Source organism: Pseudomonas fluorescens (assembly GCF_902497745.1).
In the GTDB taxonomy this organism is placed as follows: Bacteria; Pseudomonadota; Gammaproteobacteria; order Pseudomonadales; family Pseudomonadaceae; genus Aquipseudomonas; species Aquipseudomonas fluorescens_BM.
Window position 1 is genome coordinate 1 of record NZ_CABVHJ010000022.1, and the last position, 57,671, is coordinate 57,671.

Annotated in this window: 39 protein-coding genes and 2 pseudogenes (1 of these 41 running past the window's edge); 19 read left to right on the top strand and 22 right to left on the bottom strand. The window is 59.7% G+C overall.

The annotated features are described in order from the left end of the window. Window positions 1–34 precede the first annotated feature (34 nt). Complete coding sequence (locus F8N44_RS26015) at window positions 35–409, bottom strand: DUF6124 family protein (RefSeq protein WP_150652316.1); 375 nt, start codon at window positions 407–409, stop codon at window positions 35–37. An 856-nt stretch (window positions 410–1,265) separates the two neighbouring features. On the opposite strand from F8N44_RS26015, the gene F8N44_RS26025 reads away from it, so the two are divergent. Beyond that, entirely contained in the window at window positions 1,266–1,664 is a 399-nt protein-coding gene (locus F8N44_RS26025) for a hypothetical protein (RefSeq protein WP_150652318.1), read from the top strand. A gap of 543 nt (window positions 1,665–2,207) precedes the next feature. Here F8N44_RS26025 and F8N44_RS26030 read toward each other — a convergent pair. Together F8N44_RS26030 and F8N44_RS26035 are read right to left on the bottom strand one after the other, a co-directional pair. After that, window positions 2,208–4,619 (bottom strand): glucose/quinate/shikimate family membrane-bound PQQ-dependent dehydrogenase, encoded by a 2,412-nt coding sequence (locus F8N44_RS26030; RefSeq protein ID WP_137219351.1) that lies wholly within the window; start codon window positions 4,617–4,619, stop codon window positions 2,208–2,210. A 217-nt stretch (window positions 4,620–4,836) separates the two neighbouring features. Next, a complete protein-coding gene (locus F8N44_RS26035; protein ID WP_150652319.1) occupies window positions 4,837–6,198 on the bottom strand; it encodes a carbohydrate porin in 1,362 nt (453 codons plus the stop codon). Window positions 6,199–6,498: 300 nt separating this feature from the next. On the opposite strand from F8N44_RS26035, the gene F8N44_RS26040 reads away from it, so the two are divergent. Both F8N44_RS26040 and F8N44_RS26045 read left to right on the top strand, forming a co-directional pair. Beyond that, entirely contained in the window at window positions 6,499–6,729 is a 231-nt protein-coding gene (locus tag F8N44_RS26040; RefSeq protein WP_007916799.1) for a VF530 family DNA-binding protein, read from the top strand. Between the two features lies 1 nt (window position 6,730). Further along, window positions 6,731–7,369, top strand: a complete 639-nt coding sequence (locus tag F8N44_RS26045) for a Pr6Pr family membrane protein (RefSeq protein ID WP_150652320.1) — start codon at window positions 6,731–6,733, stop codon at window positions 7,367–7,369. A 101-nt stretch (window positions 7,370–7,470) separates the two neighbouring features. Here the strand turns inward: F8N44_RS26045 and F8N44_RS26050 are convergent, their stop codons facing one another. Both F8N44_RS26050 and F8N44_RS26055 read right to left on the bottom strand, forming a co-directional pair. Beyond that, window positions 7,471–8,259: a siderophore-interacting protein gene (locus tag F8N44_RS26050; RefSeq protein ID WP_150652321.1), complete on the bottom strand. Its 789-nt coding sequence runs from the start codon at window positions 8,257–8,259 to the stop codon at window positions 7,471–7,473. Further along, complete coding sequence (locus F8N44_RS26055; RefSeq protein ID WP_127929635.1) at window positions 8,256–8,831, bottom strand: PadR family transcriptional regulator; 576 nt, start codon at window positions 8,829–8,831, stop codon at window positions 8,256–8,258. The genes F8N44_RS26050 and F8N44_RS26055 overlap by 4 nt, the downstream gene beginning before the upstream one ends. 509 nt (window positions 8,832–9,340) lie before the next feature. On the opposite strand from F8N44_RS26055, the gene F8N44_RS26060 reads away from it, so the two are divergent. The 5 genes and pseudogenes from F8N44_RS26060 (at window position 9,341) to F8N44_RS26080 (ending at window position 15,008) form a co-directional block, all read left to right on the top strand. Then, window positions 9,341–9,832, top strand: coding sequence for a CS1 type fimbrial major subunit (locus F8N44_RS26060; protein WP_150652322.1), 492 nt, complete (start codon window positions 9,341–9,343; stop codon window positions 9,830–9,832). Between the two features lie 113 nt (window positions 9,833–9,945). Continuing rightward, window positions 9,946–12,467: pseudogene (locus F8N44_RS26065) on the top strand (TcfC E-set like domain-containing protein). 4 nt (window positions 12,468–12,471) lie between these two features. After that, the gene (locus F8N44_RS26070) at window positions 12,472–13,683 is read left to right on the top strand and encodes a hypothetical protein (RefSeq protein ID WP_150652323.1); all 1,212 of its coding nucleotides are present in this window, start codon (window positions 12,472–12,474) and stop codon (window positions 13,681–13,683) included. Between the two features lie 44 nt (window positions 13,684–13,727). Continuing rightward, window positions 13,728–14,471 carry a molecular chaperone gene (locus tag F8N44_RS26075; RefSeq protein ID WP_150652324.1) on the top strand — a complete coding sequence of 248 codons (744 nt, stop codon included), beginning with the start codon at window positions 13,728–13,730 and terminating at the stop codon, window positions 14,469–14,471. Between the two features lie 33 nt (window positions 14,472–14,504). Further along, window positions 14,505–15,008, top strand: a complete 504-nt coding sequence (locus tag F8N44_RS26080; RefSeq protein ID WP_191630952.1) for a CS1 type fimbrial major subunit — start codon at window positions 14,505–14,507, stop codon at window positions 15,006–15,008. A gap of 63 nt (window positions 15,009–15,071) precedes the next feature. On the opposite strand, the gene F8N44_RS26085 is transcribed toward F8N44_RS26080, so the two are convergent. Beyond that, on the bottom strand, window positions 15,072–20,183 hold the full coding sequence (locus tag F8N44_RS26085; RefSeq protein ID WP_150652326.1) for a dermonecrotic toxin domain-containing protein: 5,112 nt from the start codon (window positions 20,181–20,183) through the stop codon (window positions 15,072–15,074). A 192-nt stretch (window positions 20,184–20,375) separates the two neighbouring features. Then, a complete protein-coding gene (locus tag F8N44_RS26090; protein WP_150652327.1) occupies window positions 20,376–23,519 on the bottom strand; it encodes a transglycosylase domain-containing protein in 3,144 nt (1,047 codons plus the stop codon). A 569-nt stretch (window positions 23,520–24,088) separates the two neighbouring features. On the opposite strand from F8N44_RS26090, the gene F8N44_RS26095 reads away from it, so the two are divergent. From F8N44_RS26095 to F8N44_RS26105, 3 genes are all read left to right on the top strand, one after another. Beyond that, on the top strand, window positions 24,089–25,510 hold the full coding sequence (locus F8N44_RS26095; protein WP_150652328.1) for an amino acid permease: 1,422 nt from the start codon (window positions 24,089–24,091) through the stop codon (window positions 25,508–25,510). Window positions 25,511–25,665: 155 nt separating this feature from the next. Next, window positions 25,666–27,150 carry a glucosyltransferase domain-containing protein gene (locus F8N44_RS26100; protein ID WP_150652329.1) on the top strand — a complete coding sequence of 495 codons (1,485 nt, stop codon included), beginning with the start codon at window positions 25,666–25,668 and terminating at the stop codon, window positions 27,148–27,150. Window positions 27,151–27,265: 115 nt separating this feature from the next. Next, window positions 27,266–27,628 carry a polysaccharide synthesis protein GtrA gene (locus F8N44_RS26105; RefSeq protein WP_150652330.1) on the top strand — a complete coding sequence of 121 codons (363 nt, stop codon included), beginning with the start codon at window positions 27,266–27,268 and terminating at the stop codon, window positions 27,626–27,628. Between the two features lie 36 nt (window positions 27,629–27,664). Here the strand turns inward: F8N44_RS26105 and F8N44_RS26110 are convergent, their stop codons facing one another. Together F8N44_RS26110 and F8N44_RS26115 are read right to left on the bottom strand one after the other, a co-directional pair. Next, a complete protein-coding gene (locus F8N44_RS26110) occupies window positions 27,665–29,284 on the bottom strand; it encodes an FMN-binding glutamate synthase family protein (protein WP_150652331.1) in 1,620 nt (539 codons plus the stop codon). A gap of 158 nt (window positions 29,285–29,442) precedes the next feature. Beyond that, entirely contained in the window at window positions 29,443–30,243 is an 801-nt protein-coding gene (locus F8N44_RS26115; protein WP_150652332.1) for a helix-turn-helix transcriptional regulator, read from the bottom strand. 126 nt (window positions 30,244–30,369) lie between these two features. Between F8N44_RS26115 and F8N44_RS26120 the strand changes: the two genes are divergently transcribed. Next, complete coding sequence (locus F8N44_RS26120; RefSeq protein ID WP_150652333.1) at window positions 30,370–31,191, top strand: carbon-nitrogen hydrolase family protein; 822 nt, start codon at window positions 30,370–30,372, stop codon at window positions 31,189–31,191. A gap of 461 nt (window positions 31,192–31,652) precedes the next feature. After that, a pseudogene (locus tag F8N44_RS26125) lies at window positions 31,653–31,901 on the top strand (amino acid permease); the annotation flags it as partial. 7 nt (window positions 31,902–31,908) lie between these two features. On the opposite strand, the gene F8N44_RS26130 reads toward F8N44_RS26125, so the two are convergent. The 5 genes from F8N44_RS26130 to F8N44_RS26150 are packed head-to-tail and all read right to left on the bottom strand — an operon-like array spanning window position 31,909 to window position 40,243. Further along, on the bottom strand, window positions 31,909–33,312 hold the full coding sequence (locus tag F8N44_RS26130) for an ATP-binding protein (RefSeq protein WP_150652334.1): 1,404 nt from the start codon (window positions 33,310–33,312) through the stop codon (window positions 31,909–31,911). After that, complete coding sequence (locus F8N44_RS26135) at window positions 33,309–35,123, bottom strand: DAHL domain-containing protein (protein WP_150652335.1); 1,815 nt, start codon at window positions 35,121–35,123, stop codon at window positions 33,309–33,311. The genes F8N44_RS26130 and F8N44_RS26135 overlap by 4 nt, the downstream gene beginning before the upstream one ends. After that, window positions 35,120–36,073, bottom strand: a complete 954-nt coding sequence (locus tag F8N44_RS26140; RefSeq protein WP_150652336.1) for a cytochrome-c peroxidase — start codon at window positions 36,071–36,073, stop codon at window positions 35,120–35,122. The genes F8N44_RS26135 and F8N44_RS26140 overlap by 4 nt, the downstream gene beginning before the upstream one ends. A 40-nt stretch (window positions 36,074–36,113) precedes the next feature. Beyond that, on the bottom strand, window positions 36,114–37,988 hold the full coding sequence (locus F8N44_RS26145; protein WP_150652337.1) for a putative bifunctional diguanylate cyclase/phosphodiesterase: 1,875 nt from the start codon (window positions 37,986–37,988) through the stop codon (window positions 36,114–36,116). Next, a complete protein-coding gene (locus tag F8N44_RS26150; RefSeq protein ID WP_191630953.1) occupies window positions 37,985–40,243 on the bottom strand; it encodes an EAL domain-containing protein in 2,259 nt (752 codons plus the stop codon). Before F8N44_RS26150 ends, F8N44_RS26145 begins: the two co-directional genes overlap by 4 nt. Before the next feature lie 252 nt (window positions 40,244–40,495). Here F8N44_RS26150 and F8N44_RS26155 point away from each other — a divergent pair, with 252 nt between their 5' ends. The 4 genes from F8N44_RS26155 (at window position 40,496) to F8N44_RS26170 (ending at window position 43,524) form a co-directional block, all read left to right on the top strand. Continuing rightward, window positions 40,496–41,857, top strand: coding sequence for an HD domain-containing phosphohydrolase (locus F8N44_RS26155; protein ID WP_150652339.1), 1,362 nt, complete (start codon window positions 40,496–40,498; stop codon window positions 41,855–41,857). A gap of 67 nt (window positions 41,858–41,924) precedes the next feature. Further along, window positions 41,925–42,359: an NUDIX hydrolase gene (locus tag F8N44_RS26160; protein ID WP_150652340.1), complete on the top strand. Its 435-nt coding sequence runs from the start codon at window positions 41,925–41,927 to the stop codon at window positions 42,357–42,359. Window positions 42,360–42,382: 23 nt separating this feature from the next. Continuing rightward, window positions 42,383–43,021, top strand: coding sequence for a LysE family translocator (locus tag F8N44_RS26165; protein WP_150652341.1), 639 nt, complete (start codon window positions 42,383–42,385; stop codon window positions 43,019–43,021). Between the two features lie 2 nt (window positions 43,022–43,023). Next, window positions 43,024–43,524, top strand: a complete 501-nt coding sequence (locus F8N44_RS26170) for a GNAT family N-acetyltransferase (protein ID WP_150652342.1) — start codon at window positions 43,024–43,026, stop codon at window positions 43,522–43,524. Window positions 43,525–43,617: 93 nt separating this feature from the next. Here the strand turns inward: F8N44_RS26170 and metR are convergent, their stop codons facing one another. Both metR and F8N44_RS26180 read right to left on the bottom strand, forming a co-directional pair. Next, window positions 43,618–44,535, bottom strand: coding sequence for a transcriptional regulator MetR (gene metR / locus F8N44_RS26175; protein WP_150652343.1), 918 nt, complete (start codon window positions 44,533–44,535; stop codon window positions 43,618–43,620). Between the two features lie 155 nt (window positions 44,536–44,690). Continuing rightward, window positions 44,691–50,249 (bottom strand): dermonecrotic toxin domain-containing protein, encoded by a 5,559-nt coding sequence (locus tag F8N44_RS26180; protein ID WP_150652344.1) that lies wholly within the window; start codon window positions 50,247–50,249, stop codon window positions 44,691–44,693. 216 nt (window positions 50,250–50,465) lie between these two features. Between F8N44_RS26180 and F8N44_RS26185 the strand changes: the two genes are divergently transcribed. Both F8N44_RS26185 and F8N44_RS26190 read left to right on the top strand, forming a co-directional pair. Beyond that, entirely contained in the window at window positions 50,466–51,500 is a 1,035-nt protein-coding gene (locus F8N44_RS26185) for an alpha/beta fold hydrolase (protein ID WP_150652345.1), read from the top strand. A gap of 175 nt (window positions 51,501–51,675) precedes the next feature. Then, on the top strand, window positions 51,676–52,341 hold the full coding sequence (locus tag F8N44_RS26190) for a DsbA family oxidoreductase (RefSeq protein ID WP_150652346.1): 666 nt from the start codon (window positions 51,676–51,678) through the stop codon (window positions 52,339–52,341). Between the two features lie 202 nt (window positions 52,342–52,543). On the opposite strand, the gene F8N44_RS26195 is transcribed toward F8N44_RS26190, so the two are convergent. From F8N44_RS26195 to F8N44_RS26225, 6 genes are all read right to left on the bottom strand, one after another. Next, on the bottom strand, window positions 52,544–52,873 hold the full coding sequence (locus tag F8N44_RS26195; protein WP_191630955.1) for a GlpM family protein: 330 nt from the start codon (window positions 52,871–52,873) through the stop codon (window positions 52,544–52,546). A 20-nt stretch (window positions 52,874–52,893) separates the two neighbouring features. Continuing rightward, window positions 52,894–54,222 carry a sigma-54-dependent transcriptional regulator gene (locus tag F8N44_RS26200; protein ID WP_123376507.1) on the bottom strand — a complete coding sequence of 443 codons (1,329 nt, stop codon included), beginning with the start codon at window positions 54,220–54,222 and terminating at the stop codon, window positions 52,894–52,896. Continuing rightward, entirely contained in the window at window positions 54,219–56,120 is a 1,902-nt protein-coding gene (locus F8N44_RS26205; protein ID WP_150652348.1) for a sensor histidine kinase, read from the bottom strand. Before F8N44_RS26205 ends, F8N44_RS26200 begins: the two co-directional genes overlap by 4 nt. A gap of 144 nt (window positions 56,121–56,264) precedes the next feature. Next, window positions 56,265–56,999, bottom strand: a complete 735-nt coding sequence (locus F8N44_RS26215; RefSeq protein WP_025112392.1) for an amino acid ABC transporter ATP-binding protein — start codon at window positions 56,997–56,999, stop codon at window positions 56,265–56,267. Continuing rightward, a complete protein-coding gene (locus F8N44_RS26220; protein WP_003227756.1) occupies window positions 56,996–57,667 on the bottom strand; it encodes an amino acid ABC transporter permease in 672 nt (223 codons plus the stop codon). Before F8N44_RS26220 ends, F8N44_RS26215 begins: the two co-directional genes overlap by 4 nt. Continuing rightward, window positions 57,667–57,671 carry the end of an amino acid ABC transporter permease gene (locus F8N44_RS26225; RefSeq protein ID WP_150652349.1) on the bottom strand. The gene runs 742 nt beyond the window's last position, so 5 of the gene's 747 nt are visible here — the last part of the coding sequence; the start codon falls outside the window, past its right edge; it ends in the stop codon at window positions 57,667–57,669. Before F8N44_RS26225 ends, F8N44_RS26220 begins: the two co-directional genes overlap by 1 nt.

Sequence of the window (57,671 nt, forward strand, 5' to 3'; positions counted from 1 at the left end):
CTCCCTCCGGGAGAGGGTTAGGGTGAGGGGGTTTTCAGCTGTGTGTTGGTGTTTGGGATATTTCGTGGTTATCCAGCACGCGATTTACGGCCAGTTCGGCGAGCATGATGATTTGCTGGATCGCCAGAATCGTGCGCCTTTGTGGCAGGTCGATGTAGGCGGCGATGTCGCTGGTCATGAGGCTGGCCTGGGCCAGTGATTCGCAGGCGTGGACCAGCAGGCTTTCGCTGTCCTGCTCGGGGGCGACCTGGAACATGGTGCTGGGTTTGTGGAAGCGCAGGGTTAACGCGTTGGGTTTGAGGTAGTGGTCGAGGGCGCGTTCGGCGGCTTCGTGGAATTTCTTCGAGCCGGGGAATTCGTAGGGGGTAGTGTCTTCGGTTTCCGGTGGATTGGGTGTTGGCTTTTTCATAGTGAAACTCCGAATGATAAATGGGGCTATCACTCTCAATCACCGCGACGCGACGGAGGGTGGCAGCTGTACGCGGGTTCGCGGACCGAGCCATTCGGCAATCTCGGCATACCCGAAGGTATCCCGCGCACAGCCACCATCAAGCCAAACAACAAGCACCTGAGCGCTCCGGTTTGGGCCGGCGATTATGCATCAAATCGAATGAACTGCTCGGGCCGCGACGCCCCATCGCTGAATTTGCAGCGACCCCCAGAGCCTATCCAGCCAATTTCCGAGGCACAACCGACGCGACTTGTCGGAAAACTCCGTGCAATTTTCAACGTCTGTAGGACGAACACATTTCCCACAGATAAACACTTTTCAACCTGTGGGAGCGAGCTTGCTCGCGAAAGCGGTGTGTCAGGCACCGTAGATGTTGAATGTGCTGACGCCTTCGCGAGCAAGCTCGCTCCCACAGGGTTCTCCGGTGGATTCAAAATGGGTGTGCACAAAAAAAGGCGATGTCCCTCACGAGACATCGCCTTCATTTTTACCGCCGCTAACTCTTATTCCGGCAGTTTGTACGCAATCACGTAGTCACCCATTTTGTTGCCCAAACCAAAGAGTGAGGCGAGCTGACACTCGGCCTTTTGGCTGACCTGGTCATTGCGGGTTTGCCAGTAATGACGGCCTGACTGCCAACCCGTTTCTCTCAGGTGGACTCACGTCTTCTGCAGGAGCAGCCATCGGCAGCCGGCTATAACGTTTCGCGTCTTTAACTCTATTTGATCTGAATACCTGTCAAGTCTGACAGTTATGTATCGGTCGATTTCCCGACATGATTGTCCTTCAACTTCGAAATTTAATGGAACTGAATATGGCGATCAGGAAGGTTGTAAATTCCAGTACTACCGGCACATTTACGGCGAAGATTCAGGGACGCCCTGACTTTGTCCCTAACCGGGTCAGTGTCTTTTTCGACGGCGAGTATTATCACTGCTCCGGGTTAGAGGAGGGGCCGGATACCTCGGTCTTCAGAACTCTGTACTTTCATGTGAAACACGATCCATCAAACCAGCAATCAACGGTTGAACAGATGTCATATATAGCCCGATCAGGCCATGACATTGAAAAGGCTGTAGCCAAGGACGGTACGTTCATTATCGATTTTGATGCGCAGGCTCAGCACTTCAAGATGTCTTTCCATGCAGTTGTTAAAGATCCGGTGGTCGGCAGTAGAGACATTCTGGGGAGCTTTGACCTGCGTAACGAATGACATCAAATGCCTCTCCCGCTTTTGGGCGAGGAGGTCGTGCGCGGGACGGGGCGGACAATCGCAGCTGTACGCGGGTTCGCGGACCGAGCCATTCGGCAATCTCGGCATACCCGAAGGTATCCCGCGCACAGCCACCATCAAGCCAAACAGCAAGCACCTGAGCGCTCAAGTTTGGGCCGGCGATTATGCATCAAATCGAATGAACTGCTCGGGCCGCGACGCCCGTTCGCTGAATTTGCAGCGACCCCCAGAGCCTATCCAGCCGATTTCCGAGGCACAACCGACGCGACTTGTCGGAAAACTCCGAGCAATTACCAGCGTCTGTAGGACAAGCACATTTCCCACAGATCAACACTTTTCAACCTGTGGGAGCGAGCTTGCTCGCGAAAGCGGTGTGTCAGGCACCGTAGATGTTGAATGTGCTGACGCCTTCGCGAGCAAGCCCGCTCCCACAGGGTTCTCCGGTGGATTCAAAATGGGTGTGCACAAAAAAAGGCGATGTCCCTCACGAGACATCGCCTTCATTTTTACCGCCGCTAACTCTTATTCCGGCAGTTTGTACGCAATCACGTAGTCACCCATTTTGGTGCCCAGCGAACCGTGACCACCAACCACCAACAGGACGTATTGCTTGCCGTCCTTGCCGGTGTAGGTCATCGGAGTCGCTTGGCCACCTGCCGGCAGACGCGATTTCCACAGCTCTTTACCGCTGTTCACGTCGTACGCGCGCAGGTATTGGTCGAGGGTGCCGCTGAGGAAGCCGACGCCGCCAGCCGTGACCATCGAGCCGCCCATGCTCGGCACGCCCAAGGTGAAGCCGATCGGGATTGGCGAGCTGTCGCGGCTGGTGCCGTTTTTGCGTTTCCACACGACTTTGCTGGTGGTCAGGTCGATACCGGCAACGTAACCCCAGGCCGGGGCCTGGCACGGTACGCCGAATGGCGACATGAACGGGTGCATGATCACCGCGTATGGCGCGCCGGTGTTCGGTTGCACGCCAGCGGTTTCGCTTTCGCGTTTGCTGCCGGCGGCGACTTGCTCGCGTGGCACCATTTTCGACACGAAGGCCATGTAGTTCGGGCTGGTGAACAGCATTTGGCGAACCGGGTCGACCGAGACGCCGCCCCAGTTGAACACGCCGACGTTACCCGGGTAGATCAGGCTGCCCTGTTCCGACGGCGGGGTGTACTGGCCTTCGTAACGCAGTTCTTTGAACTGGATGCGGCACAGCATCTGGTCGAACGGGCTCGCGCCCCACATGGCTTTTTCGGTGAGTTCCGGGGCCAGCAGGTTGAGGTCCGAACGGGCCTGGGTCGGTGCGGTGTGGTCGCCTTTCACGGCGCCCTGCGGTACCGGGATTTCCTTGATCGGAATGATCGGCGTGCCGTCACGACGGTCGAGGACGTACAGGCTGCCCTGTTTGGTCGGGGCGATCAGCGCCGGTTTCACGCCGTCGGCGGTTTTCATGTCGAGCAGGGTTGGCTGGCTGCCAACGTCCATGTCCCACAGGTCGTGGTGAGTGAACTGGTAGTTCCAGCGCACTTTACCGGTGGCCAGGTCGAGGGCTACAACGCCGGCGCTGAATTTCTCGGCGCCCGGGGTGCGGTCAGCGCCCCACTGGTCTGGGGTCTGGTTGCCCAGTGGCAGGTAAACCATGCCGAGTTTTTCGTCGACGCTGGCCAGCGACCACATGTTCGCCGAGTTGCGGCTGTAGGTTTCGCCCGGTGCCAAAGGCTCGGTGGCGTCTGGCTTGTCGCTGTCCCAGTTCCACACGAGGTGACCGTCGCGCACGTCGAAAGCGCGAATCACGCCCGATGGCTCGTTGGTCGATTCGTTGTCGGTCACGTGACCGCCCATGATCACCAGATCACGGGTAATCGCCGCTGGCGAGGTGGAGTAGTAACCACCGGCGGTGAACGGGCCGATGCCTTGGGTCAGGTCAACTACGCCTTTGTTGCCGAAGCCTTCGCAGATTTTGCCGGTGTCGGCGTTCAGTGCGATCAGGCGAGCATCAGCGGTTGGCAGGTACAGACGACGCGGGCAAGCCTGAGCAACGGCTTTGCCTGCTTCGGAAATCACCGCCGAGGCAGCGTTTTCAGTTTTGGCGTAAGCGGCTTCGTCGTAGTACGACACGCCACGGCAAGTCATGTGAGCGAAGCCTTTGAAGCCGACCGGGCTCTTGATCTGCGGGTCGAAGCGCCAAAGTTCTTTGCCGGTGTCCGGGTCCAGGGCCAACACTTTGCTGTGCGCGGTGCAGGCGTAGATCATGCCGTTGGCTTTCAGCGGGGTGTTTTCGTTGGTCAGCTCGACCGGGTCATCCGCGGTCGGCAGGTCGCCGGTCTGGATGCGCCAGGCTTCTTGCAGCTTGCCGACGTTGGCCGGGGTGATCTGCTTCAGCGGCGAGTAACGGTCACCGAACTCGGTGCGGCCATAGGCCTGCCAGTCACCATCAGGCATGGCTGGCGCGGTGCTGGTGGTGTCCGCGGTGTCGCGGCCCAGCTCGCCGAAAGTTTCGCCCGGATGGGTGAACAGGCTGGCCAGAGCGGTAACGCCGGCCAGCACCACAGCGACGGTCAGACCGCCAGTACCCAATGGCGCAGGGCCGTTAAGCAGCAGCGGACGACGGAACCACGGCAGCAACATCACGAAGCCGAGGACAAACCACAGGGCCAGACGTGGCACCAGTTGCCACCAGTCCAGACCGACTTCCCACAGCGCCCAGACGGTGCTGGCGAACAAGACGATGGCGTACAGGCCCAGTGCTGCGCGACGGCGCATCAGCAACAGGATGCCGCTCAGCGCAATGCCGATACCGGCCAGCAGGTAGTACAGCGAGCCGCCGAGCATGCTCAGCTTGACCCCACCGGCCAACATGGCCAGGCCCATCAGTAGAAGCAGAATGCCGAGCAGGCTCGGTAGCAAACGGCCCCGACTCGAAGCACTTTCGGTGCTCATAGTGTGATTCTCCGTGACGTTTTATGTAGTCCCGCGCTGTAGTCACTTTAGATGACGATTTGGCACAGGCATGGTTCAGATAAAAACTTGTCTAGCTAACGAAATTTCCTGTGGGAGCGAGCCTGCTCGCGAAAGCGGTGTGTCAGACGACTTCTTTGGTGAAGTTGAAATTGCTTTCGCGAGCAGGCTCGCTCCCACATTGGATCTCGGTGGTTTTCTAGAACGAGGACTGGATCTTGATCCCGCCGATCAGGGCGTCGTCGACGTTGTTCACGCCACCGGGGTGGCGGATGTATTGCAGGTTCGGGCGTACGGTCAGCCAGTTCGTGACATGCACGCCGTAATACAGCTCGGCGCTGTATTCGGTGTCTTGCGGCGGCAGGAAGGACGGGTCGTCGTAGTCGTACACGGCGTTGGCACGGTTACTGGCTTCAGCGTTTTTGCGGAAGGCCGGGTTGACGTGCACGCGGGCGAGGGCGAAACCAATGTCATCCTTGGCGCGGGCATCGAACGGGCCTTTGTAGGTGATGCCGGCCTGCACGTAATTGTCGATCGCGTTGGTTTTCTTGTCGTGCATCGTGCCGTTGGCGAAAACGCTCAGGCCGCGACTGTTATCGCTGGCGACGCTGGTGATCTGCTGCTGGATGCCCAGCCACACGCCGTGTTTGCTCGACGCACTGCGGTAGGCTTCGCCGCTGAGAGCCGCCGGTTGGCCGTGGCTGTCCTTATAGACGTCCGTAGCGTTGGCGTTGCTGTAGTAGTAACCGGCGCGGTACTCGCCCGGCAGGCCGTTGAGTTTCGGCGTCCACACCAGTTCGATCGGCAGGATCGCGCCCTGGGTGCCGCTGCCGCTGAGTTTGAAGCCGTTGCCGCGATCGAGGTTCGACGGGTTCTGCTCGTAGGCGCCGACCTGCGCGTACAGTTCCGGGGTCAGGTGATATTTGACGCGCAGCGCCCACTGGCTGACCGGCCAGTTGTACCAGATGCCACCGACCCAGTTGCCGACCTGCGAGCCGCAGAACGCGAGGTTCTGGAAGTCGCACGGGAAGCTGTTGAAGTCTTCACCTTCGCCAAAACGGCCGACTTTGATGTCGAGTTTCTGATCGAAGAATTTCTGCTGGTACCACATCTGCGTCAGGCGTGTGGTCTGGCCACGGCCCCAGACTTCCTGGGCCGAGGTGAAACCACCGACGCGCGGATCGTTGATGCGGTCGTTGCTGATGTTGTTGCCGCTGCGTTTGGTGATGGTCAGTTGAAACTCGGCTTCGTCCCAGCCGAGGATCTTTTGCAGGTCGAGGTGGGTGCCGAGGCCGAACTGGTCGCTGTAACGCGCAGTGCGGTCGTGATCGTAGCCGCCGTGCAGGTTACTGCCCATTTCGCCGGTGTAATCGAGTTTGAAGTCGTAGCCTTTTTCCGAGAGTTCGGTGCGCGTGCCGTTCCAGTCACCAAGCATGTACGGTGATTCACTGTCGAACGCGGGCGCCGCTTGGGCGCAAGTGGCGAGGCCCAGGGCAGTGCAGCCGCCAAGGGTGCGCAGGGTTGAGATAGCGCTGTCTCGGGAGAAGGAAAAATCGGGCATGAATAAGTCTTTTTTTGGTGTTTTCGGGGTGCGGGCTGAGTGCTTCAATAAGTCGCAGGCAGTGAAGCGATTCAGCTGAAGGGCGGCAGGATAATGATCTGTTACAAAAAGACAAAGGCCTTTTGTGAACATGCAGCGTTTCGGATTCGGTAACAGTGCGGCAAACGGGCGCATTGTCGGTCGGTTCGATGCCTGCGATCTTTTCAGGTTGGCCTACATTTGAAGGTAGGCCTTCCACCCGATCACCCCCTCGGCTAAGGTGCGCGGCTTCTGCATTTTCACTTCGCCCAAAGGCCTGGCATGAACGAACAAACCCCCGATCCGCTGCACGGTGTGACCCTCGAACAGATCCTCAATGCCTTGGTGAGTCATTACGAATGGTCGGGGCTGGCCGAGCGTATCGATATCCGCTGCTTCAAGAGCGATCCGAGCATCAAGTCGAGCCTGACGTTCCTGCGCAAAACCCCGTGGGCACGGGAGAAGGTCGAGCGTTTGTACGTGAAGTTGATGCGCACCAAGCGACCGCTCTGACATGGACGCCGCTTGGCGCCGTCGCCTGATCACCTGCGCAGCCGTATTGGGCTGGGCGGGATTGGGCATTCAGCTTTACCTGAGTTTTTTCGCGCGCTTGAGCATCGGCGCCAGCCTCCTGGGTGGGTTGGTGAGTTTTTTCAGCTACTTCACGATCCTGACCAATACGCTGGTGGCGACGGTGCTGACCTGTGCCGTGACTGCGCGCGAATCCGCTGCGCGCCGCTGGTTTTTGCAGCCGTGGGTCAGCAGTGGGATTGCCGTGAGCATTGCTGTGGTCGGACTGGCCTACAGCATTTTGCTGCGGCATTTGTGGCATCCCGAAGGTTGGCAATTTGTCGCCGATGAACTGCTGCACGACGTGATGCCGCTGCTGTTTCTGGGCTATTGGTGGGCGTGCGTACCCAAGGGCACTTTGCGCTGGTGGCATCTGCCGGTGTGGCTGATTTATCCGCTGGCGTATTTCATCTACGCCTTGCTGCGCGGGCATTTGCTCGGCGCGTATGCGTACCCGTTCATTGATGTGGCGGTGTTGGGTTATCCACAGGTGCTGGTCAATGCCGGGGGGATTTTGCTGGGGTTTGTGCTGATTGGATTGGTGGTGATCGGCCTCGACCGCTGGCGGTCAGTACGAAGTTAAATTCTATGTGGGAGCGAGCTTGCTCGCGAATTCGGTTCGTCAGTCTGCATTGAGTCGACTGACCCGCCGCATTCGCGAGCAAGCTCGCTCCCACAATGATCTCATTCTTCTTCGGGAGTACCTTCGGCGCGCCAGTAGCCGACGGCTTTGATGAGTTGTTCATCCAGCCCGTGCTCATCGATCAGCACCCGGCGGATCTGTCGCGAAACCTTGGTTTCGGTTGCCACCCACGCATACAGATTGCCTTTAGGCACCTGCAATTGCTTCACCGTCGTCAGCAGATTGTCCTTGCCACCCTCACGCAACACCCAGATCACATTGACCTGCGCTGCACTTTCCAGCACTTGTTGCTCGGCGCCGTTTTCCACTTCGATCACCACCAGCGCCTTGCGATTGGCCGCCAGGCCTTCGAGGCGGCGGGCGATGGCGGGCAGGGCGGTTTCGTCGCCGATCAGCAAGTAGCTGTCGAAAATGTCCGGCACGATCATCGAGCCGCGCGGGCCGCCGATGTGCAGAAACTGGCCGACGGTGGCCTGTTCCGCCCAGGTCGACGCAGGGCCGTCACCGTGCAGGACGAAGTCGATGTCCAGTTCCAGCGCATCGAGGTCATAGCGACGCGGCGTGTAGTCGCGCATCTCTGGCTTTGGCCCGTCATCCTTGCTGGCGCCGAGCACCATTGTCTCCAGCGCCGCAACCTGCTCGGCGTTCTGCGGGAACAACAGTTTGACGTGATCGTCGGTGCCGAGGCTGATGAACCCGGCCAGCTCCGGCCCGCCGAGGGTGATGCGGCGCATGCGCGGCGTCAGGTCAACCACCCGCAACACTTGCAGCTTGCGACGTTTTATTTCGTGCATCACGCGGTGAATGGTTTGGGTATCGACTGCAGTCATTCGCTTTTCTCCGAAACAGGTTGAACGGCAGGGCCGTCGACGATGGCTTTGGCGGTGTCGTTGAGCAGGTCACGCACGCGCAGGATTTCTGCGGCGCTCCAGCGGCCGTGGTGCATTTGCAGGGCATGGCGCAGGTTGTGTACGGCTTCGTGGATTTCCGGTGGCCGATCATGGCCGCGCAGTGAACGTTTGCTGACATCGATGCGCATGCGTACGCCATCGAGTGCTACGGCTTGTTCGCTTAAAGACAAACGACCCGCTTCAGTGACGCTGTAGCGTTTTTTGCCGCCCTCGGCGTCGCCAGTGATCAGCTCGCTCTCTTCGAGGAAGGTCAGGGTCGGGTAGATCACGCCGGGGCTGGGACTGTAGGCGCCGTCGAACATGCCTTCGATCTGGCGGATCAGGTCGTAGCCGTGACACGGCTGTTCGGCGACCAGCGCCAACAACAACAATTTCAAATCACCGGGGGCGAACACCCGGGGCCCACGGCCGCCGCGCTCGCGTCCGGGGCGCTTCTCGAAGCCGTCACGGCCGTCGCCGTGCTCGCGGTGGGGGGAATGATGGTCTCTCATTTCAGTCTTCTCTCGTCGTGTTTAGATACAACTTAAGATATATCTTATGGCGGGTGCAAGACGTTTTTCCCGCAGACGCGACCTCGGCTGACGAGCGGCAGCCAACCCGCCAATGCAAGCGGTGATTTTTCAGGCGGATGTCGCCAGCTATAACTTGAAAGTTAAAGTCATCGCTCTATTTGATGTAGAGTATATGTTCTAAATTGCACTGGGTTGCCGTATTGGCGGGGCGAAGTTGCTGTATGGTTTTTTAACTTAAACTGTCTGTAGGGGATAACTTACAGTTACTGTTTCGAATATCGTTTTTTTGTTCTTTTTTCTGGCGGGTCATGAGGTTGTTTAACTACGAGGTTGTCGGAAGTTGCCTGCTTACTTTCCAGAGGCAACAGCCGATGATGCCCCGGCATTGAAAGTTCAAGTTGACCTGGCTCAACTCGGGCAATGACTCGGGCAGTGTTGTCTTGAACTTTCAATGTTCATCCCCCTATCAAGAAAACAGGTACATAACGATGTTCAAGAAACTCGCAATCGCCGCTCCACTGGCTCTTCTGGCACTGGGTTCCACTGGCGCATTCGCCGCTGGTGAAGCGTCGCACTCGATCAGCCTTGTCGCGCATGTGCCGACCAATGGTTTCTATGTGGTGCCGACCGATCCGGATCTGGTCAACAAGGACCAGGACATGAGCTATCAACCGACCACCGGCAAGATGCGCGACGTCAATGGTTTCTTCGATGTGCGCAACAACAACGGTTCGGTTCACGCCAGCCTGGAGAGCCAGCCGAAGTTGGTCGCCGGCAATACTTCGATCGATCTGCAAGTCATGCTGAACAACAAGGAACTGACCCTGACCCCGCAATTGGTCGTGGGTGAGTCGGAGTCGGACGTCAACTATCGCGCCCCGCTGAAAATCTCCGCCAAGGGCAGCAACTTCCAGCCAGGCGATTACACCGGTTCCGTGGCAATGATCTTCGATGCCGTGCCACCGGTTGCGGGCAACTGATCACATTGATCGGGCACTGAGCGTGCACTTTTACAAGTGCCGCTAACCGACGGGGCAGGCAGCAGTGTTTGCCCCGCCGGACTTTCCTTGTTTGTAAATCAGAGTACGAGTTCATGTTCCCGATGACACCCATCGCGGCTGCGCTTGCGCTGTTGTTTTGTGCCAGCGCAGCCGTGGCGTCCAACTCCACCGGTACCACACCCCGCAGTCTGCTGGCACAGGCCAAGGGTTTACCGGCGGATTTCGAAGAGCATTTCTTTGATGTGCCTCTGGCAGTACGGGTTGAAGTCGATCAACAACCGCTGGGTGAGGCCATGGTGGTGTTGTCCCGCGATGATCGCATCACCCTGCTCGAATTCACCGACACCAGTGAAAACCGCTTGGGTCCTGCCGAGCGCGAAAAGTGGGCGAGCTTTCTCAAGCCCGGCGCGCCACTGGGGGCGTGCAGCCGATCCTGCCCGGATCAGTTTCTGGCCGTGCACTACAACCTGGAAAACTCGCTGGTCTCGATCGTCACCGAAAATGCCGAGCGCGATGTCGAGGCCATACGTTATTACGATCAGCCTGACGGCGGCAGTCATGGCCTGATGGTGCGTAACCAGCTCAATCTCAATGGCGGTCAGGACCAGGATCTCGGCGGACGCTTCGGCCTTGAAGCCAGCGCAAGTCTGGGCAACTGGAGCCAGACGCTCAATTTGCAATTGGCCCGTCTCGGCGGCCCGGACGACAAGCTGTATCACGCCGTGCAAGAGCTGCACACCCAACGCGAACTGCAGGGCAGTTTTTTCCGCCTGGGTTATTTCACCCCCAATTCCGAAGGGCTGACGCGCCAGCCGCGCACGTTCGGCACCAGCCCCGACACCGCTGTCGGCGTGATGTACGGCAGCTCCGACAGCCTCGCCATCAACAGCCCGATGCCCAGTGTTTATCCGATCTACGTCACCGCCAACCGCCAGGGTTCTGTCGAGATCTGGCGCGATGGCCTGCTGATCAATACCCAGTCGGTGCCGGCCGGTTTGCAGACACTCGACACCCGACCACTGCCCGGCGGTATTTATGAGGTGGAAGTGCGGTTGATCGAAGACGGCCAGATCACCTCCACTACCCAGGAGCTGGTGTACAAGCCCAACAACTGGCGCAACCTCGACGAGCGCTGGCGCTACAACGTCTTTGCCGGCGAAGAACAAAAACTGCTGAGCAACTGGGACACCCAGGCCAGCGGCAGTCCGACGGCGGGCGCTTCGGTGAATTACCTGCTGCATCCACGGGTGATTCTCGGCCTGTCAGCGCGGCAGATTCGTGAAAAGCTGCAATACGGCACGTCCATCGACTGGACGCTGGCCAATCACATCACGATGTACGCCAACGTCTACAAGACCGAGGATTACGGCACCGGTCTTGACCTGCAAAGCCTCTACAACTATGGCGCCGGCAGCATCGTGGTCAGCCACAACCGCAGTTGGCTCGACACCACCAACACCTACGACATCCTGCCGGACGGCACTCGGGTGCGGCCGCGCAATGTCTTTGTCGGCCAGACCAGCAATTCTTCGCTGGCGCTCAACCATCGCCTCAGCAGCAAGAGTTCGGTCAACGCGCGGGTCTCGCACAGCGAGGGCAATGTCGAAGGCATGGGCGTCGATCTGGGCTGGACCCAGCGCACCATGGTGCTGGGCAGCGATGCCAGTTGGCGCCTGTCGGTTTTCGATCGGCCGGGCAGTTTCAGCAGCGGCGATACGCGCAATCGCGGGGTCGACCTGAGCATCAACATGGCGCTCGGTGCACCCGGCCAGCAGATCACCGGCAGTATCGGTACACGCACGGCCCGCGATGGCACGCGTGACAACAACGCCTCCCTCGGCTGGCGCAAGGATTTTCAGGATCATGTCCTGCAAAACGTGTCGCTCACGGCACTCACCGACACTTACGGGGTAGGCGTCGCCAGCCTCGCCAACTTCCGCACCGACGCGGTCAATGGCGACGGGTTCATTCAGCGCTCCTCCTACAACGGCAACTTCACCGGCGGCCTCAACATTGACAGCACTTTGGTGGTCGGCGGGCAACAGATACTCATGACCAGCCAGAGCGAGGTGCGCGGCGCCGGGATGATCGTCGACGTCGAGTCGGACATCGAGGGCATCGTCCTGCGCGCAGACGATTACAGCGGTGGCGGTGCGGCGTTGAAGCCGGGGCGCAACTTCATTCCGATCACGGCTATCAGAACAGCTCGGTGAGTTTCGACTTCGAAGGCAACAACGTTCCGGCGGCCACCATCGAGCCGGCGCGCAGCCGTTATCACCTGAACAAGGGCGGGGTGGAGTACCGCAAGGTGCGGGTGATGAGAACCCTGACCGTGCTCGGCCGGCTCATCGATGAGCAAGGACGACCACTCAAGGGCCATCACGTGATCAACCACGCCAGTCGTGGTGTCACCGAGGTCGACGGGTTCTTTTCGATGGAAATGAACGCCGGCTCGCCGACTCTGGAAGTGCGCCAGGGCAATCAGTTGCTGTGTCAGTTCCGTCTGGATGCCGGTAGTCATCGCAGTGAAAACAACGTGTTGATGATCGGTGATCTGCGTTGCACGCCGGACACCTTGGCCGACCTCACCTCCACCGAACAGAAGGCGGGTTGATCCCATGAAGATATTTACAAGTGGTTGTGCATTGGCGCTGGCGCTGGGCTTGTCCACGGCGCAGGCGGCTAGCCATGAGATCCGCGCGATATTTCAGCCGGACTCTTCGCAGCCGGGCAAGAACGTGTTTGTCAACCAGACCCCGAACAGCGGTTATTGCGCAACGTACCCGGATCAATGCGCGGAAAATGGCACGTTCAGTATTCAACTGCCGATTCGTTTCAATGCCAGCCACATCGGCGCCAATTGGGGGGTGGGTATCAAGGTGCCCGCCAATTGGCGGCGACTGACGGTCACCAATATGGACACGCAGGAAACGGAAATCGTTGAAGTTCGTATCACAGGTGTCGGTTCAAACTATGTTCTGAACCGTCCGGCACACGAAATAGTCGGTGTAGACAATCCCCTGCTGGGCCATCAAAAGCTCTGGGAAAGCAGCAGCTGGGTGTATGCCCCCTCACCCTGTCAGTACAGTGGTGTCGGAGCTTACGAACCGGCGAGCTACCGGTTTTTCTGGAAAACCCCCATCGAGGGTTACTGTGCGAAGAAGTCGACGGCGTTTATCGGGGCCATGTACTTCGATACCCTCGACTTCGCTTATGAACTGCGCACGCCCAATCCGTTGGGTATGTCGTCGGGTCTGTACACCGGGTCACTGACTTACAGCCTCGGGCGTGCTGGCGATTTCAGTATGGGGGCGGATTTCCAGCCGGACGACTCCAGCCTGACCCTGGACTTCGTGCTGGACGTACAGCACACCCTAAAGGTCGATCTGCCACCGGGCGGCGACCAGGTGTCGCTGGAACCTGTAGGCGGATGGGCACGCTGGCTCGACAGTGGGCGCAAGCCGACACGGATTTTTCGCGATCAACTGTTCTACCTTTCGGCATCGTCACGTTTCAAGGTGCTGATGTTGTGCAGTTCGACTGGCGGACCCGCATGCAAGCTGGGCAGTCCGAAGGGTGATACCACCGAGGTCGAAGTTTTCCTCACTCTGCCTGCCGGCATCACCGACTCCAGCGGCAACAACGTCACCAGACATCCACTGAACTTCAACGTCTGGGCGGGCCCCTTCCTGCCAGGCGTATACGTGGATCGCAAGCCCGGCTCGCTGTTGTTCGAAATGACCCCGTTCGCGATCGACTTTCTTCTCCAGCCCGGCAAGGCCGACAGGCTGCGCGGCAACATCACCATCATCTGGGACTCGGACGTATGACCGTCCGAGCAAGGCCTTACCCAATATTCAAGGAGTTGAAGACGATGAACCGTGGTTTTCTGCTGAGCCTGCTCAGCGTGTTTTGCCTGACGGCGCAGGCCGGTCCGCAAATCAATGTCGGCACTGTCTACGACTATCTCGATGCCGATAAAAGTACCTACCTGAAACGGGTGTTCAACAGCGGCGACGCCACGGCATTCGTCAAGATCAATGTGCTGGAGATCATCTACGGCGCCGATGGCGTGCCGCAGGAAGTTCCCGTGCAAAACGCTGCCGACGGCGCCTCGCGCAATGGCGTGATGGCCAGCCCGGCACGGCTGATCGTGCCGGCGCAGGGCATGCAGGGCACGCGGTTGCTGTACATGGGCGAGCGTGATCGCGAGCGTTATTTCCGTGTGCGTTTCGTCCCGGTGGTGCCGGAACAGGAAGACGAGTTCGTGGTCAGCAGCGAGGAGCGCGAAGACTATAAAAACTCGCTTTCCGCAGGGGTCAACGTGATGACCGGCTTCGGCACGATCTTCTTCGTGCGGCCCAAGGACGCGCGTTTCGCCACCGTCGTCAATGACACCGAGAGCCGCTACGAACTGCGCAACAACGGCAACACCGTGCTGATCGTCGATGAGTTCAAGAGTTGTTCGCTGAGCAAGGAAAGCGACTGTGGCGCCACCACCAAACACCACGTGCTGGCGGGCAAGACCTTTGCCTTCGACAAGGAAAAGGGCCGCCAGTACAGTTTTTTTCTGATCGAAGGCAGCGACAGGAAAATCATGAAGATCGCCAGTCGCTAGGTTTGTTTTCCATTGACGCATCGGGTAACCAACATGATCAAGCAATGCACCGCCGCCGCGCTGCTGGCCACCACTGCGCTCGCCGGCACCGGGGCGTGGGCCGCGCGCGAAGAGCACACCTTCGAAGTGTCCCTGACCATTCCCAGCCGGCCGTTCTACATCATTCCAGCCGAACCGGACTGGATTCACCGGCCACAGCGCCTTGAGTGGGATTACCAGCGTGCGAGCCTCAGCGGGCTGCAGAGGAATTTCGATGTGCGCCATGACAGCAGCGCGATTGAAGCGCGCCTGGCCTTCGACCCCTATCTGGAGAATGGCCGAGCCGGTGAAGTGATCGATCTGCGGGTCGCGTTCAATGATGTCGAGTTGAGTTCGCACCCCATCCCGCGTCAAGTGCTGTCCGAAGAGGAAGCCGCCGGAGGCAAACGTGTGGCGTTGAAGATCGACCCGATCGAGCCTGCGGGTGGTTACCGCTCCGGGGATTACCACGGCAATGTGGTGCTGATGTTCAATGCCAGGGCGCCGAGGGCGGAATGAATCTGGCAGTCGCTGCAGTCCGGCCAGTCCTTGTCATGGCCTGGCCGGGTTGAAAACCTGTCGTCAGAGGCCCGCGACTCTCATCGCTTCCCGAGTGAATTGTCGGGACAGTTCGTTGCGCTGATAGCCAATGTCATTGAGCAGTTTGTCGTAACGTCGCTGGCTCATCGGTTCGCCGGTGAATACCTCGGCGTGGGGGATGCCGAGTTGAGTCGCGAGTTCTTCCATTTTTCGCGTCAGTGCATTGAACCGGGTTCGATCGGTCAGGTTGGCCCATTGCGACTGAGCCTCGCGCAGTTCATCGAGCAGTTCTGGTTTGCCCTCGAAGAGTTGATCGTTGCGCTCGTATTGCGTCGGGTGGGTCTTGCGCAAGTGACGCTCCCAGAAGTTGTCCGAAGAGAGATCGATCATTGCGTTGACCAGGCCGTCGCCCTGTTCCCGCTTCATGATCATTCTGTAAGCGGTTTCGATTTCATTTTTAGTTACCCCGGAACGCCCCTCGTAGAGCATCTCTTCGGACTGCCAAGGCAGTTCCAGTCTTTGCGCCAGCCCTCTCTCGAATGCCAGGTGGACTTCTACTTCATCTGGAGCAAGCCTGCTCGGATCAATCAGGTTCTGTTGTTCCTGACGGCTGTACTCCACGCGGGCCTCGTCACTCACCAGGTCCAGCCGCGCAGCACTGCGGGCCAGGCGCACGAGTTTGTCGTCCAGAGTCTTGGCGGAGGTCTGCTCTGCATAGGCTTTGGACACCAGCACTTTCATCCCCAGTGAGTTGAACAGTTGCGCACCGAGATCGCCGCAGTCATCCGGGGAGACAATCTGTTTGAACAGTTTTTCCCGCAGTTCGGAATCGAGACTGGCGGCTTCGACCATTTCCCAGACGCGCTTGGTCAGCTTTCGTCGTCCGGAATCGGTCTGGTAATCGGCGCTTTCTCTTAGCTTGCGGATCACGCTGAAAAAGCCGTCGGAGTCCGGCTCGGCCATCAGGTCATGCCAGGATTCTTCGCGATACTTGCTCAAAGCCGACGAAGGGCTGAAGCCGCCAGGCCCATCGAAAGGTGTTTGCCAATGGCTGAGCTCGGTGCCGTCCGCTGGCGGGTAATCCGCCACAAAACCCAAGCCTGAAGATTGCCGGTAGCGGCCATAACGCACCCGGTCCTCATTGGTCAGTTTCGAGGTATTGAAACGCGCACGGCTGAGGACGAACGCCTGATCGGAGTCAGGCGTGACTTCGGGCAGGGTGTTGATCGGCGCTTGCCGCATGTCGAGCATGAAACTGCGTGGTCGGTGCCGGTTGACGGTGCCGACTTTGAATAACCCCTCGGGCCAGGTCTGGATATCGGTTCTAGCCAAGCTCAGCTCCTCCAGCCGGTACATTCGTCCGACATCCGGTGGCACGCGCAATGGATTGCCGTTGAGGTTCAGCGAGCGCAGGCGCACCAGTCCATTGAGTTGTTCGTTGGAACGGTGCGTCAAGCGGATGCGGTTATCGGTCAGATCCAGATCCTCGAGTTGGCGCATCTGGCCGACGCTGGAGGGTATTTCTTTCAGATCGCACTGGCGGGCGCTTAATTGGCGCAGATGGGGGAAGCTGCCCAGAAGTCCATCGGGATCTGCCGAGAGGGGTGTTCTGTTGAGTCTCAATGAGGTGATCTGATCGAGGTGACTCTTGATGTCCGGTCGCTTGCGCAAATCGTTCCACCAGCGTTCAAGATCATAACGATTGAATTCGCTGGTCAGGTCCAGCGTATAGCCTGGCTGCGGAGGATGGCTTTGCCCATCGAACTGATCGCTGTTGCGCTCGAAACATTCGATCAACCTTTCCTCAATATGCCTTCCGCCGGTTTGCATGAAGTCCAGCGACGCGCCGTAGGGCTGTTCTCCCGAGTTGTCCATTGGTGCGGGATGATCCTCGCGCCATTTCTCTAATGCACGGTGCAAATCCTTGCGCTCGTTCTCCAGCTTCACGATGGCATCGACAGGGTCACCCTCGCGCCTCAAGTTCTCGATGAAGGTATTTACCTTTCTTGTGTTCATTTTCGGGTAGAGCTGGCTGACACGTTGTTCTGGCGTCTGTTTAGCAAACGGCCATGGCCAACCGCGTACCAGGGTTTCGGTTTCAATCGTCACCTCGGGCCGAATGGGCGGCTCTGCCAGTGCGGTTCGGCGCTGCGCAGGGGAGCTGGCGTCCTCCATGATCGACAGTTTCAGCCCGCGTCCCTGACCGGGTTGGTAACCCACGGCCGGCCGTGTTTCGCTAGGCACGGCATGCAGAATCGACTCGTAGAAATCATCAGCGTCATGCAGTTGGCGGTTGCTGGCGTCGAGCACTTCATAGCGACCTTGTTCGTCGCGGATCAGGTGCCTGACGGTGGTTGCATCATCTGGCCCGACACTACAGCGCAGCGGCCCGTCATAGGTGCCCTCGCGTACTTCCAGGCGCAGATCGGCGAAGGTGTCGGTGTTAAGTCTGAGCGTATTGAGGGCGAGACGTTCGGTGTCTGCAGTGAACAGTTCGTCGTGATAAAAACCATCGTAGGCGCGTGCAGCGGACGCTTCGAAATCCAGCTCACGGGCCTGAGCCTTGAGGCGCAATGGCAGGCGTTGTTCATCAGTGATTCTTTGCAGCTCAGCGGATCTGGCCTGGGCCACGAGCTTTTCGGCGAGCGGCAGAGGCAGATCCGGGAAGGTCTTTTTGACGATTCTGGTGTCGGCTTTGTCTGATCTTTCGCCGGCTTGATAGACATGGCGAGATACGGCGCCACGGCGATCATCGACGGTATCCGCGAGCTGATTGCGCAAGGCCGCGACACGTTCGTCGCGGGCAACGTCGCGACCCAGCAGGTTGTTGAATTCTGCATCGGTAAGGAAATTCGCCACCCTGTCCGGCAACCGGCCCGCGTTCAGATCATCGAGGCTGATGCTCAAGGTATCGGCCGGCAACGCCTGCGGGTTGCCGTACTTGCGCGAATGGCCGCTCAGGCTGGCATCGGCAAACACCTCCAGCGCTTTGCCGCTTGGCCAGCCCGGTACAGCGGTCAACATCGGTTCCAGCCAGACCGCTTGTGGATCGATCGGCCGACCGCCACGAATGGCGGCACTCGCCGTCAGCACATCGTCGTAGGCACTGAAGCGTTTGACCGTATCGGCCAGCAGCGGCGGTGGAGGGCTGTTGTCGATGTGTATCTGACGCAGCGCGTTGTGATCGGTGCCGCTGCTGATGCGGATTTGCTCAAGCTCCGTGGGGGAAAAACGTTCGACGCTGTGGCCCAGTCGCCGCATCAACGCCTCATTTGGCCAGTCGTGCGGGGTTTCCACTTCATGCACCCAGGCGCCGTGGCCGTTGTGGTCGATTTGCGGTTTGTAGGCGTTGGCGCGCTTCGGGTGCTTGATGCGGTGAGTGTTGGACGTCGGGTCCGTCGTGGCTTTCTCGACGACGTACAGCTTGCCTTCCAGCGGCAGGATGTTTTCGTTGCCGTACTGATGCAGGCCATGTCGATCGGGTTTGGCACCCGGCGAGAGCATCAGTTCATTGCGTTCGTAAGGACTCAGGTCCGGGTGCCATAAACTGTTTTTGCCGTCAGGCAGCCTGACCGGTTTCATCCCATCGACCAACGGAGACAGCTTGACGCGAAAGGCTTCGCCGATTTGTGCGCCGGCTGTGAAAGCGGCCAGTTGAATGATGTCGGTCACCACGCTGATGACATGCCCGGCGGCTTCTTGCCAAAGGCCTTCGGCCAGATCGACGATGCCTTCGATGACGTCGCTGGTCAGCTGGTAAGCGGTGTAGGCCATCATCAATTCACCCAGACCCGGCACGAACGGCGTGGCGATCAACAATGCGACATTGAAAATGTCCGAGAGGATTTTCTTGAAGTTGTCCCACCACGCCCAGCGCGCCTTGCTATCGGTGTCGGCGGTGGAGACGGCGATTTCCCGGGCATCGTTGAGGATTTTGTTGAGCTTTTGCTGGTAGGCGTGGCGCCAGTAATCGCCCTGTAATTTCACCCGGCTGAATTGCAGGTTGGGATTGTCCACCGGATCCTTGCGCCACGCCGGTCGCTGATCGGTCGGATCCTGACGCGAGTGATACCTGACGATAAACAGCCGTTGCTCAAGCTCGGCAAAGAAGTGCCCGCGCTGCTGCTGATCGACAAACTGGCTGAAAAACTGACGGTAGGTCTGTCCGGTCGATTCGCTGAATCGGTCGTCGCGAAACTGGCGCGCCAATTCATCGCGGAACGCTTTCAAAGAGTCGTACTCCTTGAGCGGGTGATCCGGGTCGTGGGGGATGTAGACGATCAGGCGTCGAACGCCGCGACTGTCCGAAACCGTATGGGTCAGCAGTAGAACGCCGGTCAGTCGAGTGCCGAGCAGCGACAAGTCAGAGCACTGCATGGAGCGGCCATTGAGCAGGAGTTGCGGTTTGCCTTCGGCCAGGGTCAGCAGCATTTTGTAGGCGTCGTACTGGATATCGTCCTTGATCAAGGCCAGGTGCGCGGCGACGGCGAGAGCATCCTTCTGACTCTCGCTGACCTTGTGTTGCAGCACGCCTTCGGCCAGTGGCTCGCCGGGTAGCAGGTAGCTTTCCAGATGCTTTTTATACTGTGCGCCGATATCCAGATCGCGGCACAGCGTCTGGAACTGGCTGATGGGCATGGCACCTTTGATCGGCACGACATCGAACAGACCGCGTTCGTCGGGCTGGCTGATGTAGTCCGAGCCATGCCCGATGGTTTCACTGCTGGCGAAGTTGTGCAGGGCAGCCTCCAGCAACGAAACCGTGCGGGTTACGACGCCCCTGGAAACATCGATGGCGTACCACGGTTTGTCTTTCGGCAGGTACAGGCGCAGGAAGGTGCTTTTGACGTCCGGCTCAATGCCATGACGCTCCTTGATTTTTGCCTTGAGCAGCGGCTCGGCGAAGGCATGGAGATCGGTTTTGGCCAGCAGATGGTCAACGCGGTTCTGCGAACTCCACGCCTTGAGATTGGCGGCAGCGAGTTTGTTCAGATAGGCGGTGGGGGCGCTGGTGTACCAGGGTTGAATCTTCAGCGGCGAGGCTGCCAGGGCACGGCCCCGGCTGACGGTGGCGGTTTTGAAATGGTCGTTGACGGCGGACTTGATGAATTCGTAATGCCGCCCTTTGTCCGCAGGCTGGGGAGAGTGAGACATGGCCAATCATCCTTGATTGTTGAGGAGTGATCAGCCTACTCAGGGCAGGGCAAAACAAAAGTTCAAAGATCGGGAGGCAAACGGCGTTGCGCAGCGCCAACCTGACGAAAATTCGAATCTGAAAAATACATGAATACCACCTGCCGGAGCGAAAATTCGTCACCCTGATGCAGAAAAAGCCGACACGATTTGTTACCTCACTGTAGGGCGCGGCGCTTCAAGCATCGCCACGCTGGCGGTCTGCGTTGGCGTGCATTGTGAGGCGCTGCCCGGTTGCAGATACGGCGTCAGAATCGGCGCCATGCCCTTGAGCACCTGCACCGGCAGGGCCGAGGTGAACTTGAAGTTCTCCGCCGAACGCCCCGGAACGAACGCGGTGAGGGTGCCGAAATGGTGTTCACCGATATAGAACACAAAGGTAGCGGTGCGGTTGATCGACTTCGAACTGAGGATGCGTCCGCCCGAGCCGATGGCCTCGATGCGGTTGTCCCCGGTCCCGGTTTTGCCACCCATGGCCAGCGGGCTGCCATCAGCCAGTTTGAAACTGCCGGAAACACGTTTTGCCGTACCGGCATCGACCACTTGCGACAGCGCCTCGCGCATTGCTCTGGCCACTTCCACCGGCATCACTCGTTTGCCGACATGCGGGTCGTTGACCAGTTGCGTTTCGTACGGCGTGCCGGCGGCGAAATGCAGGCTGTCGATGCGCAGCGTCGGCATGCGCACGCCGTCATTGAGGATGGTGCCGATCAGCTCGGCCAGTGCGGCAGGGCGGTCGCCGGAGCTGCCGATAGCGGTGGCCAGCGACGGCACCAGGTGATCGAATGGATAACCGACTTTCTGCCAGCGCTGGTGAATATCGAGGAACGCCTCGATCTCGAGCATGGTGCGGATACGGCTGTCGCGGGCGCCCTTGTGCTTGCTTTTGAACAGCCAGCTGTAGACTTCCTGACGTTCGAAATGGCTGGCCTTGACGATCTCGCTGAAGGTCGCGTCAGGGTGGTGGAGCAGGTAGCCGATCATCCACAGGTCCAGCGGGTGCACCTTGGCGATGAAGCCTTGATCGGGCAAATCGTAACTGCCGGGGCCGTAGGAATCGTAGAGGCGGATCAGGCGATCGTCGGTGAGTTTTTCGCTGAGCTTGGCGCCTTTGAGGTGTGAGCGCACGAAGGTGTTGAAGTCTTCCTGACTGGCGTCGGGCAACAAATAGCGATGCACGGCAGCCATGCGGATCGGCGTCGGACGCATGCTGTCGAGGAAGGTGTCGAGGCGCGCTTGGGTGTCTTTGTTTTTGTATTTTTTCCAGAACTTGAGCTGGAACGAGGTGCCTTCGCGGTCGGCGAAACTGGCCAGGTATTCCTGGCGACGCGGGTCGCGATCATCCTTGAGCAATTCGGCACTGTTGTTGGGGCCGGAGTAGGTGGTGTAACGCACCAGATCGCGCATCAGGCGAATGAACGGCAGGTTGATCGACTCGCGCAGGGCATCGCGCAGGGTCGGTAGGCGGCCGTTGTCTTCCTTGCGAAAGTTGTGGAACGTGTGCAAGCCGCCGCCGGTGAAGAATGCCTCGCCGGGGCTCGCCGAGTATTTGCGATCGAGTGCGGCGCCGAGCAGCTTCGACAGGTCGTGATCCTTGTTTTGAATCAGGTAATCGATGACCCACTGGCTCAGGCGATCCTGATCGGGGACTTCGACTTTCTTCAACTCCGGCACGCTCATCGCGCCGTACTTGTCGTGCAGTTCGGCGATGATTTGCAGGTACGTGGTGAGTACGCGCATTTTCGCCGTTGAGCCGAGTTCGAGTTTGCTGCCTTCGTTGATGTCGAAGGGCTGGTCGGTGCTGTCGGTCTGCACCCGTACGCGGGAACCGTCCGGCGTCAGTTCGAAAAGGGTGAAGCTGTAGCGCACTTGCGTGGTGCTGGTCGGCGTCAGCAAGCGTTCGCCGAGCAGGCCGATTTCAGCGGCATAGACTGGGTCGGCAAGTTTTTTCAGGTACGCGGTGGCCTGGGTTTGCAGCTCGCCCTGAAGGGTACTCGTGGCTGACAGATCGAGGCGGTCGAGATCGTACAGCGGCCGGTTGAGCATGCTCGCCAGACGACTGCGGGCGGCGCTGATGCCCTTGTTGGTTTCGATGGGCTGCATGGTCGGCTGGGTCTGCCAGTCGCGATAGCTGACCTTGCTGGCAAGGGCGGCATCGGCCAGGGCGCTGTCGATCACAGCATTCTGCTTGAGCAGACGCAAATGGCTGTCGGTGAGGTCGGCGAGTTCCTCGCGGCCTTTGGTCAGATAATACGAAGGTCGGCGCTGGGCGATCATCAGCGAGAGCATCTCGCGCAGGGCCAGGCCTTTGTCGGCCATGGTCTTTGGATCTGTGGCCGGGTTGTTGAGTTGTTCGTTGGCTTTGTTGAAGTCGCTGCCGTACCAGACCCGCAACCCTTCCGCCATGCCATGCACTTCGCCATGCCCCGGCACCGCCGACAGCGGCACGCTGTTGAGGTAGTCACGCACGATGTTTTGCCGTGCGCCCAGCGTCTGTGGGCCCGGCTGATAGGCGCGCACGCTGGCGGACATCATCTGCCGCAGTTTTTCCGCACCGGACACCGTCAGGCCATCCGGTGAGTGACGGTACTTTTCCAGCTGCGTCGCCAGCGTGCTGCCGCCCGCCGACTGGCCGGGCAAGCGCAGCAATTTCGCCACTTGCGACCACGCCGCCATGCCGAAGCGCGGCCAGTCCACAGCGGGGTTGGCCAGCGGTTGTTTCGGGTCGAGCAAGAAACGGTTTTCAATGAACAGCAGACTGTTGACCACCACTGGCGGAATGGCTGCAAAATCAGCGTAGAGCTGTTGCGGATAGTTGTACTTGTACAGTGGCGCGGCGCGGCAGTCGGTGATCGACAGCCCGGCCTGAATCTTCTCCGAATACGGCACGAACAGGCCTTTGTCGGTGTAGCTGAGCAGCGCTGGCGAAAAGCGCGTCTGCTCGGTGACGATGTAATTGCGTTTAAGCAGGCGCGGCAGGAATTCATCGAGGGAGCTGTAACCCAGGCGCAGATCGAACGGCCCATTGCCCGGATAACGAATGGCTTCGCTGGGGCCGGGTTCGAGGGTGTACGTCAGTGACGCCGCGTACTGGCTGAGCTCGCGTGACTGGAAGCGCGAGGTGCGCATTTCCTTGGACGCGGCCAGTCCCACGACAATCGCGATAATCACCAGCAACAACCAGAAAGCCTTCCACCCATGCCGGTTGCGGCGGGGTTTTTCAGGGACAGGCGCTTCATCCACTCGTTCAGTCGGAACCACGGCTTTACTCGAATCGGTTTGCCACAAAGCGCCCATAGTCGATTGATCCATTCACGCAGATTGATCGGACTTGTCTGAAGCTTAGACGGTGGTTGAGGCTGGTGAAAAAAATGTGAAGGGTTGGGAGAGGGGTGGTTGCTGAATAAATCTGAAAAGGTCAGCGGCGGGGCGAAATGAGCCTGGAGCCAACTCTGTGGCGAGGGAGCTTGCCCCCGCTCGACTGCGCGGCAGGCCCAAACCCTGCGATATCGGTTTGCCTGAAACACCGCTTTGCGGCGCAATGCTGGTAAAGCAGGGACATGACGATGCACCAATGCTGTGCAATACTCGGCGGCTTTTTCAGTGGCGAATATTCCTACGCAAAGCAGGTAATGCCTCTCCGCAAACCGGTCTTTAGCCGAGAGTTGTCGCTGAATGTTGTGGCTTATAGAGTGAAAACTCCTGCCCAAGGCTTTTTATACTGCACGCCCCGCTGATCTTTCAGGTTGCCCTGCAAGACGCGTTTGCCCATGAGGCAGGCGCGGTTTCATCTCCAGCCAAGGCTTATCGGCCGACGCTTCGATACTCGGTGGTCATATCCAATAACAAGACGAGGTTGCACCCCTATGCCAGTCGGCAATCAACTGCCTCACGGCGATACCGCTCAGGGCGGTCCGCTCAAACGCGAACTTGGCGAACGGCATATTCGCCTGATGGCGCTCGGTGCCTGTATCGGCGTCGGTCTGTTTCTAGGCTCGGCCAAAGCTATCGAAATGGCCGGCCCGGCGATCATGCTGTCGTACATTCTGGGTGGTCTGGCGATCCTGGTGATCATGCGCGCCCTCGGCGAGATGGCCGTGCACAACCCGGTGGCCGGTTCGTTCAGCCGTTACGCACAAGACTATCTCGGCCCATTGGCAGGCTTCCTCACTGGCTGGAACTACTGGTTCCTGTGGCTGGTGACTTGCGTCGCGGAAATCACCGCGGTGGCGGTGTACATGGGCATCTGGTTTCCCGATGTGCCGCGCTGGATCTGGGCCCTCGCGGCGCTGATCAGCATGGGTTCGATCAACCTGATCGCGGTGAAAGCCTTCGGTGAGTTCGAATTCTGGTTTGCCCTGATCAAGATCGTCACCATCATCGCCATGGTCATCGGCGGCATCGGCATCATCGCCTTCGGTTTCGGCAATGACGGTGTGGCCCTGGGGATTTCCAACCTGTGGGCCCACGGCGGCTTCATGCCCAATGGTGTGACCGGCGTGCTGATGTCCCTGCAAATGGTCATGTTCGCCTACCTCGGCGTGGAGATGATCGGCCTGACCGCCGGTGAAGCGAAGAATCCGCAGAAGACCATTCCTGATGCGATCGGCTCGGTGTTCTGGCGGATTCTGTTGTTCTACGTCGGCGCGCTGTTCGTGATTCTGTCGATCTACCCGTGGAATGAAATCGGCACTCAGGGCAGTCCGTTCGTGATGACCTTTGAGCGTCTGGGCATCAAGACCGCCGCCGGCATCATCAACTTCGTGGTGATTACCGCAGCCTTGTCGTCGTGCAACGGCGGCATCTTCAGCACCGGGCGCATGCTCTACAGCCTGGCGCAGAACGGCCAGGCGCCGGCCGGTTTTGCCAAGACGTCGAACAATGGCGTGCCACGTCGTGCGCTGTTGCTGTCGATTGCGGTGTTGCTCTTGGGCGTCATGCTCAACTATCTGGTGCCGGAAAAAGTCTTTGTCTGGGTGACCTCGATTGCCACCTTCGGCGCAATCTGGACCTGGGTGATGATCCTGCTGGCCCAGCTGAAATTCCGCAAAGGCCTCAGCGCCAGCGAACGTGCCGGCCTCAAGTACAAGATGTGGCTGTACCCGGTCAGCTCGTATTTTGCGCTGGCGTTTCTGGTGCTGGTGGTCGGCCTGATGGCGTACTTCCCGGACACGCGCGTGGCGCTGTATGTGGGACCTGCGTTTCTGGTGCTGCTGACCGTGTTGTTCTATGTGTTCAAGTTGCAACCGACCGGCGAAACGCAGGGTGCTGCGCGTTCGGCCTCTTAAGTCGTAGCGGCTGAAAAAACGAAGCCCCGGTCGAGAGATCGGGGTTTTTTGTGGGCGCTGTTTCAGCCTGACCGCCGGTCTGAAACAGCGATACAAACCCGGCGCTGAGGTTCAAATCTGTATCACTTGGCGCGGTAGTGAATAGAGGCGCAGCGATGAGGATCAGCGATTTTGTCGTTCGCGAACTCGGCCGTCGCCAGGTTCTGCTGTTCTTTGTGCTGGCGACCGGGTTGTATGTTCTGCCGTTGATCCTCGCCGACTATCCCTACATCGACGACAACTGGCGTGCACTGGCCGCCGGTAATGCGTGGGCCGGCTACGGACGCTTGTTTGCCGACTGGCTGTATCAGGCGTTGACGTTCACCGGCGCTGCGCCCGATATCTTTCCCTTGCCGCTGTTGCTCGCCACTGTGGCGATGAGCCTGGCGCTGTCCCGTCTGGCCTTTCACTACTTTGCCGAGCCGACGCTGGCCTGTTGTCTGGTGCCGTTGCCGCTCTGGTACAACCCTTTTCTGCTGCAGAATTTCTCCTATCAATACGACGGGCCGAGCATGGCTTTGAGTCTGGTCGCGATGATCTGCGCGATCACCTTTCACGGTTCGACGCGGGTGCAACGCTGGCTGGTACCGGCGGCACTGATTGCACTGGGGATCGGGCTGTACCAGATCAGCGTCAACGTCTTTCTTGGCTTGTGTTGTGTGGAATTGCTCAGTGCGCTGTACCGCAGGGCTTCGTGGTCAGAGGTCCTGCATTTGCTTGGCAGCAAGCTTGCGCAGCTCGGTCTTGGCGTCGCGATCTATGGCGTCACCGCGTACCCGTTTATGGTGGCCGGGCGCTATGCAGACGGGCTCGATGGGGCAGGGCATCCGTTCCTGCAGATCATCACCAACATGGGCCGCGTGCTGGAAAAAATCGCGCTGTTGTTTCACGGTGGATATCTTTGGGTCTTTGTCGCTCTGGTGCTTTGCGCGCTCTTGGGGCTGGCACGTCTCGGTCGTCCGGATCGGCGCGCTAGCATTTCGCTGATCAGTCTGGCGGCTCTAGTCGTGGTGGTGCTACTGGTGCCAGGCATCACGCTGCTGTTCCGCGATTTCAATGAGGGCGCGCGAACGCTGATGGGCTTCGGCGTGCTGCTGGTGTTTCTGTTCTATCTCGCTCGGCTGGCATTGGCGCCCTGTCACCGCTTGTTGCCCTTGCTGCTGATCATTCCCCTGTTGGCGACGTTGTCGCTGTCGTTTGCCTACGGGCGCGTGCTGACGATGCAGAAAACCTTCGCCACGGCTGCGCTGTTCAGCCTTGGTCATGACATTGCCGCTCATCGTGAACTGCGTGAAGCCAAGCGCATTTACCTGTCGATCAACTACTCCGATCGCTGGCTGACCAGTGCCGAGGGATCGTTCCGACGGCTGCCGGTTTTGCGTTATCTGCTGAATGTCGATTACTACATGCTGGCGGAGAATCTGCCCTCGGTGGGTATCACCAATGTGGTTGCCGAGCGTGAGCGCCGTAACGCCACCCATGTCGGTTACCGGAGTTATCCAGCGCTGGTGGAGAGTCTGTATTACCGCATTTATCTGCTCGGCGATTACGGCTTTATCGTTATGAAAGAGCCGCCGCACGGACGGTTGTTGCAGTGGTGAAGCGCTGACCGTTGGTCGCAATCAGCCCTGTACCTGTAATTTCTGACAGTAGACCGTCACCGCGTGATGACCTAGGTTGGCTGTTTGGCAAAAACGGCTTGAGCAAGGAACCGAGATGAAAGGATTCTCTGCATTGACTGTGATCGGCCTTGCCGATGGATTGATTCACTGGCAGATATTTTTTGTCCTGTGCACCGCCGTGGGGCTGACTCAAGCCGCGAGTAATTTCGCCGCGTTTTGCGTGGCCGCTGCGTTCTCGTTTTACGTGAATGTGCTGTATACCTTCGAGCGCAATACGTCGGTGCTTGGTTATCTATTGTTTATCGGCGGGATGGGCGGGGTGAGTTTTGCCATCGGCGCTATTGCCGATGCGCAGCACTGGCATGGATTGGCCACCGTGGCGTCTTTCACACTGTTCAATCTGTTGTCGGGCTACCTGTTTTTCCGGTTTGTCTTGTTGCGCCGAAATCAGCAGTGACGCGCCAGTCCGATGTGCAGACTGGCGCATTGGCCGTTACGCGGCCGCGACTTCCTGCGGCTCGAAACTGTCCGCCCGCGCCATCTGCCACATCCGCGAGTAAAACTCGCCATTCACTTCCCCGGTAAGCAATTCCCCCGGTTTCAGGAACACATGCAACTGCGAGAACAGTTTGATCTCGGTCGCTGACATACGCCGCACCAAGTGCTTGGCCGACAGTTGCGACGGATGCTCAAGACCGGCGGCGGCAAGCATTTCTGCCAGTGCTTTGAGCGTGTTGCGGTGGAAGCTGAACACGCGCTGCGCCTTGTCCGGCACCACCAGCGCACGCTGGCGCAGAGGATCCTGGGTGGCGACGCCGGTCGGGCATTTGTTGGTGTGGCAGCTTTGCGACTGAATGCAGCCGATGGCGAACATGAAGCCACGCGCGGAGTTGGCCCAGTCGGCGCCGATGGCCAGTACGCTGGCGATGTCGAAGGCGCTGACGATCTTGCCGCTGGCGCCGAGTTTGATCTTGTCGCGCAGGTTGAGGCCGACCAGGGTGTTGTGGACGAACAGCAAGCCTTCGCGCATCGGCACACCAATGTGATCGGTGAACTCGACCGGTGCGGCGCCGGTGCCACCTTCCTTGCCGTCGACCACGATAAAGTCCGGCAGGATGCCGGTTTCCAGCATGGCTTTGGCGATGCCCATGAACTCCCATGGATGACCGAGGCAGAACTTGAAACCCACCGGTTTGCCGCCGGACAGCTCGCGCAATTGCTGAATGAAATGCATCATTTCCAGCGGTGTGGAAAACGCGCTGTGACGTGACGGCGACACGCAGTCCTCACCCATCAAAATGCCGCGAGTTTCAGCGATTTCCTGGGTGACTTTGTGTTTGGGCAGGATGCCGCCGTGGCCGGGTTTGGCACCCTGACTCATCTTGATTTCGATCATCCGCACTTGCGGGTTCTGTGCCTGGGTGGCGAAGCGTTCCGGGTCGAAACGGCCGTCGCTGGTACGGCAACCGAAGTAGCCGCTGCCCAGTTCCCAGGTCAGGTCGCCGCCGTGTTCGCGGTGATACGGGCTGATGCTGCCCTCACCGGTGTCGTGGGCGAAGTTGCCGAGTTTCGCGCCCTGGTTCAACGCGCGAATGGCGTTGGCGCTGAGCGAACCGAAGCTCATCGCCGAAATGTTGAACACCGACGCCGAGTACGGCTGGCTGCACTGCGGGCCGCCGACGGTGACGCGGAAACTGCTCGGGTCGCTCAGCGGCGCCGGGCGCATTGAGTGCCCTATGAATTCGAAGCCCGATTGATAGACATCGATCAGCGTGCCGAACGGTTTGTCGGCGGTTTCGTTTTTCGCTCGCGAATACACCAGCGAACGCTGGGCGCGGGAGAAGGGCAGGGCATCGCTGTCGGATTCCAGCAGGTACTGACGGATCTCCGGGCGGATGCCTTCGACCAGATAGCGGATGTTGCCGAGGATCGGGTAATTGCGGCGCACGGCGTGTGGGCTTTGCAGCAGGTCGAACAGACCGAGCAGGCTCAACACACCGGTGACGGCAGTGATCGGCCACAGCCAGTCATGTTCGAGGAAAGGCAGGCTGGCGAGGGTGAAAATCACGCAGACGGCAAAGAAGGCGTAGCGGCTCAGGAGTGACAGGCTCATACGGTTTCCTTGGTTCGGACTCGGAATAATCAGCGCCGCAGTTCCTTGTGGGAGCGAGCTTGCTCGCGAATACAGTGGATCAGCCAACATGAATGTTGGATGTGATGGCCCCTTCGCGAGCAAGCTCGCTCCCACAAAAAAACGTAAATCGCGCTGTTTCAGGCGTTTTGCGCCTGAAGAAAAATCGAAAACAGCTCGGACTGGGATTTGATCCCCAGCTTGCTGTACATGTGTTTCTTATGGACTTTCACGGTTTCTACGGAGATTTCCAGCTTACGGGCGATTTCTTTACTGGAGCAACCGCTGAGCATCAAGCGCCCGACATCCAGCTCGCGGGCGGTCAGTTGTGCACCCTTGAGTTGCTGCACCGACGCTTCCAGTTGCACCCGCCAGTCTGCCCGGACAGGGGCGGCGGCGAGGGCCACGGTTTCGTTGATCTCATAGGGCAGTCGTTGGCGCAGCAGGCCCAGCACCCAAGGCTGGATCAATGACAGCAAGGCGATATGTTCGCCAGTGAAAAGTTTTTCACTGCCCAGCGACAGACACAGCGTGCGATCGCCTTCGAGCTGACAATTGAACTGGATTTCGTCGGCGACGACATTCAGACGAAAGTATCGCTGGTAATACTCGGTCAGTTCGAAATGCTCCGGCGCCACCTCCGAGAGGCGATACAGACCGGTGCGCGTTTGCTCGCGGCAGGCGATGTAGAACGGGTCGAGCAGGTACAGGCCGCGCAGATAATCCTGAAACAACGGGTCAGGGCTGCCGTCTGCGCCCGGGCATTCGGCGAAGACTTGCGGGTGCTGATCGGCGCTGAACAGCAGCACCACCCAGCTATCGAACGGCACGTATTGGTCGAGCAAACGCAGCAGTTGCGCCCAGAAGTTCGGCTTGTCGAGTGCGTCGATCAATTGCCCGACGGCGCGGTGCCAGGTGATGTCATCAAACGAAAGTGTCATCGATCTACCCCTATCGGGTTACCCCGGCCGCGTAATTCCCTGGCCGGCTGCTTGCTGCGCATACTGGCCCACAGACAGCCACCGGGCAATCTTTCAGCGCCCGGCGCTCATCACAAGGGAATCCCCATGAAAGTCGAACTCGCCCAACTGGCGGGCCGTGACAATGCCACGGCATACAACCTCGAACGCGCGCTTGCAGCGATTGCCGCGTGTGCGCCGGACACGCAGCTGATCGTGTTCCCGGAAACCCATCTGATGGGCTTCCCGACGGCCGAGACCGTTGCGCAAACCGCCGAAGCGCTGGACGGCCCGACCGTCAGTGCAGTGCTCGCCGCCGCGCGCGAACGCAACATTGCCGTGGTGATCGGCATGGCCGAGAACGACCACGGGCGCTTCTACAACACCACGCTGTTGATCACCCCTGAAGGCATCGCCCTGAAATACCGCAAGACGCATTTGTGGGCGTCGGATCGCGGTGTGTTCGAGGCCGGCGACCGCTACGCCACGTGTGAGTGGAACGGCCTGCGCGTTGGCTTGCTGATTTGCTACGACATCGAATTTCCAGAGTCGGCCCGTGCCCTGGCGCAACTCGGTGCTGAATTGCTCATCGTGACCAACGGCAACATGGACCCGTACGCGCCGACACACCGCACCGCGATCATGGCCCGTGCCCAGGAGAATCAGGCCTTTGCGTTGATGGTCAATCGCGTGGAGGCGGGGGATGACGGTTTGGTGTTCGCGGGTGGCAGTGCGCTGGTCGATCCGCTGGGGACGTTGCTGTTCGAAGCAGGGCGGGAAGAAGGGACGTTCCGCGTTGAGCTGGATTTCGCTCGATTGGAGATTGCGCGCAGGGATTACCGCTATCTGGATGATCAGCGGTTGAAGTTGCCGGGCGAGGTGGTGGAGCACGGCGATGGTGTACGTGAGTTGTTGATTCCACGCCGTTGACCGCTGCCCTCACCCTAACCCTCTCCCAGAGGGAGAGGGGACTGACCGAGCTGATTGTTCGAGGTACGCCGACCTGAAATACCGAATCGTACTCAGGATTTGAAGCTGCGAATTCAAGGCCGCACTCAGGATTTGAAACTGCGGATTCGAGTCGCACTCAGGATTTGAAACTGCGGATTCGAGTCGCACTCAGGATTAGAAGCTGCGAATTCGAATTGGGCGCAGGGTTTGAAACTGCGAATTCGTGTCGAACTCAGGAGTTGAAACCCATGGAGATCGGCTCCCTTTCCCCTCGCCCCCTTGGGGGAGAGGGCTGGGGTGAGGGGGAAAAGATTTCAAGCCGAACAAAAAAACTCAAACAACACCAGAACAACAAAGCCACACCCGAAAACATTCGCCGAACCCGGCTCTGCCATAAATCCAATAAAATTCGGAGTAAGTCGCCCATGGCTCGTTTGCAACTGCATGCGCACTTCGGCACGCCGGTCAACAGCATCCTGCTGTGCGCCGTGGTGGCGTTGCCGGTGATCTTCCATTACTGGATCGGCGGCGAGAAAAAAGGCCCGCGTGAGCGGGTGCTGTTTTTGCTCTTTCCGTTCATGGGTCTGGTCGCGGATTTGTGGCTGATGGTCAGCCTCGATCACCTGGCGGTGCTCACCGGGGGCTTCCGTCGGCAGCCTCCGGAAATGGATTTTCAGGAAGCGACCTGAGGCGCCTTCACGCAGCGGGCCGGCTCTGGCGCATCGGTAACTCGACGCGAAAGGTCGTGCCCACCCCCGGTTCGCTGCGTACCGAAATATCGCCACCGTGCTTTTTCACAATGCCGTACGACAGGGACAGGCCAAGCCCGGTGCCTTGGCCGACCGGTTTGGTGGTGAAAAACGGATCGAAAATTTTCTGCAGAATGTCCGGCGCAATCCCCGCGCCGGTGTCCGCGACTTCCACCCAGGCCGTGTCTTGTTCCTGCCCGGTGCGCAAGGTGATGGTGCCGCGTTCGGGGCCCATGGCCTGCGCCGCATTGACCACCAGGTTCATGATCACCTGATTGATTTGTGATGGCAGGCACTCGATGTCCGGCAGGGGCTGATACTCCTTGATCAGGTCGGCCTTGTACTTGAGTTCGCTGGCGACGATGTTCAGGGTCGACTCGATGCCTTGCTGCAGATTGGCCCACTGCCATTGCTGATGGCTATCGACCCGCGAGAAGTCCTTCAGGTCCTTGACGATCTGCCCGACCCGGCCAATGCCTTCCTTGGATTCGCGGATCAGCACCGGGATGTCTTCGAGGAGAAAATCCAGATCGGCGTCTTTGCGCAATTGCTCAAGCTGTGCCACGGACTCGGGGTCTGGTGTGGGGCCAAGCGTCTGCCAGGCATCGAGTACGCTGAGCAATTGTTTGAAGTAGCCGTCCAGCGTGCCGAGGTTGGAAGAGATAAAGCCGATCGGGTTATTGATTTCATGGGCCACGCCCGCCGCCATTTGCCCCAGTGACGCAAGTTTCTCCGACTGCACCAGCTGACTTTCCAGTTGCTTTCGCTCATCGATTTCCCGCTGCAGTTCTTCACTGGCCTGCTTGAATTGGGCCGTGCGTTGATCGACCAGATGTTCCAGGTGATGCATCTGCAATGACGCGCGTTCGGTCATCTGCCACTTGGTCAGCAGGGTGTTGGCCATCTGCTGCACTTCGATGTTGTCGAACGGCTTCTTCAAAATCAGCAAGCGGTCATGCGCCTGCAGACGTTCCAGCAGTTCATCCCAGGAATAATCCGAGTAGGCGGTGCAAACCACCACTTGCAACTGCGGGTCCTGCTGCCACAGATGTTCAATGGTTTTCGCGCCGTCCCAACCGTCGGGCATGCGCATGTCGACAAAGGCCAGCGCGTAGGGGCGTTGTTCCGCCAGCGCCTGGACCAGCTTGCCCAGACCTTCCTCGCCGCCATAGGCCGAGTCCAGCTCGAACGGCGGACGTTCGGCGCGCACCTGAGCGCCAAACAGTGCCGCTTCCATCTCGTCCAGTTCCACTGATTGCGCCGCCGGCGGCGCGAGAATCTTGCGAAAGTCTTCATGGATCGACGGCATGTCGTCGATCAGCAGAATGCGGCGGTTCGACAGCTCGCTCATGCGTTCTCCGTGACGCTGATCAGGGGGATCTGCAAAGTGAACAACGCACCCTGGCCCGGGCCGTCACTGTGCGCAGTGAGATGGCCGTTCATCTCGATGGCCGCCAGGGCGCAGCTGTGCAGGCCGAAGCCGTGGCCTTCCTTGCGAGTGGTGAAGCCGTGGGCAAAGATCCGCGTCATGTTTTCCGGCGCAATGCCTTCGCCGTCATCCTTGACGCTGATTTCAAGGAAGTTGTCATCGACGATCCTGACCGACAGGGTCATGGTGCGGGGGCGGTTGCTGAGGTCGGACATGGCGTATTTGGCGTTGCTGATCAAGTTGATCAGGATCAGCAGCAAACGGTGTTTGTCGCCCATCACCTGCGGCACGTCGGCGTATTCCCGGACCACTGTGACGTGGTGCCGGGTCAGTGCCCCGGCGTTCATGCGCAACGCGTCTTCAAGCAATTCGTTGATGAACAGCGGTTCGGTCATGCTGTTGGCGCCGGCATAGGATTGCTGGGTGGCGACGATGTCCTTGATGTGGTCGACGCTTTTGTTCATCTGGTTCAACTCGTCGAGCATTTCCTGTTGTTCCTGGGCAATCGCGACCACCAGTTGGTTGAGGTAGCCGGGGAGCAATTTGCCTTTGGCGTCTTCGCTGAGGAACGCGCCGAGATCTTCCGGGTGTTCGTTGATCAGTTGCATGGCCTTGCCCAGGCCTTGGCTCTTGCTGTTGCGCAGTTTGCGCGTGATCAGGTCGCTGGAGATGTTCACGCTGTTGAGCACGTTGCCGACGTTGTGCAACACGTTAGTGGCGATTTCCGCCATGCCGGCCTGACGTGCCGCGTCGAGCAGTTCGCTCTGGGCGTCCCGCAGTTCCCGGGTGCGTTCTTCGACTCTTTGTTCCAGCGCGTCGTTGGCCGTTTGCAGGGCGTTATTGACCCGGTTGATCTCGGCGAAACTGCCGATCAAACGGATGGCCAGCCACACCAGCGACAACATCAGCAGCACCGAAAACAACAGCAGGTAGAAGTGGTATTGCCGGTCGACCTGATCGGCGCGCTGCTGATCGTGATCGAGCATGGTGGTGATGTTGTCGAGGCTGTCAGCCACGGGGATGTTTTCGATGTTTTCGAGCAACTGGTTGACCAGTGGCTGCTCGCGCGCAATCAGCGAGATATGGCTGCTCATGATTTTGATCGGGGTCTGAAACGCCGGCGGCAGGCGTTGCGCGTTGACCTTCAGCTTGTTCAGGCCGACCTCGATGTCGGCGGCCCGATCGTCGGAGGTGACCTGGGCGAATTCGAGGGCACTGAGCAGCAGGTCGTAGGTGTCGGTAGTGATGTTCTGCAGCTGCAATTTATCGAAGTCCGACAGGCTGGCCAGTTGCTGTTGGATGTCGTCTTCAGCGGTGGGCAAAAAGGCCAGGGAATTACGCAACAGCGCGTTGTGCGATTTGAACTGTTCGACCAGACGGGTCTTCTCCTGCATCGCCTGCAGGAAACTCTCGTGAGCCTCGTTCCATTGCGCCGAGTCGTTGCGCCCATGTCCGGACTCGATCGCGTCGAAGCGCGCCCAGAGCCGGTTCATCTCGTGCATCGGCGACACCAGCGGATCGTAGTTGTGGGTGAGCGCCACTCGCGCCTTGAGGAGCTCGTTTTCCCACAGTGAGTTCTGCTGTTTGATCTGCCGGATCAGATCCCTCGATTCGGTGTACGTCATGGTCTGGTCAGAGCTGGATTTGATGTACAGGAACAACAGGATCGAGGCCAGCGTCAGGGCGACCAGGGTCAGCAACAACAGGCTGCGTCGCCGCGAGATGTTGATCATGGCTTGCTTTCCCCTTGGCCGGTCAGGGTGGTGAGAAACAGCATGATCAGCCGTTTGTCCTCAGTGCTCGGCATGCGCCCCAGCTGGTACTGGAACATCACATCCACAGCCCGCTCAAGGGTAGCCGCCGAACCATCGTGAAAGTACGGCGCGGTGATCGCGACATTGCGCAGGCTCGGCACCTTGAACACGGCCCGGTCCGCTTCGTCGCCGGTCACGTTGAAGCGGCCCTGATCGGCCACGGTCGGGTTGCCGCGATCGGCAATGTAATCGCCGAACACGCCGAACTTCTGGAACATGTTGCCGCCGATGTTCACCCCTTGATGGCAGGCAATGCAGCCGTATTCCTTGAAGCGCTGGTAACCGTACTTTTCCTCCAGAGTGAGGATATCGGTGTTGCCGAGCAGGTATTGATCGAAGCGCGAGTTGGGCGTCAGCAGGGTGCGTTCAAAACTGGCCAGCGCCTGCTGGACATTGGCCCTTGTCACACCGTCCGGGAAGATGGCGGCGAAGTCGCGGCGATAGTCGGGGTTTTGCCCGAGCCGCTCGATGACCGTGTTCCAGTCGCTGCCCATTTCATGGGGGCTGGTGATGACGATGTTGCTTTGTTCCTCCAGCGTTTCGACGCGGCCATCCCAGAACTGGCGAAAGTTGAGGGCCGCGTTAAACACGGTCGGCGTGTTGAAGGCCACCGGTTTGCCGTCGAAGCCCAGTGACAAGGCGCGGCTGTCGGCACCGTTCTTGTCGAGTTGGTGGCAGCTGGCGCATGACAGCGTGCTGTTGATCGATAACCGTGGCTCGTGGAACAAGCGTCGACCGAGTTCCACGCGCCGGGCATCCTGCTGCGGCACCGCGGGCAACGGTTTGAGCGGCTCGTTCAGCGGCTCGGCACTGGCCCCGGCACAGAGTCCGCACAGCAGCAGCGCCATGGCGTGGTGGAAAAGGCTCATCGGCAATTGTCTCCCTGACTCAAGGCCGCTTTCACAATGATCATCCTATCGTCCATGGTGCCGGTTGCGTGCCGGCGAGCAAACGCGCAAACGTGTCTGCCGGCAGGGCTTTGCTGAAAAAATAACCCTGGCCTTCTTCGCAGTGATGGGCCTTGAGAAAGGCCAGTTGTTCGGCGGTTTCGATGCCCTCGGCGATGACGTTCAGGCCCAGGCTCTTGCCCAGGTTGATGATCGCGCTGACCAGCGCCGCATCGCTGCGGTCGTTGCACAGGTTGCGAATGAACGACTGGTCGATCTTCAGCACATCGATGGGAAACCGCCGCAGGTAGCTCAGGCTGGAATAGCCGGTGCCAAAGTCATCGATGGCCAGGCGCGTGCCCAGCGTCTTCAGGCGATTGAGCGCAGTCATCGTCGCCTCGACGTTTTGCATCAGTACGCCTTCGGTGATTTCCAGTTCCAGCCACTCGGGCGCCAGACCTGTCTGTTGCAGTACGCGCTCGATGCCGGCGACGAAGTCACGCTGGCGAAAATCGATGGGTGAAGTGTTGACCGACATACGGATCGGCGGCAGTCCGGCCAGTTGCCAGGCGCGGGTCTGCCGACAGGCCTCAGCCAACACCCATTTGCTCAGCGGCACGATCAGACCGCTGTCCTCGGCCACCGGGATGAAGTCCGACGGATAGACCCAGCCATGCCCCGGTTTTTGCCAGCGCACCAGTGCTTCGGCACCCACCACGGCGGCCGTGCGCAGGTCGATTTTCGGCTGATAGTGCAGGACGAATTCATGCTCTTGCAGGGCGCGGCGAATGCCCGACTCGATGCTGTGCTGTTCGCGGGCGTGCTGGTTCATGGCTTCGATGAAGAAGCCGATGTTATCGGGGCCCTGTTCCTTGACGTTGCGCATCGCGGTCTCGGCCTTCTTGATCAGCTCGGTGGCTTCGAGGCCGTCATCGGGGTAGACGCTGATGCCGACGCTGGCGGTGACGCTGACATCGTGGCCGACAATCGTCTGCGGCAGGCGAATGGCGGCGAGGAGTTTTTCCGCGATGCCGTGGGTTTGCTGAGGGTGGTTGATGTCGCCGAGGATCACCACGAACTCGTCGGAGCCGTAGCGAAACACCGAGTCCGAATCACGCACGCAGGACAACAGTTGCCGGGCGACCCGTTTGAGCATCTCGTCACCCGCCGGATGGCCCAGCGCATTGTTGATGCGCTTGAAGCGATCGAGGCCGAGAAACATCACCACCAGTTGTTTGTCATGCCGCCGGCACACCGCCATGGCCTGACTCAGGCGATCACCGAGCAGGGTGCTGTTGGGCAGTTCCGTGAGGCTGTCGTACTGCAGCAGGTGCGAGACCTTGAGCAGTTCGTGCACCCGCGCCTCGATGGTTCGCTCAAGGCTGAGCATCTTCAGCGCCGCGTCCTGTGCCAGTTGCCATTTCCAGGTCAGGGCGTTGGCCATCTGACGGATTTCCAGACTGTCGAACGGCTTTTTCAGGATCAGCAGTTGGTCGCCGAACTCCAGCCGTTCGGCCATCGCTTCCCAGCTGTAGTCGCTGTACGCCGTGCACAAGGCGATTTGCAGGTTCGGGTCGACCCGCCACAGTTGCTCGATGGTTTCCAGGCCATCCCAGCCGGGCGGCATGCGCATGTCGATAAAGGCGAGGGCGTAGGGATTGCCACTGGCCAGTGCGCGGTTGACCAGCGCCAAGGCTTCCTGGCCCTGATAGGCGGAGTCGAGCTGGAAGCTCAAGCGCGGCGTCTGCTGACTGCCGAACAGCGTCTGTTCCAGTTGCTGCAAATCGACGGCGTCCGCCACCTGCGGGGCGAGGATCTTGCGAAAGTCCTCGTGGATCGCCGGCGAGTCGTCGATGATCAGGATGCGCCGGTTGGTCTGGGGAAAAGGCGTTTTCATGCCTCGTCCTCCTTCGGCGCCAGACAGGCACTGTCCTTGAGCAAATGCCCGGCCTGTTCGGCGCTGACCGCTGCACTGAAATACATGCCCCGGGCGCTCGGCAGCGGGGGCGCGGCGGGTGGTGTGCACGGCTGATCCGAGGACGGCTGGCCTTCAGCGATGATGCCGATGTCCAGGTCGCGGGCGAAGTTGACAATCGCGCGCAGGGCATTGGCTCCGGCGATATCGTGGGCAGCACTGTCAACGAAACTCTGCGCCAGTTTGAGGTGATTGACCCGGTAGGTTTTCAGGTAGTCGAACGAGGAATATTCAGTGCCGAAATCATCGATGGCGATGCTCACGCCCAGTTCACGCAGGCGCGGCAACGCGTCGTTGTGCGTCCACTTGGTCTGGGCCAGCGTGGCCTCAGTGACATCGAAGCGCAGATCCCAGGGCGCAAGCTCCCAGCGGGCGGTGGTGCGCAGCACGTTGTAGATCAGTTCGGGGCCACTCTTGAGTTGGGCCAGCGAAAGTTTGATCGCCATCACTGGCGGCGCGACCCCTTCGTTACGCCACTGGTGCATCTGGTGGCAGGCGTGATCCAGCACCCAGCGCCCGAGCGGAATGATCGCGCCGGTTTTCTCCGCGATCGGCACGAAGTCGGAAGCCGGCAGCAGCCCGTGACGAGGATGCTGCCAGAGGACTTGTGCCTCCATGCCGAGAATCCTGCCGCTGTGCAGATCGACCTCTGGCGCATACCGCAGCATCAGCTCATTGCCCTCGAGGGCCGTCATCAATTCGCCGACGAGGGTCATGCGTTCGGCCACTTCCCGGGAGATTTCCTCGGAATGGAAGTGGTACTGGTTGCGGCCCATTTCCTTGGCGCGGTACAGCGCCATGTCGGCCTGCCCGAGCAGCGTGTCGGCATCGAGGCTGAGGTCGCTGTAACTGCTGATGCCGATGCTCACCGAAATATGCAGCGCATTGCCGGCCAATTGGTAGGGCGCCAGCAGCGTGTCGCGGATGTTCGCAGCCATCGTGGCCGATTGGGTCGGATCGCTGACGTCCAGTTGCAGGATCGCGAACTCGTCGCCGCCCAGGCGCGCCACCACGTCGCTTTCCCGTACGCCGGACTTGATGCGCCGGGCGACTTCCTGCAGCAGCAGGTCGCCCACCGGGTGGCCCAAGGTGTCATTTATCCGCTTGAAATGGTCGAGGTCCAGGTAGAACACCGCGAACGGCATGGCGCCCCGTCGCGCGGCGGCAAACGCCTGATGCAGGCGTTCGATCAGTGTGGCGCGATTGGCCAGGCCCGTCAGGCCATCGGAGCGCGCGAGCAAGGCCAGTTTGTCCTCGGCCAGCCGGCGTTCGGTGATGTCGAGGATGATGCCTTCGACTTCCAGCAGGCGGCCGTCCTGATCGCGCACCGGGATGTAGCGGTTTTCCACCCAGCGCCAGGTGCCCTGGCCGGTGCGCATGCGGAATTCGATGGACGCGCCCGATGCATGCCGATCCAGCACCCGGGCCATGGCCGCATCGACGCTCGCCTGATCGTCCGGATGAATCAGTGCCTGCGCCCAGTCGGGCGAACCCACCAGGTCGGCGGCGACGTGGCCGTAACGGGTGATGTTGTGGGAGATGTACATCAGCGCAAACGAGGGTTCGCCGCGCAAACGGTAAAGAATGGTCGGGCTGTTCTGCACGATCACGTTGGCGTCCGACAGCTCACGGGTGCGTTCCTGCACCGCTTGCTCCAGCAGGCTCATCTTCAGTTCGGCGTCTTCGGTCATCTGCCATTTGACTGTGAGGGCGCTGGCCATCTGGCGGATCTCGATGGCGTCGAAGGGCTTTTTCAGGATCAGCAACCGGTCGTTCAGCGCCAGACGCTGGTCGATATCCTCCCAGGAATAATCGGAATAGGCCGTGCACAGCGCAACTTGCAACTTGGGGTCGACCTGCCACAGCCGTTCGATGGTTTCCAGACCATCCCAGCCCGGTGGCATGCGCATGTCGATGAAGGCCATGGCGTAGGGACGGTTTTCAGCCAGCGCGGCTTCGAGTTTGTCCAGCGCTTCGCGGCCCTGAAACGCCGAGTCCAGCTCGAAATGTTGGGATTGTTTTGCAGACGGGGTGCCGAACAACAGATTCTCGGTTTCGCCCAAACCATCGTCGCCGGGGATGACCGGGCTGAGAATCTTGGCGAAATCGCCATGGATCGCCGGACTGTCGTCAACGATCAGCACGCGGCGATTGACGTGCACGGTTGGTGCCGTCATGCCGCGCCACCTGTGGGGAGGCGTGCTGTGGTGATCCGGGGCATCCTTTTCCCTCGCCATTTGCCTGTTTGTATCAGCCGATGGAGTCTTGCGCTGTGTTCAGCATAGTCGGCTCCCCGCTACTGCGCTTTCGGCCCCGGACAAAGATCGGCGTGAATGCCGGCCAAAATCATCTAGCCTTGGACTCAGGCGCGGACCGGCGCAGTGTTGGGTCGGTGCGTCGTTATTTCTCTGTTTGCTTGAGGCCATGCCATGGAAGAGCTATCCGCGCCAATGCCGACGCATCGACCCACAGTGCTGCTGGTCGATGACGAAGAGTCGATCCTCAACAGCCTGCGCCGCCTGTTGCGTGGCCAGCCCTACGATGTGCTGTTGGCGACCAGCGGCGCCCAGGCGCTGGAGATCCTCGCGCAGCAGCCAGTGAACCTGGTGGTGAGCGATGCGCGCATGCCGGGCATGGACGGTGCGTCGTTGCTGGCGCATGTCCGTGAGCGTTATCCGGCGACTGTGCGGATCATGCTCACTGGCTATGCCGACCCGGCGGCGATCATCAAAGCGATCAATGACGGACAGATCCACCGTTACATCAGCAAACCGTGGAATGACGAAGAGCTGCTGCTGATTCTGCGCCAGTCCCTCGAGCACCAGCATTCCGAGCAGGAGCGCCAGCGTCTGGAACGCTTGACCCGGGTGCAGAACGACCAGCTCAAACTGCTCAACAGCACCCTGGAAAAGCATGTCGCGGCGCGCACCGCCGAACTGCAGCAGACCGCCGACATGCTCGATCTGGCGTACGAAGAGCTCAAGCACAGCTATGTCACCGGCACCGAAGTATTTTCGCTGCTGGCCAATCTGCGCTTGCCACCTGCCAAGCAGACCAACCGGCAGATCATCGAGCTGGTGCGCAGCTACTGCAAACAGCACGGCCTGGACGAGGCCACCAGCCGTGATCTGACCATGGCTGCGGCGCTGTACAACATCGGCAAGTTGAGCTGGACCGACGCGATGATGATCACACCCTCGGACCTGCTGCGTCATACCGAACGCGAGCGCTATCGCAGTTATCCGAAGCAGAGCGAATCGTTGCTCATGACCCTCGACCCGATGAAAGATGCGGCGCGTTTGATCCTGCATCATCAGGAGCGCTGGGATGGCAGCGGCTTTCCCGACCGGCTCAAGGGTGAGGGCATTCCGTTCGGTTCACGCTTGCTGAAACTGGCGGTGGATTTCGTCGAGTTGCAGCGCGGTCTGATCCTCGAGCGGCAGATGAACAGCGATGAAGCGCTGCTGTACCTGCGCCAATACGCCGGGCGCTTGTACGATCCCGATCTGGTCGAAGATTTCATTCAGGTGTGTGCGGCATTTCTCAGCGACGTGACGCTGGCCGATCCGTCGGTCAAGGTGCTCTCCACTCGGGATCTGGCGGCGGGGATGATTCTGGCGCGCAACCTGAATGCCGATAACGGCATGCTGCTGCTCAACGCCGGCAAGGTACTCAGCGCGCTGTTGGTGGAAAAGCTGATTGCGTTCGAAGCCATGGAGGGCGGCAAGTACACGATTTTCGTCAAGGTGCCGGAGGAGGTTGAAGCCGTGCTCAAGGCCCAGGGGGAATGATTTACGGGGTGACCTCAGCGGGGCGCGCATGGGATCCTTGCGGTTTTTCCAGGCCGGTGGCTGACCCATGACTTGTGCATCTGTTGACTCTGCAAACCTCATTCGTATAGCCGCCGCGCTGTTGCTCAACCCCGAAGGGCAAACCCTGCTGGTACGCAAGCGTGGCACCACGGCGTTCATGCAACCGGGCGGCAAGATCGAGGCGCACGAGTTGCCGGCGCACGCGCTGGCGCGTGAGCTGGAGGAGGAATTGGGCTTGCAGATCGACCCGGCGCAGGCTGCATTTCTCGGGCAGTTCTCGGCGCCTGCCGCCAACGAACCGGGGTTTGTCGTTCAGGCGCAGATCTTTCAACTGACGATCGACACTGACGTGATCCCGGCGGCGGAAATCGAAGAAGTGATCTGGGTCGATCCCGCCACTGATCCTGCTGTCGATCTGGCGCCATTGACACGCGACCTGATCCTGCCGTTTTATCGCAAGTCGCTGAGCGCAATCGCCTGATCATCCACGCAAAGGACTTTGCCATGATCCCGCTTCAAGACTTGCTGATCTTCGCCGCTGCCGCATTGCTGATGGTGCTGACGCCGGGCCCGAACATGATCTACCTGATTTCGCGTTCGATCTGTCAGGGACGCAAGGCCGGGGTGACGTCGTTGCTCGGCGTGGTGGCGGGGTTCTTTGTGCATCTGTTTGCGGCAGCGGCGGGTTTGACTGCGGTGTTTCTTGCCGTGCCGATGGCCTATGAAGTGCTCAAATGGGCCGGTGCGCTGTACCTGTTGTGGCTGGCCTGGCAAGCGCTGAAACCCGGGGCGCGCTCGCCGTTCGAGGCGCAGCAGTTGCCGGCGGACTCGTCGCGCAGATTGATCACCATGGGCTTTCTCACCAGCGCGCTGAACCCGAAAATCGCGGTGTTCTACCTCTCGGTCTTTCCGCAATTCATCACCCCTGAACACGGCTCGGTGTTCACCCAAAGCATCCTTCTCGGCCTGACCCAGATCAGCGTGAGTTTCTCTGTCAATTTGCTCATCGCACTGTTCGCGGCGGGCATCGCTTCGTGGTTTGTGCGCAACCCGACATGGCTGGCGCTGCAGCGTTATTTCATGGGCTTCGTTTTGGCTGGTCTGGCTGTGCGCCTGATGCTTGAGCAACGCAGGACGGCGTGAACATGTGGATCGAACGACTGGACGCCAGCCATGCCCTGGCTTACCGCGAACTGATGCTCGAAGCCTACGACCGTCATCCGCAGGCCTTCACCTCAAGCGTGCGCGAACGCGCGGTGATGCCATTGAGCTGGTGGGAAGGGCGCCTGACCAGCAAGCTCGATGTGGTACTAGGCGCGTTTGAAGCAGGCACGTTGGCCGGCATCGTTGGTCTGGCCTTCGAACCGCGCGAGAAGGCGCGGCATAAAGCAACCCTGTTCGGCATGTACGTTTCAGCGGATTTTCGCCAGCACGGCCTGGGCCATGAATTGGTGCAGGCGGCGATTGCCGAAGCGCAAAACCATCCAGCGCTGAAACTGCTCCAGCTCACCGTTACCGCCGGCAATGACGCGGCGTTCAAGCTCTATCAGCGCTGCGGCTTCATTCAGTTCGGCCTCGAACCCTTGGCGGTGCGGGTGGGTGAAGACTACTTCGACAAGATCCACATGTGGCGTGAATTACCCTGAGAGGGGGCAAGATCAAAAGATCGCAGCCTTCGGCAGCTCCTACGGAGATCGGTGTAGGAGCTGCCGAAGGCTGCGATCTTTTGATTTTTAGCATCAGCGAACGGCGCTGACCCCGTCCAGGGTCGAGAACGATGTGTCCTTGGCCGTCAGCAGAAAATCGCGCATGTACGGTGCATCGAGCATGTCGGTTCGAATCGCCGCGTACAAAGTCGCGAACAAGCCTTTTTCCCCCAAGCGTTTGCCTTTCACGTAACCGCGCGAGCTGTATTCGTGCAGTGCCCAGTGCGGCATGCCACAGACGCCACGGCCACTGGCGACCAGTTGCATCATCATCACCGTCAGTTCCGAGGTGCGCACCTGCGCCGGTTCGATGTCGGCAGGTTCGAGAAAACGCGTGAAGATGTCGAGGCGATCGCGTTCCACCGGGTAGGTGATCAGCGTTTCCGTCAGCAGGTCTTCCGGGACAATGTACGGTTTGCTGGCCAGTGCGTGCTGGTTGGCCACTGCGAGCATGGCTTCGTAGGTGAACAACGGCACATAGGTGATGCCAGCGATTTCCAGCGGGTCTGACGTCACCACCAGATCCAGATCGCCACGGGCCAGCGCCGGCAGCGGCGCAAACGAGAAACCCGAGGCGAGGTCGAGTTCGACCTCCGGCCAGGCATCGCGGAACTGGTCGATGGTCGGCATCAGCCACTGGAAGCAGCTGTGACATTCGATGGCCATGTGCAGACGCCCGGCGGTGCCTCCGGCCAGACGACCGATATCGCGTTCGGCAGCGCGCAGCAGCGGCAGGGTCGCGTCAGCCAGTTGCAGCAGGCGCAAACCGGCGCTGGTGAAACGCACCGGTTTGGTCTTGCGCACGAACAGCGCCATGCCCAAGCGTTCCTCAAGCTCCTTGAACTGGTGCGACAGCGCCGATTGCGTCAGGTGCAAGCGGTCGGCGGCGTCCACCAGACTGTCAGCTTCGCGCAGGGCATGCAGGGTTTTCAGGTGACGGATTTCAAGCACCGAGTGACTCCATGAGGAAAACTTGTGATCAACGCATAAACGTTGAGTTTGTCTCATGTTTGCCGGGCTGTCGATAATAACCCGGCATTCGACAGGTCGGTTGCGCGCCCGGCGATTCTCCCGCTTTTTCTGAAGGGTTGCCGTGCGACGTGGATTCAGATCCCCTCGAAATGCACCAGAACAATCGAGTTCGGCCCGATATCGGAATACGGCAGGTTGGCGTCATCGGCATGGGTCAGGTAACGATGTGCCGGGAGTTTCAAGTGCGCTTTCTTGAATGGCTTGAACAGCGGTGCTGCGCTGGAGTAATGGAAGTGGGCGTACCACAGTAGCCGGGCCGGCTCTGCGGTGGTGTTCCAGATTTCATATTCCTGCATGTAGTCGCGTTCGCCACGGTGTTTACCCAGCTGTTTGATTGGACGGGGTTTGCGGATGTCAACAGCGTTCTGGGCGATGAGGTCATCAAGCATGCCGTCGGTAGGCTTTGCTGCTGTCATCGTGCGTTGCGTGCGCAGGGTACGCCCGGCAGCGATCAAGTCGTCAGCCTTGTTACGCAATTGCACGATGATCGGGTGCTCGGCCGATACAGTCGCGATGCGATCGGCCCGGGTGTTGAGCTCTGCGGCCTGGCTGTCCATCATGTGTTGCAGATCGACCGGCAGCATGCCCCGGTCGGCGTTGCTCTCAACCGTTGCGCGGTAAGTCACTTGAGCATCCAGACGTTGTTGTGCGTCTGTCACCAGATCGGCAAGCACCGTTGGCGTGGTTGCCGGAGTTTCAGCATTGCCCGGGGTGATCAGTCGGGCTTTGCCGTCGGGGCCTTCTTCCCAGATTTCGACGATGCCCTCTCGGCGTGTGCGCTCATAGCGGCGTCTCTGTGTGACTGAATCCCATTTCTCAACGCCGTAAATCAGATTGTCATCTGTGCTCGTGAACACCCGCTGAACCGCCTCGCCGGGGCTTTTCGCTTTGCTCGGTGTCTTCACTTCGGCGAGGGCACGGCTGGTCATTTGCTCCAGATCGTTGAGCAACGGTTCAACCACATCCATATGGAAGTGCTGTGGATAGCTGGCCGTCCAGATTTTCATTTGCAGACGAAAGCGGGTGTACAGATCGGCGCAGTTCTGCAGCATCTGACTGCGTTGTGTCGGTGTGGTGATGATTTTCGGCAGGTCATACTGGGTTTCCAGCGCGCGATACACATGGGCGCGAAGTTCAGCGGCTCGCTGCAGCAGATAAAACCAGGAAACCTCTTTGTGGTGGGCGTGATTTTTGACGATTTCAAATCGTTGGGATGCTCGCACGTAGAGCAGGTTGGCATCGCTGTACAGGGTGTTCATTTCTTCGACAAACTCGACGAGATGGGCCTTGTCCGCTCTTAGCTTGACCCGTGCATACCATTGGTTGGCGAGCGTTTTGAGTGCCTGCTGCTGATCGAGCTTTTTCAGGTATTCGACCCGCAGCAAGCGGACTTCCTCCAGCATCTTCAAGCGCTCTGGCAGCGCCTGGCTCGGCAAGGCGTTCAGCACCGCGCTCCGTGCGTTAATGCCATCGGTTACCGGAATAATGCTGTCGGAAACATGTGAGGCGCGCTGCCAGTATCGTTCGGTCAATTTCATCGCGACCTCGCTTTGAACGTCACCGACAGATTTAAGCTTTTTGCCGTGCGTAAGGGGTTTCAGTTCTTCCAGAACCGCATAACGCCGACTCTCCAGACGGATATCTTCAAGGCAGGCGGCTTCGGAGGCCGCACGCAATGCAGGGCGCTCTGCAAGGCTGGCATCCTCGTAGGCGTCGATGGCTTTCTTGCTCGTCGGAATCCTTGCGTCGCACAGATCGGCAAGGTGTTCGGTCTCATCGGTCAATTGCAGTTGACGGCGAAATGCACGGTCGGCCCACCAGCGCGGCAAGCGTTGCCGAATGACCGGTGGCCAGTAAGGGTCAAGCCCATCGGCCAGGTGTCCGGCGAGGTTGCCACCGCCCAGCACACCGCCTTCAAGCGTGGTGCCGTAGACACCAAACCAGGTGTCCCAGTGTCCGCTTTCATCTAGGGCAATCGCCTGTTTGTAGGTTTTTCGCGAGTTGCCGGACAAACGCCAACTGCGTGAATCCGTGCTGAGTTCCACCTGGTAGAGACGTCCCTGGCGTTCGATGAAATCGCCGTCGGCGTGCCGGTAGATATTGCGGTAGATACCATGAGTCGCGGGCTGCACGCTCGACAGGGAAAGTGGCTTTTCATATTCGTAATCGGCGAAGCGTGCCAACACGTGCCGGGCCTGACGCTGGGTTTTGCCATGCAGGGTGGCCACATTGCCAACCAGTTGATGAAGCTGGCGAGTGCGTGTCAGCGTGCGGCTGGTGCGCGATAGCATCGAGGCGATGGCTTCACCCGGAAGCACATCCAGCAAAGCGTCGATCAACGACAGCAGCATCGATTCGATTTCCGCCAGACCATCGCCTGCCTCGCCGCGCAAGAACGCTGCCGTTGCCTGATTGGCAGCCGTCCAGGCCTGATAAAAGGCCAGCGCAGTGCCGACGAAGGGCACCATGCCGATCGCCATCAATATGTAGTTGAAGGCGCGCGGGCCCTTCAAAGCATGGCGCTCGAAGAACAACTCGTCATTGGAGCGTGAGCTGCCGCGATGGGCTTCAATCAGACGGCCCATGTGCGCGTCGAGCAGATGCGCGGCCAGAGAGGTGGTCTGTGGCCAGCGCTCGCCGACTTCAATGAGCGCATCGAAGTTCTTTTCCACGGCCTGATGGATCCGACCCACATGCGCCCTGACTTCACCTTGCAAGGTTCGGCCCGCCAGCCAGGTCACCCATTTATCGCTCGCGCATAATCTGAACAGGCCTTTGCGCGCGGCTTCGAGGTTGTCGTAGCGGCGCAAAAACTGCTCGTCGGGACTTTCGGGCAGATACAGCAGGGTCACCCCGCTGACCTGTTCTTCGATGAACGTCACTCCCGACAGCGTGACGGGACCCTCACGGGGTGTGTCCTTGCCGCCCACTTTCAGGGACACCGGCAGCAGCGCGATGCGCTTGCCGTCGGCGAGCCACGCCTGCGGGGTGCAGGCCGCGATCGCGGTGTTCAACGTCGCGGCCTCATCGGTGCTGATGTGCTTGCGCAGGCGTGCGCTTTCAGCCTGGATCGTGAGCATCAGGCGCCAGGGTTCGATCAGGCTTTCCCGGCGATGCTCCTTGACGAACACTGGCTCGGTCGCAGTGCCGATGAAGGCGTCGCGGATTTTCTGCTCATAGGCCTTGGGCAAGTCCAGTTCCGGCAGCGCTTTGCGCAAATAGGTCAGATTGATGCCGTTGAGCAGGCGGGTGCGATCGGTTTTGTGGGTTGCGCTGACCTCCGCCCGCATGAAAATCAACCGTTGCGACAGCGAGTCATTGAGCACCGATTGGACATTGTCGATGTTGAGCTGGGCGAGATCTTCGAGCGGCATTTTGCTGCGCGTCGCGCCGGGCACGATGACGGTGGTTTTCCGATGGCCGCCGGGGCCTGATTCATAATGGGGTTCGGTGCGGGTCGAATCGGGCAGCTCGACTTGCACCGAAAAATCGCCTTCCAGGGAGAAATCCTTGCGCAGCCGCGCGTGCAGGTGTTTGCGGGTAAAGTCGTCACGGGGTTCCAGCGCGAGGGTCATGAGCTGGTGGCTCTTGCGCATCGCAACGATGTACGCCTCGAGGTTTTTTTTCAGCGCGCTACGTTCGCCACTGTTGAGGTTGATCAGCCAGTCCGGCAGGTGCGCGGCGAGTGTGGCACTGCGATCCTGTTCCAGCACATGGGCAAACGCCAGGCTTCTGGCGGCGTGTACCGGCACCTGCAAAGCAGCGCGGCTGTTTTTGCGCAGGATTTCCAGCGCGTCGGCCTGCTCGGCTTTGCCGCTGATCGGGGCGGCTTTTGACTTGTAATCGTCAAGCAGTTCCGCCAGACAGGAATGCAACGGGGCCGTGGTAATTTCGTTCAGTTGCAAGGTCAGTTCGGGCGTGTTGTCCTGAATCATCAATGCCTCGCGTTCCAGCCGCCGGCGGTTGGCAAACGCCTGCAAACCGCCACCGCTGCCTGGCCAGTAGAGCAGCAGACTGTCTGGCGAGTCGCGGTCTGACAATGCGCCTGGTCGTGTGATGACAAAGGGGCCCTTGAGTTTTTCGGTTTGCACGGAAGTGGTTCCGCCAACCGTTTCGGTCATGGACAGCGTCAGACTGGCCACGCTCACGTCAGCGTTTGTTTCGTTGGCGCCGGTGTTGTCCAGCACGGCTTTGAGCAGTGTGTGCTGATCGGTATCGAGCTGGCCCAGCGCCAATTGCAGTTTGGCTTCGGCGTACAAAGCGTCTTTGTGCGCCTGATGAAGGGCGGTGAAGTTTTTGTGGGTGTTGCTCAGCTCGGACACTTGCACCTGATAAAGCAACGTGTTTGCCGCTTCGTCGCAGGCTTGCTCCGCGGCTTCAATAGCGTTGAGCGCGTCCTGAAATGCCTTCTTGTGTGCTCCGTTGCGGTCGTTTTCCAGCAGTGTGTCGAGCGCTTCTCGCTCGCGCTTGATTGCTGCCTGGCGTACACCCAGCGCAATCCCGGCCGACAGGCTTCCAAACAACGGCTTTTGATCGGTTTCGACAGTGGACAGTTGATGGCTGGCAGACGGCGCAGAGGCGACAATGCTCGCGCTGCTGCGCTGGTGATCGAGCAGATCGACCTGGATCAGCGACTGTGCGCCGTGCTCCCTCAGCCCGGGCCTGCCTTTGTTGGTATTGCACAACGAGCTGATCTGCGCTTGTTGTCGACTCGCGAACAGATCGCTTGAACCGCTGACGAGCGGATCAAAGCGCGTGGTGTATTCAAAGCGCAGATGGTCGCCAGGCAGTCCCGTTGGCACCAGGCCCTGGCGGGACAGCCAGTTTTCCATCTTGTTGCGCGTCTTGAAAAACTGTACGGGCACGGAACGGCTGGGCAGATAGAGCAAAGGACTGGCAGATGCCGGATCATCCACGCTGATCACCCAAGCCCCCGCGAGTTGGACTTTGCTGCCATTGCTCAGCAACAGCGCCAGCTGTTGTGTATGAATGGGCTGACCGTTCAGCAGCAGCGCCCCGCACGGGCTGTCGAGGATTTGCTGCAAGGGTTTGAGCTGTTGCGTGGTGATGGTGCGGCGGGCGAGCGCCATGTCGGCTGTGGCTTCCAGGTGTTCACGATAGAACTGAAGGCAGCGTTCTCGCCGTGACACCGCTGCATGCGGCGCTCGCGCCTCCCAGAAGTTAGCCCAGCGCGTGGCGTGAAACTGTTGCGGATCAAGCGCTTTGAGCTTTTCGAGCACTTGCAGTGGTCTCAACGCGAACAGCGGGTGATCGGCAGCCAGACCGGTGACCTGGCTGCGCTGATCGAGCGTGACGTCCAGCGTCGGCTGTTGCAGGACAAACGCACAGGCTTCGGTGAGGCTGACAAGGCGCTCGGGGTGATCGGCGATAGCGGCAAAGCGCAGCGCGGTTTTCTCACCGTCGAGTTGCAGCTTTTCCTGCAAAAGCTCATTGAGGCTATCGCGCAGCCCTGGGCTGGCTGCATACAGTTCACGCAAGCCGTCGCTGCTGTTCTGCCAGCGTCTGGATGCTTGCAGCGCCAGGCTGTCATCGGTGGTTTTCGCTAACCGAGTGGATGCTTTCAGCGTCGGTGACGGCGCGGAGGGTAAAGCGCGGGTGGTCTGATCAGGCATGGTGGCATGACTCGCAAGGGGAGCGGCGGATCCGCTCCGGTGCGCGTCATTCAAGGCAAATTGCGCTGGACGTTGGCGGTATATAGATATTGTTTGCAACAACCCTGCACGACCGCTCGGCACTCTTCATCAAACTGTCATGGAACTGTGGCAGCGCGCTTGTACAAACTTCATCAGACTCGCGCTCTACTGGGGTTCTGCGTTTCGGTGTTTTTCATGGCTAAGGGTTTTTTATCGATCGCGGCTTTGTTGGCCGCGATTTTTTTCGGATCGTCGACGTGGGCGGCAGCGCGTTGCGATGTCAATGTGCCGACCGAGCACGTCGATCTGCAGCAGGTGAGCATTGCTTACCAGAGCATCGGGCGCGCGTCGGATCCGGCGTTGTTGCTGGTCATGGGCCTGGGTGGGCAGTTGATCCACTGGCCTGATGAAGTGGTGGTTGCGCTGTGTCAGCAGGGCTTTCGGGTGATCCGCTATGACAACCGCGATGTCGGCCTGTCGACCTGGCGTCAGGCCCCGGTTGAGGCCAACCTGACCTTTGAAGTCTTGCGCTACAAGCTCGGCCTGCCGGTGTCGGCGCCGTACAGCCTGACTGATATGGCTGACGACGCACTCGGTCTGATGGCCGCGTTGCACATCGAGCAGTTTCATGTGCTGGGCGCGAGCATGGGCGGGATGATCGCCCAGCACATGGCGGCAATGGCGCCACAGCGGGTCGAGAGCCTGACGCTGATCATGACCACTTCTGGCGCCGAAGGTCTGCCGGCACCGAGTGCGGCGCTGGTGCAGTTACTGTCGCGACGCGGTGCACCGAATCGTCAGGTGGCGCTGGAGCAACAGGCGGATTTGCTCGCGGCACTGGGCAGCCCGGCGGTCACCGATGACCGGCAGGCCTTGCTGCATCAGGCCGCGCTGTCGTATGACCGCGCGTTCAACCCCGAAGGCGTGAAACGGCAGATCATGGCGATCCTCGCCGAGCCGAGCCGGGTGGCATTGCTCAACCAATTGCGTGTGCCGACGCTGGTGGTGCATGGCACGGCTGATCCATTGCTGCCGGTGATGCACGGCGTGCATCTGGCAGCGCACATTCGTGGCAGCCAGTTGAAGCTGATTCCGGGGTTGGCCCATCGTTTTCAGGAGGCGTTCAAGGAGCCATTGCTGGCGGCGGTGTTGCCGTATCTGCAGGCGCATCGTGAAGACACCTCGCACTGGGCGCAGATTGAGCCGATGGTGGGTGGGAATCTGCTGTAACCGACAGTTGGCGGTGTTGGTGATGGCCCCTTCGCGAGCAAGCTCGCTCCCACATTTGGAATGCGTGCCCTGTGGGAGCGAGCTTGCTCGCGAAGGGGCCGCTATGGTCACCAAAAAATCTGGAGCAGGTGTATCGTGCAAACTTTCCCGCACGATTTCCCCTGCGAGGTATTTGATGAATTCCGCTCTGAAAATCGATTTTGTCAGCGACGTCTCCTGCCCGTGGTGCGTCGTCGGTTTGTATGGCCTGTTACAGGCACTGGAAATCCTGCGCAACGAAGTGCAGGCCGAGATCCGCTTCCAGCCGTTCGAGCTGAATCCGAAAATGGGCGTCGACGGGCAAAACATTGCCGAGCATATTCAAGAGAAATATGGCTCGACTCCAGAACAGTCGCAGAAGAACCGCGAGGCGATCCGCGCCCGTGGCGCCGAGCTTGGTTTTGCTTTCCGCACCGACGGTAACAGCCGTATCTACAACACCTTCGATGCGCACCGCTTGCTGCATTGGGCGGGGCTTGAAGGTTTGCAGCTGCTGTTGAAAGAGGCGCTGTTCAAGGCGTATTTCAGTGATGGCGGCAATCCGTCGGATCACCGGCAACTGGTGCAGATTGCGGAAAACGTCGGGCTGGATCGCCAGCGGGCCGAGGCCGTTCTGGCGTCTGACGAGTTTGCCGATGAGGTGCGCGAAGAAGAGCAGCAGTGGCTGCAGCGTGGGGTGAGTTCGGTGCCGACGGTAGTGTTCAACGGGCAGTATGCGGTGACGGGTGGGCAACCGGTGGAAACGTTTGTCGGGGCGATTCGGCAGATCATGGCCGACTCTAAGGGCGGTACCGTCAACTGAAGAGCAAAAGCCCCTCACCCTAGCCCTCTCCCGGAGGGAGAGGGGACTGAATGGGGGATGCTGGAGTGATACGCCGACCTGAGCCTGCTTCGCTGAATCCATAATCGACTCAGTTTCTCAGGTCGATGTCACTTGCACGACACCTCGGTCGGCCCCCTCTCCCTCTGGGCGGTCCGACGTTTCGGGAGGGCTGGGGTGAGGGTCAGCTGTGCAAGCGCACCCAAACCGTCACCAAAACAGTGGCCGCCATCAACCACGCCACCGCCGCCACGGCCAGCGAAGCCTCCAGCCGCAGCCGATCGACCATCACATACAACGTCGCCAGATACACAAAATACGGAATGATCGACCACATCCCGAACACGATCGTGGTCTTCAAATCCTCAACCGAACGCCCCTTGCCAACGATGTAATGCGCAATCAGCGCAAACGTTGGAAACAGCGGCACCAGCCCGGCGATGTAGTAATTTTTGGTCTTCGACAGTGCAGCCAGGATCACCACCACCGCAGCGCCCAACAGGGCTTTGAAAATCAGATCCACATCGTTCTCGCTTAATGGCTCAGGCCGTACTTTTTCACTTTGTCGAACAGCGTGGTCTTGGCCATGCCCAGTTCGAGGCTGGCTTGAGTCAGGTTGCCGCCGCTGCGTTGCAGGGCGTCGCTGAGCAGGTTGCGCTCGAACGCTTCCACCGCTTCGGCAAACGCCAGGCCTTGTCCGCCACTGCTGGCGCCGGATTTTTTGAACGCTGGCAAACCGAGGGCGAAACGTTCGGCGACGTTGCGCAGTTCACGCACGTTGCCTGGCCAGTCGTGGCTCATCAGGTTCGACAGGGTCTGGTTGTCCAGCTCCGGCAGTGCGCGGTCGAAGCGCAGTGCTGATTGCTGGGTGAAGTGTTCGAACAGTTGCAGGATGTCTTCGCGGCGTTCACGCAGTGGTGGCAGTTCCAGCGTTACCACATTGAGGCGGTAGTACAAGTCGCTGCGGAACTCGCCGGCCTTGCTCGATTCGTCGAGGTCGGATTTGGTCGCCGCGATCACCCGGCAATCCACCGCCACGCTCTGGTTTGAGCCGAGGCGTTCGAGGGTGCGTTCCTGCAACACGCGCAGCAGCTTGATCTGCAATGGCAGCGGCATGCTTTCCACTTCGTCGAGGAACAGCGTGCCGCCGTCGGCGTGTTCGATCTTGCCGATCCGGCGTTTACCGGCGCCGGTGAAGGCGTTGGCCTCGTGGCCGAAAATTTCGCTTTCGAAGAGGTTCTCCGGCAGGCCGCCGCAGTTCAACGCGACGAACTGCTTGCTGTGCCGGCGGCTGAAGTCGTGCAGGCAGCGCGCGACCAGTTCTTTACCAGTGCCGGTTTCGCCTTCGATCAAGACGTTGGCCGAGGTATCGGCGACGTTGGCGATCAATTCACGCAGGTTCTGCATCGCAGGCGAGCGGCCGATGATGCGTCCTTCCAGGGAATCGCGTTCGGCCAGTTGCCGGCGCAGCGACGACACTTCGCGGGCGAGGCTGCGTTGCTCCAGCGCCCGTCGCGCGACATCCACCAGACGCTCCGGCGAGAACGGTTTTTCCATGAAGTCGTAGGCGCCTTTCTGCATCGCGCCGACGGCCATGGAAATATCGCCATGGCCGGTGATCAACACCACCGGCAGGCTGCGATCGCGTTGTTTGAGGCGAGTCAACAGTTCCAGGCCGTCGATGCCCGGCAGGCGGATATCGCTGATGACGATACCGGCAAAGTTGTCGCCAACACGTTCCAGCGCTTCCTCGGCACTGCCAACACCGACGCAAGGAATGTCTTCCAGGGTCAGCGCCTGCTGGCAGCCGAGCAGCACATGGGGGTCGTCTTCGACGATCAGCACACTAAGGTCGTGGTTCATATTGGCTCGGCAGGAGTAGGGCTTACCAACGGTAAACTGAGAACGAAGGTGGTGCCACCGCTGGCCGGGTGTTCAACACCCAGGTGTCCGCCGGTGGCGGCCGCGAGGCTGGCGGAAAGGGTCAAACCAAGGCCCAGGCCTTGTTCGCCGGGCTTGGTGGTGAAAAACGGCTCGAACAGATGCTTGCGCGCTTCGGCGTCGATACCGTGACCGTTGTCGCGTACGCGCAGGCGATACTTGGCGTTGAACTCTTCACCCTCCAGCCACAGTTCGGGCTGGGGCTGTGCCTGCATGGCGTCGAGGGCGTTGCCGATCAGGTTGACCAGAATCTGTTCGAGGCGGGTCTGGTCGATCTGCACTTGCACGTCGATAAACTGCCGGTGGATGTGCAGCGCCGAACTTTCCAGGCGCGCACCGAGCAATTGCAGCGCCGCTTCCACGGCTTTGCCGAGGCTGGCCTGGCCTTGATTGTCACCGCGTCGGGCGAATGAACGCAGGCTGGCGGTGATCCGGCCCATGCGGTCGATCAGCTCGTTGATGGTCTTCAGGTTAGTGCTGGCAATATCCAGCTGACCGCGTTCGAGAAAGCGTACGGTGTTGCCCGACAGCGTGCGCATCGCGGCCAGCGGCTGGTTCAATTCGTGGGCGATACTGGTCGACATCTGACCGATGGCCGCGAGTTTGCCGGCCTGCACCAATTCATCCTGAGCGCGGCGCAACGTTTCTTCGGCCTGACGACGTTCGCGGATCTGGCTCTTCAAACGTTCGTTGCTGGCGCGCAAGTCGGTGGTGCGTTCGGTAATCCGACGCTCCAGTTGATTATTGGCTTCCTGCAGGGCTTCACGGGCAGCGAGGCGAGTAGCAATGACCTTGCGTCGTTCGTTCCAGGCGATCAACAGAAAGGCCACCAGCGCAAAGGCGACCGCGACGAGAATGCCTTGGTTGATCGCTTCGCGGCGCAGGTCCTGCAACGGCGTGAGCAGGGTGAAATTCCACGGCGTGTCGGTCAGTGGCCGGGTCTGCGCGAGATAGCTGATGTTGTCTTCATCGGACTGCACTTCGCTGTTGGCGGGGAAGGTGAGTTTTTCCACGCCTTCGGACAGGCTTTCCCGAGCCAGCGGTTGCAGTTCGTTGAGCGGAAACCAGTAGTACTGCAGGCTGCGGGCGAGTTTTTCTTTGATTTCGTCGGTGAGCGGGATCACTGACTTGAGGCGTCGGGCCGGATCGCTGGAGAGAATGATGATGCCGTTTTCATCGCTGACGAAGGCTTCGAGGCGTGCGCGCTGCCAGCGTTCCTCCATGGCTTCCATGCGCACTTTGACCACCGCGACACCGATGATCTTGCCGTGCTCTTCGAGGCCATGGGCGAGGTAGTAACCGGGTTCGCCGTTGGTGCTGCCGATCCCGTAGAAACGCCCGGGCTCGCCGCGTATGGCTTTCTGGAAGTAAGCGCGGAAGGACAGGTCTTCACCGAGGTAACTGTCGACATCGCGCCAGTTGCTGGTGGCCATGACGCGGCCGGTGGTGTCCATGACGTAGATGGCCCGACTGCGGCTGCGCCGGTTCAGGCCTTCGAGGTAATCGTTGACTGTTCGCCGGTGTTCCGGCGTCGGGTCGGCCAGCAACTGCGAGACACTCGTCTCGAGTTCCAGCAAGCTGGGCAGGTAGGTGTATTTGCTGATTTCGCTTTCGACGGCGCGGGCATTCAGTTCGAGCTGACGCTGGCCGTTTTCACTGAGGCTGCGAATGCCGAAATGCTCACTGGTCCAGAAGCCGGCGTAACCCAGCCCGATCATCAGGATGATGACCAGCGGCGGCAGAAACAGATGATGAATCAGACGAGGCTTCACGGCAAGTGATGGCGGCGCGGCGCGATAGAGATTGGGGTCGCATTTCATCACAGTTGCCTTGGGTCAACCACCACAACAAACTTCACCAATCCACTGTAGGAGCTGCCGCAGGCTGCGATCTTTTGATCTTCAAAAACAAAGTCAAAAGATCGCAGCCTGCGGCAGCTCCTACAGGGGGAGGCGGGTTTGCTTTTAGTGCTGCAGGATTTTCTCGAGGAAGTGTTGCGCGCGTTCCGAGCGAGCACTGATGTCGCCGAAGAATTCCTCTTTCGGGCAGTCTTCGATGATCTTGCCGGCGTCCATGAAAATCACTCGATCCGCCACTTTACGGGCGAAGCCCATTTCGTGGGTCACGCACATCATGGTCATGCCTTCGTGGGCCAGTTGCACCATCACGTCGAGCACTTCGTTGACCATCTCCGGGTCGAGCGCCGAGGTCGGTTCGTCGAACAGCATGACGATCGGGTCCATCGCCAGCGCACGGGCAATCGCCACACGCTGTTGCTGACCACCGGACAATTGCCCCGGATGTTTGTGGGCATGGGCCGACAGACCGACGCGCTCAAGCAATTGCAGACCTTTCCTGGTCGCCTCTTCCTTGCTGCGGCCCAACACCTTGATCTGCGCGATGGTCAGGTTTTCGGTGATGGTCAGGTGCGGGAACAGTTCGAAATGCTGGAACACCATGCCCACGCGCGAACGCAGTTTCGGCAGGTTGGTCTTGGAGTCGGCAATCGAGGTGCCGTCGACGACGATGTCGCCTTTCTGGAACGGCTCCAGCGCGTTGACGCATTTGATCAGGGTCGATTTGCCGGAACCCGACGGGCCGCAGACCACGATCACTTCGCCTTTTTTGACCTCGGTGCTGCAATCAGTCAGCACCTGGAAGTCGCCATACCACTTGTTGATGTTCTTGATAGAGATCATACGGCAAACCTTTTTTGCAGACGCTTGACCAGCAGCGAGGCGGAAAAGCTGATGATGAAGTAGACGACACCGGCGAAGATCAGGAACTCGTTGGAACGACCGATGATGTCGCCGCTGGAGCGGGCGGAGTTGAGGAAGTCCACCAGGCCCACGGTGTAGACCAGCGAAGTGTCCTGGAACAGGATGATCGACTGTTGCAGCAGCAACGGGGTCATCTTGCGGAACGCCTGGGGCAGGATGATCAGACGCATGGTCTGGCCGTAGGTCATGCCCATCGCCTGCGCGGCGGCCATCTGGCCTTTGGGGATCGACTGCACACCGGCCCGGACGATTTCGCAGAAGTACGCGGCTTCGAACATCATGAACGCCACGACGCAGGAGGTGAACGCGCCGATCGGGGTGTCTTCGCCGGTAATCCAGCGCAGCACGAACGGCACCGCCAGATAGAACCAGGTGATCACCAGCAGCAGCGGGATCGAACGGAAGTAGTTCACATAGGCGCCGGCCACCCGCGACAGCAGTTTGCTCGACGACAGGCGCATCAGCGCGAGGATCGTCCCCAGCACGATGCCGCCGACCACGCCCATGACCATCAACTGCAAGGTCATGACCATGCCGTTCCACAGGCCCGGGATAGCGGGGATGATGCCGCTGAAATCGAAGTCCATTATT

What these genes read in the sequence shown, in the direction of transcription:
- F8N44_RS26170 (WP_150652342.1), top strand. Translation starts at nt 43,024, where the DNA reads ATGTGGATCGAACGACTGGACGCCAGCCATGCCCTGGCTTACCGCGAA.
- F8N44_RS26150 (WP_191630953.1), bottom strand. Translation starts at nt 40,243, where the DNA reads ATGACGGCACCAACCGTGCACGTCAATCGCCGCGTGCTGATCGTTGAC.
- F8N44_RS26055 (WP_127929635.1), bottom strand. Translation starts at nt 8,831, where the DNA reads ATGAGAGACCATCATTCCCCCCACCGCGAGCACGGCGACGGCCGTGAC.
- F8N44_RS26110 (WP_150652331.1), bottom strand. Translation starts at nt 29,284, where the DNA reads ATGAGCCTGTCACTCCTGAGCCGCTACGCCTTCTTTGCCGTCTGCGTG.
- F8N44_RS26040 (WP_007916799.1), top strand. Translation starts at nt 6,499, where the DNA reads ATGAACGAACAAACCCCCGATCCGCTGCACGGTGTGACCCTCGAACAG.
- F8N44_RS26140 (WP_150652336.1), bottom strand. Translation starts at nt 36,073, where the DNA reads ATGAGCCTTTTCCACCACGCCATGGCGCTGCTGCTGTGCGGACTCTGT.
- F8N44_RS26105 (WP_150652330.1), top strand. Translation starts at nt 27,266, where the DNA reads ATGAAAGGATTCTCTGCATTGACTGTGATCGGCCTTGCCGATGGATTG.
- F8N44_RS26085 (WP_150652326.1), bottom strand. Translation starts at nt 20,183, where the DNA reads ATGTCTCACTCTCCCCAGCCTGCGGACAAAGGGCGGCATTACGAATTC.
- F8N44_RS26215 (WP_025112392.1), bottom strand. Translation starts at nt 56,999, where the DNA reads ATGATCTCTATCAAGAACATCAACAAGTGGTATGGCGACTTCCAGGTG.
- F8N44_RS26135 (WP_150652335.1), bottom strand. Translation starts at nt 35,123, where the DNA reads ATGATCAACATCTCGCGGCGACGCAGCCTGTTGTTGCTGACCCTGGTC.
- F8N44_RS26130 (WP_150652334.1), bottom strand. Translation starts at nt 33,312, where the DNA reads ATGAGCGAGCTGTCGAACCGCCGCATTCTGCTGATCGACGACATGCCG.
- F8N44_RS26205 (WP_150652348.1), bottom strand. Translation starts at nt 56,120, where the DNA reads ATGAAATGCGACCCCAATCTCTATCGCGCCGCGCCGCCATCACTTGCC.
- F8N44_RS26160 (WP_150652340.1), top strand. Translation starts at nt 41,925, where the DNA reads ATGACTTGTGCATCTGTTGACTCTGCAAACCTCATTCGTATAGCCGCC.
- F8N44_RS26115 (WP_150652332.1), bottom strand. Translation starts at nt 30,243, where the DNA reads ATGACACTTTCGTTTGATGACATCACCTGGCACCGCGCCGTCGGGCAA.
- F8N44_RS26060 (WP_150652322.1), top strand. Translation starts at nt 9,341, where the DNA reads ATGTTCAAGAAACTCGCAATCGCCGCTCCACTGGCTCTTCTGGCACTG.
- F8N44_RS26045 (WP_150652320.1), top strand. Translation starts at nt 6,731, where the DNA reads ATGGACGCCGCTTGGCGCCGTCGCCTGATCACCTGCGCAGCCGTATTG.
- F8N44_RS26015 (WP_150652316.1), bottom strand. Translation starts at nt 409, where the DNA reads ATGAAAAAGCCAACACCCAATCCACCGGAAACCGAAGACACTACCCCC.
- F8N44_RS26185 (WP_150652345.1), top strand. Translation starts at nt 50,466, where the DNA reads ATGGCTAAGGGTTTTTTATCGATCGCGGCTTTGTTGGCCGCGATTTTT.
- F8N44_RS26155 (WP_150652339.1), top strand. Translation starts at nt 40,496, where the DNA reads ATGGAAGAGCTATCCGCGCCAATGCCGACGCATCGACCCACAGTGCTG.
- F8N44_RS26190 (WP_150652346.1), top strand. Translation starts at nt 51,676, where the DNA reads ATGAATTCCGCTCTGAAAATCGATTTTGTCAGCGACGTCTCCTGCCCG.
- F8N44_RS26080 (WP_191630952.1), top strand. Translation starts at nt 14,505, where the DNA reads ATGATCAAGCAATGCACCGCCGCCGCGCTGCTGGCCACCACTGCGCTC.
- F8N44_RS26180 (WP_150652344.1), bottom strand. Translation starts at nt 50,249, where the DNA reads ATGCCTGATCAGACCACCCGCGCTTTACCCTCCGCGCCGTCACCGACG.
- F8N44_RS26200 (WP_123376507.1), bottom strand. Translation starts at nt 54,222, where the DNA reads ATGAACCACGACCTTAGTGTGCTGATCGTCGAAGACGACCCCCATGTG.
- F8N44_RS26145 (WP_150652337.1), bottom strand. Translation starts at nt 37,988, where the DNA reads ATGAAAACGCCTTTTCCCCAGACCAACCGGCGCATCCTGATCATCGAC.
- F8N44_RS26095 (WP_150652328.1), top strand. Translation starts at nt 24,089, where the DNA reads ATGCCAGTCGGCAATCAACTGCCTCACGGCGATACCGCTCAGGGCGGT.
- F8N44_RS26090 (WP_150652327.1), bottom strand. Translation starts at nt 23,519, where the DNA reads ATGGGCGCTTTGTGGCAAACCGATTCGAGTAAAGCCGTGGTTCCGACT.
- F8N44_RS26070 (WP_150652323.1), top strand. Translation starts at nt 12,472, where the DNA reads ATGAAGATATTTACAAGTGGTTGTGCATTGGCGCTGGCGCTGGGCTTG.
- F8N44_RS26120 (WP_150652333.1), top strand. Translation starts at nt 30,370, where the DNA reads ATGAAAGTCGAACTCGCCCAACTGGCGGGCCGTGACAATGCCACGGCA.
- F8N44_RS26035 (WP_150652319.1), bottom strand. Translation starts at nt 6,198, where the DNA reads ATGCCCGATTTTTCCTTCTCCCGAGACAGCGCTATCTCAACCCTGCGC.
- F8N44_RS26220 (WP_003227756.1), bottom strand. Translation starts at nt 57,667, where the DNA reads ATGGACTTCGATTTCAGCGGCATCATCCCCGCTATCCCGGGCCTGTGG.
- F8N44_RS26030 (WP_137219351.1), bottom strand. Translation starts at nt 4,619, where the DNA reads ATGAGCACCGAAAGTGCTTCGAGTCGGGGCCGTTTGCTACCGAGCCTG.
- F8N44_RS26025 (WP_150652318.1), top strand. Translation starts at nt 1,266, where the DNA reads ATGGCGATCAGGAAGGTTGTAAATTCCAGTACTACCGGCACATTTACG.
- F8N44_RS26100 (WP_150652329.1), top strand. Translation starts at nt 25,666, where the DNA reads ATGAGGATCAGCGATTTTGTCGTTCGCGAACTCGGCCGTCGCCAGGTT.
- F8N44_RS26165 (WP_150652341.1), top strand. Translation starts at nt 42,383, where the DNA reads ATGATCCCGCTTCAAGACTTGCTGATCTTCGCCGCTGCCGCATTGCTG.
- F8N44_RS26050 (WP_150652321.1), bottom strand. Translation starts at nt 8,259, where the DNA reads ATGACTGCAGTCGATACCCAAACCATTCACCGCGTGATGCACGAAATA.
- F8N44_RS26075 (WP_150652324.1), top strand. Translation starts at nt 13,728, where the DNA reads ATGAACCGTGGTTTTCTGCTGAGCCTGCTCAGCGTGTTTTGCCTGACG.